The sequence below is a fragment of the Jiella endophytica genome (assembly GCF_004519335.1).
Taxonomy (GTDB): domain Bacteria; phylum Pseudomonadota; class Alphaproteobacteria; order Rhizobiales; family Rhizobiaceae; genus Jiella; species Jiella endophytica.
In genome coordinates, this window is the sequence record NZ_SOZD01000011.1 from 1 (window position 1) to 55,427 (window position 55,427).

Consider the following 55,427-nt stretch of genomic DNA (forward strand, 5'->3'; position numbering starts at 1 on the left):
GCAAGGACAACGCGCCGCAGAACCTCGCCGTCTTGCGGCGCCTCGCCCTCAACGTCGCCAGACTGCATCCCGACAAGACCCCCATGCGACGAAAACTCCTCAAGGCCGGATGGGACGAAAGCTTCTTTTTCGATCTCATTCGCCATATGCGATAGACCTGCCCTCAAGGGGGGAGATGCCCGGCAGGGCAGAGGGGGGTGATCATCTTATGCGAGCCCGGAAAAAGGCCTCGGCAATCTCCCCTTCAGATCAGTGGGGCGCCATCGCCGGCGCCCCGAAGCCTCAGCCGACGATTTCGGTCTCGGAGAACCAGTAGGCGATCTCCTGGGCGGCCGTCTCCGGCGCGTCGGAGCCGTGCACCGAATTCTCGCCGATCGACAGGGCGAATTCCTTGCGGATCGTCCCCTCCTCGGCCTGGGTCGGATTGGTGGCGCCCATCACTTCGCGGTTCTTGGCGATGGCGTTCTCGCCCTGCAGCACCTGCACGACCGTCGGGCCGGAAGACATCGAATCGACGAGCTCGCCGAAGAACGGCCGCTCCTTGTGGACGGCATAGAAGCCCTCGGCCTCGCGGCGGCTCATCCAGACGCGCTTGGAGGCGACGACGGTGAGGCCGGCCTCTTCGAGCAGCTTGGTGATCGCGCCGGTCAGGTTGCGGCGCGTGGCATCGGGCTTGATCATGGAGAAGGTGCGTTCGACCGCCATCTGGAAATCCTTGTTCTCAACGTTCGGGAAGGTGGCGCGACCTATAGCGGCGAGACATTTGGGGAGCAAGCCGATGGCGCGAAATCAGGCAGCCGCCGGCACCTTCCCGCCCTCGCCGTCATGAAGCGCCAGGCACCGCTCGAACCAGGCCGCCACCTCGTCTCCCGCCGGCAGGATCGGGAGCGGCGAGGTGACGCGCGCCCACTGGAAGGCGCCGAAGACGATGTAGTCGGCAAAGAGCGGGCTCTCGCCGCCGAGAAAGGCCTGCCTGGCGAGGATGGCGCGCAGCGGCTCGATCGATTTGAGCAACGGCTCGACCCGCGCCTCGCGGTCGGCGACGAACGCTTCCAGCGTTGTGCCGAAAGCCTTTTCGCGGCTCTCGCGGAAATAGCTCTGGTCGCGCTCGCCAAGGCCGGCATGGATGTCGAGCACCACCAGCCGGGCGATCTGCGGATGGATGGTCCGCTGCGACCAGCTCTCGACGAAGCGCGACAGGGCGCGGCCACCCTCGCCGCCGAAGAGGCTCGGCCGGTCGGGATAGGTGGCCTCGAGATATTCGGCGATGGCGAAAGAATCGGCGACGAGCGTCTCGCCGTCCTTCAGGATCGGCACGATCTTCGAGAAGCCGCCCTCGAGGCCGGGGATCTCGGTGAAGCCGGCCGTCACGGTCTGAAAGTCGAGACCCTTGTGCTTCAGCGCCAGCCGCGCCTTCCAGCAATGCGGCGAGAACGGCCTGGCGGCATCGCTGCCGACGAGTTCGTAGAGCGTCATGGCCATGGTGGTCTCCCCGGGCGTTGCGCGGCGAGCCGGCACTTTTGCAGCCCCTCGCCAGTCCCGGAGACATTTAGCCAGCCATGGCGAAAGAAGATAGCCAGCGCGCTCGGCCAGGACGCGACCAGATGCAGGGCGGAGACGCCGCGGCGACAGGTGGCCGGCAACGTCGAGACATTTGGATTTTGCAGGATGACGCTGGTGCTGCCGGAGAGATTTGAACTCTCGACCTCTCCCTTACCAAGGGAGTGCTCTACCCCTGAGCTACGGCAGCGCTGCGGGCGCCTTATTCGATGATTTCGCCCGGCGCGTCAACACCCGATCATCGGCTTTCGGCGGAAAGGCGGCGGCGCCTTGAAGTGCCTCGCCTTCCTGCCGGCGTTCCCTACCCGCCGCGGCTGGTGCCTGGCTTGCGCGGTGCCTCCGACGCCTCAGGCCCAGGGGCGCTCCTCGGCGAGGGTCTGTTCGAAATCCTCGATCCTGCCGGCCCGCTCCAGCGTCAGTCCGATGTCATCGAGGCCGTTGATCAGGCAGTGCTTGCGGAACGGATCGATCTCGAAGGTGATAGAGCCGCCGTCCGGCCCCGAGATCGTCTGGTTCTCGAGGTCGACGCTGAGCCGGGCATTCGAGCCGCGCTCGGCATCGTCCATCAAGAGCGCCAGCTGCTCCGGCGTCACGCGGATCGGCAGGATGCCGTTCTTGAAGCAGTTGTTGTAGAAGATGTCGGCGAAGGACGTCGAGATCACGCAGCGGACGCCGAAGTCGAGCAGCGCCCATGGGGCGTGCTCGCGGGACGAGCCGCAGCCGAAATTGTCGCCGGCGACGAGGATCTCGGCATTGCGATAGGCCGGCTTGTTGAGGACGAAATCAGGGTTCTCGGAGCCGTCGTCATTGTAGCGCAGCTCGTGGAACAGGCCCTTGCCGAGCCCGGTGCGCTTGATCGTCTTCAGAAAGTCCTTGGGGATGATCATGTCGGTATCGACATTGACGATCGGCAGGGGCGCGGCGACGCCGGTGAGCTTGTCGAATTTCTGCATGGGTCGCGACCTCCGATCTTAATTGCTTGCGCGATGGCTTACTCCGTTGCAGGAAACGAGGCAAATCGTGACGCGGATCCGTCCGTGCCACGCAATCAAGCCCGCCTCATGGTTCGCGATCCGATGCTCCTACGCTCGCTGCTCTTCGTGCCGGCCGCCAACGGCCGGGCGCTGGAAAAATCCGAGGCTCTGGCCGCCGACGGCCTGATCTACGACCTCGAGGATTCGGCCGCGCCGCAAGCCAAGGACGAAGCGCGCGAGCGGCTGCGCGAGCATCTCGGCAAGACCCGCCATCCGGGGCCGAAGATCGTCCGGATCAATCCGCTCGACAGCCGCGAGGGCACCGAGGACCTGTTGATGGCGCGCGGCGCGGGCGTCGATGCAGTGCTTCTGACGAAGGTCGAGGACAGCGACGTGCTCAAGGACGCGTCGCGGGCGCTCGACGAGATGGACGCGCCGGCACGGCTGCGGCTCTGGGCAATGGTCGAGACGCCGCGCGGCATCGTCAGGGCCGAAAAGATCGCCCGCAAGGGCGTGCGCGGCCGGCTCTCGGGCTTCGTCGTCGGGCCGAACGACATCCAGCTCGCGACGAATGTCCTGCCGGATGCCGAGCGCACCGAACTCCTGCCATGGTTGATGCAGATCGTGCTGGCGGCCAAGGCCAACGGGCTGCACGTCCTCGACGGCGTCTATCGCGATTTTCGCGACCACGAGGGCTATGCCCGCGAATGCGCCGCCGGCCGGCGCATGGGCTTCGACGGCAAGACGCTGATCCATCCGGCGCAGATCGAGCCGGCGAATGCCGCCTTCGGCCCAAGCGATGCCGCGATCGCCGAGGCCGAAGCGATCGTCGCCGCCTTCAGGCGGCCGGAAAATGCCCAGAAGGGCGTGATTCAGATCGACGGGCGGATGGTCGAGCGGCTGCATCTCACCGATGCGCGCCGGATCCTCGCCATGCGCGACGCCATCGCCGCGCGCAACGCCGCTTCAGCCAACACGGACAGCCGATGAAACTCTACCGCTTTCTCTCCGGCCCGGACGATGCCAGCTTCTGCCACAAGGTCTCGCTGGCGCTGTCGAAGGGATGGGAACTCCATGGCTCGCCGACCTACGCCTTCGATGCCGAGACGAAGACCATGCGCTGCGGCCAGGCGGTGACGAAGACCGTCGACGGCAAGGCCTACGATCCGGCGATGAAGCTTGGCGAGCAATAAGGCAGGAGATTCGCGCAACCGCCGATCGCTCGTCGCCAGATGTCTGCGCAGCCTTGTCGCGCTGGTCGCTGTGGCGGCCCTGGCACTCCTCGTCGGTGTCGTCGTGCCGCGCGGCGGACCGGTTTCCGAGGGCGACGACGGTCCGCCGCGGCAGATCCTCGTCCTCAAAGGCCCGATCCACAGCGACATCGCGCTTCCTGCCGATCCTTCGACACGGCAGCATTTCGCCTTTCTCGCCGATGCCGGGCTGCCCCTCGACCAGCTGAACGCCGCCTGGATCATCGTCGGCTGGGGCGGGCGCACCTTCTACACCGAAACGCCGACATGGTCCGACCTACGGCCGGTGCCGTTGCTGCGCACGCTGACCGGCGATGCCGCCGCGCTCCATGTCGAGCTTGCCGGCGTCATCGATACGCGCAATCCGGAAGTTATGTCGATCGACCTGTCCGACAAAGCCTATCGGGACCTCGTCGCTGCCGTTCTGGGCAGCTTCACGCCCGGCGAAGACGGCCGGCCGAGGGAGATCGTCGGGGCCGGCTACGGTGAGTTCGACCGGTTCTTCGAGGCCCGCTGGACGTTCCATCTCATGTCCAACTGCAACAGCTGGACGGCCGCGATGCTGCGGAAAGGCGGCCAGACGACCGGTCTCTGGACGCCGCTGCCCCAGGCCCTGTTCCTGTCCCTTGCCCTGCACGCCGACTGAGACCCTGCACGACGCCGGCAAACAGCGTCAGTCGGCCTCGCGCTCCAGCGCTTCCATGTCGTCGTCGGACAGGCCGAAATGGTGGCCGATCTCGTGGATCAGCACATGGCGGACGATCGCTTCGAGGGTGTCGTCCTGCTCGGCCCAGTAGTCGAGGATCGGCCGTCGATAGAGCAGGATGCGGTTGGTCATCTCGCCGGTGGCGGCCACGCCCATATAGCCGATCGGGCGTCCCTCGAAGAGGCCGAGAATGTCGAACTCGGTCTCGAGCTCCATCTCGCGGATGACGTCCTCTTCGGGAAAGTCGGCGACGATGAAGCGGATCTCGCCGCAGAGCGAGCGGAACTCCTCCGGCAGGTCGGCATAGGCTTCGACGGCAAGCGTCTCGATATCGGAAAGGCTCGGTGCCCGGCCAAGGCCCATGCCAAGCGATCCACCCATCTCCCGTCCTCCCGCCTTGCTGCGTCGGCGATGAGATAGGATCGCGGCCCGCCTCGCGAAAGTCCCGGGCCGCGACATTGCGGCCGGAAGCGGGCGAATCGCCGCCGAGCGTCATGCTTGTCCGTCGCCCGGATACGAAAAACGCTGCTCCGGCCAGTGGCCGGGGCAGCGTTTTCGTTCATGTCGTAACCTGCAATTCGGCCAATGTGCAGGCCGGCAAGGCTGGCCGCGTCGCCTTCGGGGATCAGCCCCGCGGCGCCAGCACCATCATCATCTGACGGCCTTCGAGCTTCGGCTCGGCCTCGACCTTGGAATATTCCGCCGTCTCTTCCTTCACGCGGTTGAGCAGCTGCATCCCGAGTTCCTGATGCGCCATCTCGCGGCCGCGGAAGCGAAGCGTGACCTTCACCTTGTCGCCCTCGTCGAAGAACCGTCGCACCGACTTCATCTTCGTCTCGTAGTCGTGCTCGTCGATATTCGGCCGCATCTTGATCTCTTTGACCTCGATGGTCTTCTGGCGCTTGCGCGCCTCGGCGGCCTTCTTCTGGTTCTCGTATTTCAGCTTGCCGAGGTCGAGGATCTTGCAGACGGGCGGATTGGCGGTCGGAACGATCTCGACGAGATCGAGGCCAGCCTCTTCGGCGATCGCCAGCGCTTCCTGCGTCGCGATCTGGCCGCGATTCTGGCCTTCGTGGTCGATGAGCTGGATCTCCGGGACGCGGATCTCTCGATTGGAGCGGGGCCCCTCCTTCTGAGCAGGCGGTGCACGAAATGGTCTGCGAATGGTCGTAATCTCCGGTCGTTGACGACTGATTGTGGAGGAGGAAACACGCGAGGTCGAAATCGGTTTCGATCGTCCGTCGCGCGGGTCCACCGAAAGCGCAAAGCAACGCCTTCGCGTCACCTATAGCATCCCTCGGCGCTTTTGGCACCTGCGGGGCGGGCCGGAAACGCCATTTCCGGCCGCGGCCAGGCCCGCAAAATCATCTGCGGTTGGCTCCGGCGCCGGTCTTGATATGGCCATGATACCGCCGCTTGCAAGCGGCAGGGCTCCTTTCGTCGGCGCGCCGGCCGGCATTGCCGGCTTTTGCGGGCCGCCCTTGCGGTGCCCTGCCCGGCCGTGAGACTTGGCGGTTCATAAACCTTCGAACCAAGGGTGACGACATGCCTGCCGACACGACCACGACCGACGGGGCTTCGGGCGAAATCGCAGGGCGGCTGACCGTCGACACCGGCACCTCCGCGCGCGAGATCGCCTGTCGCAGGATCACCGGCAAGGCCCCGACCATCGTCTGGCTCGGCGGTTACCGCTCCGACATGCGCGGCACCAAGGCCGAGCACCTTCTCGGCTTTGCGAAGAGCCACGGCCTCGGCTACTGCCGCTTCGACTATTCCGGCCATGGCGAATCCTCCGGCCGCTTCGAGGACGGCACGATCGGCGGCTGGACGGAAGAAAGCGCGGCGGTGCTGAACTCCCTCGGCAAGGCCCCGCTCGTCCTCGCCGGCTCCTCCATGGGCGCCTGGATCGCGCTCAATCTCGTGCGCCGGGCAAAGGAATTCGGCCTCGAAGGCCGGATCAAGGGGTTGCTGCTCCTCGCGCCGGCACCGGATTTCACCGAGCGGCTGCTGTTGCCGAAGCTCTCGGCCGAGCAGCGCGCCGCCATCGAAACCGACGGCCGCCTCGAAATCCCCTCCGACTATTCCGACGAGCCGGACCTTTATACCCGCGCGCTGTTCGAGGACGGACGGAAGAACCTCGTGCTCGACGGTCTGATCGACACCGGCTGCCCGGTCACCATCATCCAGGGCATGGCCGACGCCGACGTCCCCTATGAACACGCCCTCACGCTCGTTGAGCACCTGCCGCACCACGCGGTGATCCTCAGCCTGGTGCGCGACGGCGATCACCGCCTGTCGCGGCCGCAGGACCTCGACCTGATCGGCCGCAGCCTCGCCGATCTCGTCGAAACGGCCGGAGAGATGGCCTGACGCCTGCGGAAATCCACAGTGCGAGGCGTTTCAGTCGCGCGAGTGTGACACCGATGTCACAGAGCGCGCGGCCGATCTGAATTCCGTTATATTTTCCAACACTTAAACCGCAGCTTGCCCGAAGCTCGCCCCATCCTGCGGGTGTATCCTGCGTGAAGCCTTCGCCAATCTGTTGCCTGGCTGGCGCGGCACCCCGCTTTGCGCTGCACAATAGATTGACACTTTTTCCGAATGCACCGAACATCGGCAGATCAGCATCATAGACCTGCGGATGAGGGGACGCATGGAGAGAATTTGCGCGATTGGCGCCACGCTCGTGCTTTGCCTGACGGTCATTCTGTCGACCGGCACGGCCCGAGCCATCGAAGCGAGGGGACCATTCATGCAGATCGGCGTCTCGGCACCGAGACCCATCGGCCACCGGGACTTCTGCCGGCGCAATCCCGACGAATGCCGGCCGATCGCCCGCCGCGGCCGCCCGACGCCCGTCAAGCTCGACCCGGCCCTCGTCCACGCCATCGCGGCGATCAATCTCTCGGTCAATTCGAGCGTCAAGGCGGAGTCCGACGAGGATCTCTACGGCGTCGAGGAATACTGGACCTATCCCGGCAAGGCCGGCGACTGTGAGGACTTCGCGCTGGAAAAGCGCCGCCTGCTGCATGAGAAGGCGAAGATCGACTATGCCGACCTGCTCCTGACCGTGGTGCGCAAGACCAATGGCGAGGGCCACGCCGTGCTCACGCTGCACACCACCGACGGCGACTTCATCCTCGACAATCTCAACTGGCGCATCCTGCCCTGGCACGAGACGCCCTACGCCTTTTTAAAGCGTCAGAGCACGGCCGATCCCGGCAAGTGGAACCGCATCACCAACGGCCGCGACGTGCTGGTCGGCGCGGTGAAGCGGTAGCACCCAAGCTCGCTGAAACCGAAGACCGGAGAGCCGCCAGCGCGGCTCTTCGCCGTTTCCGGCGAGGTGCGAAAGCCTGCTTGATCTCCGCCGAAGCGACTGCCGCGAAAAGATTTCCGCTTCTTTAACTGATTGATATTCAGCCAGCCATCTTTAGCCTAAAGTCCGATGCTAGAACAAAGACGTGGCGCCGATCCGGGAGGTCGCCGCGTCTCGAAAAGCGGCCTCGGGAGGGCTGCATGCCGCCGCGATCGGCGGCCCCACCCCCAGCATTCGTGCTTTCAAGCAAAAGTCATCGCTTGTCTGCTTCCGGTAACGCGGTTCGAAGGATCGGAACTCGCATGCGGATCGATGAGGACAAGGATCTGGCGGAACAGGTGGAGGGCGCCCTTCGGGCACTCGGTATCGCCGCGACACGCAAAGCCGCCGACCAGTCGCCGGGCATCACCGGCGCCGTTTCGGACCTTCGCAAGAGCGCGATGCGCCCCGAGGTCAGGGCCGAACGCAATTTCCACGGCGAAGACTGAGGCCGGAACGGCCATAGCGGGTGGGGCCCCGTGATAGAGGCTACGCTCCAGCGCCCATCACACCCGCAGGCGACCGAAGGACGGCTCGCCGCAAGCCATGACAAATCGCTTCACCCCGTCTCCGCGTTGCGCTGACGCAGCAGGCTTTCGGCCCGCTCCGCCCGCATGAATGTCTCGACGATCAGCGTCTCGTCGCTGGCAACGCCGCGATAGCCGAGGAACGCGCCGTTGCGGCTGAACACCGGAGAACCCGTCATCGTCACGTGGAATTCCTCGCCGGCTGGCCCGCGATAGCAGAAGCGGAAATTGCGGAACGGCTGGTGTTCGTCGAGGAGCCGCCTGTGCCGGCCCCAGTGAGCGTCGGTCTCGAGGTCGATGCCGCAGGCCTCCCAGAGCGTGCGGCCGACGCTGCGCAGCGGATCCGACCACTCGGCCTGCTCGGAAAACACCGTGCCGAAGGCCATGCGATGCTCCGCGTCGGTCTCCCAGATCCAGTCCGACGTGGCCTCGACGATCTGCCGGAAGCGCTCCTCGCTCTCGCGCCGGGCATGGTTCTGTTCGGCTGCGGCGAGCTCGCGGATGACCGCCGGGACGAGCCGGGACAGATTGTGCTTCAGGACGAGATCGCTGGCCCCGTCATGCATCAGCGAGACCGCGATCTCTTCGCCGACGGCGCCCGAAACGACGATCACCGGCATGTCGGGATCGGCCTTCTTGGCGGCGGCGAGAACGTCCGAGAAATGCGTGTTCGGCAGGTTGTAGTCGGAAAGGACGAGGTCCCAGCTTTCTTGCTCGAGCATCCGGCGTGCGGCATCGATGCGTTGCGCGTGGCCGAGCTTGGCCTCGAAGCGATGACGTTTCAGCTCGCGCTCGAGAAGCGCGGCGTCGTCCTCGTTGTCTTCGATGATCAGGATGCGCGTCGTCGTTTCGCTCATGCCCGCGCTTCCTGGCGGCCGTGCCGACCTTCCGGAGATTCGTTGAGAGACAGCCAGTATTCGCCGAGACGCCGCGCCGCCTCGACGAAGGCGTCGAAGTCGATCGGCTTGCGGACATAGCTGTTGCAGCCGAGCTGGTAGCCGCTGAGGAGGTCCTGCTCCTCGCGCGAGGAGGTCAGAAGAACGATCGGCAGGAGCTTGCCCCGCGCGTCGGTGCGAAGGCGTCGCAGCACCTCCAGCCCGTCGATGCGCGGCAGATTGAGATCGAGGAGAACGAGCTGCGGAGCCAGGGGCCCCTCCTCCGCCCGCGAGCCGATCCCGAGCAGATAGTCGAGCGCCTCGACGCCGTCGCGCGCGACGACGATCTCGGTGCGGATGCCGTTGCGGCGGAAGGCGCGGATGGTCAGGATCTCGTCGTCCGGATTGTCCTCGACGAGGAGGATCGGTTTTTCGCTCATTTGCCCGTCTTTCCCAGAGTGAAGAAGAAGCTGGCGCCCTGCCCCGGCGCTGCCTCCGCCCAGATCCGCCCGCCATGGCGGTTGACGATGCGCTGCACCGTCGCGAGGCCGACCCCCGTTCCGGCATAGTCTTCGCCGGCGTGGAGCCGCTGGAAGGCCCCGAACAGCCGGCCGGCATGTTCCATGTCGAAGCCGGCGCCGTTGTCGCGCACGAAGTAGACCGGCCCGTCCTGGTCCCAGCGGGAGCCGACGGTCACCCTGGCGTCCTTGGTGCGGGCGGTGAACTTTGCCGCATTGCCGAGAAGGTTCTCGAGGACGATGCGCAACAGCCGGGCGTCGGCCTCCGCGACCAAGCCCGGCTGGACCTGCCATGCGACGGCGTGGTCCGGTTCGAGCGCCGAAATCACGCTGTTGGCAAGGTCGCTAACGTCGACGCTCTGCAGCCGCAATTCGCTGCGCGTCACCCGGGCAAGGCCGAGGAGATCGTCGATGAGCTGGCCCATCCGCTGGGCGGCGCTGCGGATCCGCTCGAGATAGCGCCGGCCTTCCGGGTCGAGAGCGTCGGAGTGGTCCTCGGCAAGGGCGAGGCTGAAGCCGTCGATCGAGCGCAACGGGGTCCGCAGGTCGTGCGAGACCGAATAGGAAAAGGCTTCGAGCTCGCGGTTCACCGCGGCAAGGGCGCGATTGTCCACCTCCAGCCGTTCCGCGAGTTCCCACGCCTTGGCGTCCGCCTCCACCCGGCGTTGCCAGTGATAGGCGATCGCCAGCGAGGCAAGCGCCAGGACGGCAAGAGCGGCGGCGAGGAAACCGGCGAGGTCGGTGCGGCCTCCACCGGTCTTCGGAAGATCATGAAAGGCCACCGCATACCAGCGCGGCCGGATCGACCAGTCGGGATTGCCGGCGCTGGTCGACCGGTCGACAGCGGCAAAGGCGAAGCGGCCCGTTCCGGTCGAGATCGTGCCGGCCGACTGGCCCTCGCCGCGCATTGCCGCCCAGGCGTCCGGATGCGCATTGGCAAAGCTCAGATGCTCCCGGTCGGGATACATGAAGGCCCATTCGACCGAGGGGTCCGGGCCGAGGAGCCAGTAGCCGGCGCCGTTGACCAGCCAGATCTCGCCGCCGCGGCCCGCCGCCTTGCGGTCGAGATCGTCGAGGAGATCATGGGCGTGATAGTTGAGGACCAGGATGCCACGCCGGCTGTCGCCGCTCGAATAGATCGGCACGGAGAAGCGGATCGTCGGCCGGATCGGCTCCTCGATCTTGCCGTGCTCGATGTTGAGATCCATCGGCGAGACGTAGGTGCTGCCGCGCGGCAGCCCGATGGTCGCCCTGAAATAGTAGCGCGTCGCCTTGTCCTGCATCCGCCGCCTGGCGAGCGCCGCGGCCTCACCCGCCCCGTTGACGTCGACGCGCACCACCTCGTGCCCAGACGCGTCGAGCACCCGGGCCGAATCGTAGCGGGTCTTGTGGTTGAGGAACTCGACGAACTGGCGTTCCAGCACCTCGCGATTGGCCGGGGAAGCGTTGGTGAGCCAGGCCTGGAGGGCGCTGTCCTCGGCGAGGAAGCCGGCATCGGAGACGCCGTTGCTCAGATGGGCATTGACGTCGACGACGGCGACGTCGACGATCTGTTCGAGACTTTTCAGCTGCAATTCGTCCCTTGCCGCCTGCTCGATCGTGAAGATCGCGGCGAAGGCGAGCGTTGCCAGGATCGCCATCGGCGCGAATATGACCGCGGCCTTCCAGGCGATCGCCCCGGAGCCGGAGCCGCGCTTCGGCCACGCAAGGCGCGACAGGAGGCGGGACCGGATACCGGCGAGGCGCGGCGGGGAGGTGGTGACGGTCATCGCCGGGCCGTCATTCGCGCATGATCGGGCAATGCGTCTTCAGCGCATCGGCGATCTCGTCGAAGTGGAAGGGCTTGCGGAACACGCCGGTCGCGGCGCGCGGGCCGACGAGGTCCTTCCAGCGCGGCAGCGGCCGCTGCTCGGTCTCGATCTCGCCGGAAACGACGAAGATCGGCAGCGACGCCGTCTCCACCCGCTCGCGCAGCCGCCAGATCAGATAGTGGCCGCCGCCGTTCGGCATCAGATAGTCGGTGATGACGGCATGCGGCTCTTCGCGGATCGCGGTGCGATAACCGTCGATGCCGTTGTCGGCGACGAAGACGGTGGCCTTCAGCTTCTGCAGCCGCGAGCGCATGGCGGTGATCATGTGGAGGTCGTCGTCGACGAGGAGGATCCTCGGTCCGGCCGCCGGCAGAGTCGCGGCATTCGAGCCCGGCATGCGTGCGCTGGCCGGATCGAGCGAGGTCGGCGGCGATTCGAGGCTCAGAAGGTCGGCGAGGATCGCGTGGATATTGCTCCAGGCGTCGGAGTTCTTGGGAACGAGATAGGCGCCGATCGCCTCACAGCGCTCGCTCGTCTCGTTGTCGCTGCGCCCGGTCAGGACGATGACGTTCATCGCCGGCATGCGGGAATTCAGGAGCTTCTCGCAGACCTTGAAGCCGTCGACCTCGGGCATCGAGATGTCGACGATCAGGACGTCGGGAAAATTGTTGCGGCTTCTCAGAATGGCCTGCAACCCGCCTTCCGCGGTGACGACGTCGAGGCCCAGCCGGCGGCAGCGCGTCGAGATGGCGCGGACGATCCCGGGATCGTCGTCGACCACCATCACCTTCGGCGGTGCGGTATCGACCTCGTCCTTGAAGGCGTCGCGGGCATTCAGTGCGATCGCCGGAATGGCGCGGGTGTAAAGGCCGCCATTCGTCGGGTGATTCATCGCCATCATCAATTCCATTCCCTCACATCAGTCGTCAGATCGCTGAAATCCTCACAGGCATCGGCGCTTTCCGGCCCCTCATGGGCGGGAGAGTTGCAAGACGAAGGCTGCGCCAGTGTCCTTCTGCTTGATGACGAGGCTTCCGCCGGCGCGGGCCAGGACGATGCCGGCGAAGCGTTGGCGGAAGGTCTTCGGCTCGACCCGCATCAGCTCGGTGCCGCCGAGGAGTTCGGACGGCGTCCAGCCCTCGCCCCGCCACAGGCAGAGCTGCAGTTTCAAGGTGTCGAGATCGAGCGGCACGCCGATGCGGATGGTGTCGCGCCGCGACGCCGAACGGCAGAGATCGTTGAGCAGCGCCACGACGGCCTCGCGGAAGGACCCGGCGTCGCAGAGACAGACCGGCGGCTCTGGCGGGCCGAGAAACTGCACCTCGATGCCCCAGCGCGCCGCGATGGTTTCGATGTTCGGCCGCAGATCCTCGATCAGCGCGGCGACGTCGATCTCGGCCGGCGGGCGGCCGGCGGGGTCGTCAAGCTCCACCTTGAGGAACTCCAGCGTTCCGAGCAGCGTCTCGACGTCCCAGACCCGGTCGTGGACGAGACCGAGCAGTTCGGCACTGTCGCCCGTTTCGTTGGGTTCGAGTTCTTCCCTGACGATGCTGGCAAATTCCGAGATCACCGCCAGCGGCGTCCTGCAGTCGTGGCAGAACGCCTTGACCATCGCCGTGGTGAGGATCGGATCGGCGGAATCGGGTGCCAGGCCACGCGGCCCGGCGATCTCCTGGGTCAGGCTCATTGCGCGCGTCCTTCCGGCTGTGCGTCGACGAGATCGGCAACGGCGGCGATGGCGCCGGGCCGGAACGGCTTGGTGATCGGCGGCAGCATCCTCAGGCCGCAATCCTCGCCGGCGAGCGCCAGCTCGGCGAGATCGCTCTGGCTCTTGCCGCTGATCAGCTGGACCCAGGCATTGCAGTGAATTTCGGCGAGCGCGTCGAAGGGATCGGCCTCCTCGGTGTCGGGAAGCGAGGCATCCAGAAAGATCAGCGCCGGCCTGACCCGGCGGAGCGCGTCTTCGAGTTCGGCAAGCGAGACACAGGCGATGGTGTTCAGACCCCGCCGTTCCAGCGGGCGGCGGATGATGCGAAGAACGTCCGGATCGTCGTCGACGATGATGCAGACGGCCGTCTCGGCCTGGGTCATGGCATTGCTCCTTCACGCACGGCCGGATTGTCGCCCGAAGATCGGGACGCGACCTCGCCAGGCGCCGACGCGGCATCGCCGTCGCCCAGAACGGTCCGCAGCATCGTCGCCAGTTCGCTCTGCCGGTAGGGCTTGCGCAGGATCCACTCCGGCGTCCCCTTGGCGAGCTTTTCGAATTCCTCGGTGTAGCCGGTGGTCAGCAGCACCCGGATGCCGGGCCGCATCGCCCGCGCCTGCTCGACCAGTCGCAGGCCGTTGGTCCCGCCGGGCAGGATCAGGTCGGAGAACAGAAGGTCGATCTTTGCCGGCGCTTCGAGGACGCGCAGCGCCGAGGCGGCATCCTCCGCTTCGGTCACGCGATAACCGAGCTTGCCGAGCAACCGGGCGACGAAATTGCGCACATCCTCCTCGTCCTCGACGAGGAGGATGCTTTCCGATCCGGTCGGCAGCGATCTCCGGCGGGCGGGAGCGGCAGCCTCCTTCGCCGCTTCTGCCGCGACCGGCAGGAAGAGGCTGACGACCGTGCCCGCCCCGAGGGCGCTTTCGATGGCGACATGGCCACCGGACTGTTTGACGAAGCCGTAGACCATCGCCAGTCCGAGGCCCGACCCCCGGCCGACGGCCTTGGTGGTGAAGAACGGCTCGAAGGCCTTGGCGAGAACCTCGGGGCTCATGCCGGTGCCGGTGTCGGCGACCCGCACCTCGATGTAGTCGCCGGCCGAAAGCTCGGCCGGCAATGCCGGGTCACCGGCAGCAAACGATTGCGTCGCGATCGACAGCGTGCCGCCCTCCGGCATGGCGTCGCGGGCGTTCACCGCGAGGTTGATCAGCGCCGATTCGAAGATCGCCCGGTCGACCATCGCCTGCCGCGATCCTGCCCTGTCAGCGATGGCAACGTCGATCTGCTCGCCGAGGGTGCGGTTCAGCATGTCGGCGAGCGAGGTGATCGACTGGGAGATCGCCACCGGCTCCGGCCGCAGCGCCTGGCGCCGGCCGAAGGCGAGCAGCCGCTGCGTCAGAAGCGCGCCGCGTTCGGCGCCTTTGATGACAAGGTCGAGAAGCGGACGATGCGCCACGTCCAGGTCTTCCTCGAGCAGGATCTCGGCATTGCCGAGGATGACGGCGAGGATGTTGTTGAAGTCGTGGGCGATGCCGCCGGTCAGGTGGCCGATCGCCTCCATTTTCTGGGCCTGGCGGAACTGCGCTTCGAGATCGAGCCGCTCGGTCGCGTCGGAAATGACACCGACATGATGGGTGATCCGCCCCTCGCCGTCGCGGATCGGCGAAATCGAGAGATCGGACTGGAACTCGCTGCCATCGCGCCGGTAATTGAGGATCGTCGTCTGGATCGACCGGCCGTCGCGGCACGCCTCGCCGAGTTCCTGCACGGTCGATCGATCGGTCTCGGGCCCCTGCAGAAAGCGCGGATTCCTGCCCAGCGCCTCGGCACTGCTGTAGCCGGTGAGTTCCTCGAAGGCCGGATTGACGTAGATCAGCGGCTCGCCGGTCCGCCGGGCGCTGGTGATCATCACGCCCTGGTCGAGCGCTTCGAGCGCCTGGTTGCGGAGCGCCAGAATGGCGTCGGTGCGCCGCCGCTCCCATGCCGAGGCGACGACATAGGCAAGGCTGCCGACGAAATCCGTCAGGGTTTCGTCGCGGCCGTCGAAACCCTCCCGGCGCAAGAGGGCGATCACCCCGGCGCGCTGCAGCCGCGGGCCGATCGGGAAGGCCAGCCCGTGCCGGCCGGAAAGCTCGGCGGCGAGCGCGGTCGCCAGCATCGGGCCGTCGAAGAAGACGGCACCCTCGCCGGACAGGCTTTCATAGAGGGGGCGGCAAACCGCCGCGGGAAACGCTCTGGCATCGGCATCCCGCGCCACCTCGCCTGCGCCGCTCACGAGGCGCAACGTCCGCCGGTCGCCGGAGAGCTCGAAGATCGCGACGCCATCGGCGGCGGAGACGTTGGCGAGAAGCTCCGCCGCACGGTCGACAAGAAGCGACGGATCGCCGCCGTCGAGTGCCACCTGCATGATTTCGGCAAGGCCCCGCCACTGACCGCCCGGAGCGGGTCGGCCGGGAGCTGGCGATGCTTCGGGGCAGCGCTTGGCGACGCTGCGGTCCGGCTCGTTGCCCCGGCCGCCAGCGAAGCAGGCGATGCAATCGCCCTCTCGCTCGTCATCTCGTGCCTGGTTGGCAAACCGCATCGAAGCCTCTGCAGCGAAAGCCGGAAATTCGCCTGAGCATCTTACCTCAAGACATTACAACAGTCCGACTACCTCGTAATAAATCTGGTTTTAACATTCGATAAAAATCAAAACAACACCCGGTTTTTTATAGAATAGACGGATAAATATGAACTTATACAGGCATAATGTTCAGCGCCATGGATGATCAACTGTTTGTTCTGACTTGTGGAGGTTTGCCACGCTGGAGCATGCCGCTGGGCGATGCAGGGGCTGTCGGACGGGCCGCGGCGGGCAGCTTCCGACGGTGACCCGGCAACCGCATTCATCCATGCCGGTAGAGGTCGGCAGAATCTTCACCGAGATCGGCACCATGGTGCAAGCCGTCACAGCATTGCGCTGGCAATTGGCAGGGCCGCCAAATCGATCACCCTCCCGTATGAAATCAAAAACAATATTTCTTTTGAAGCAGGCTTGAACCCGCGAAGTATTTTCCATGTCAATCTTACAGGACAGATACGTTATGGAGGCTTGAAAGGGCGTTGATCTTGGGGAGGAGCGCGGGCCGGAACGAGGCGCCGACGGCGGTAGACGGGAAACGTCGCACCACCGAGCGGCGAAGCGGCGGCATGAGCCTTTGGGCCCGCTTCGTCATCGCCATGGCGGCGCTGATCGCCGTGACCGCTGCCGCGGTCGGCTCGCTGAGCTACAACCATCTGCGCGATCTCGTGGTGCCCCGCGAACTGGACCGGATGGCGCTGCATCTGCAGGTCACCTCCGCGCCGCTTCCAGCCATCGTCAACGCTGCCGCAGACGACGTTCTTGTCGCGGCGGCGAGCAGCGCAGCCAGGGGGGTCGTGCGGGCGGGCCACAATGGCGGGATCGATCCGGTGGACGGCGTCGCCGGCACCGTATGGCGGGAGCGCCTCGCCGCCATCTTCCTGCGCCAGATGTCGGCCGAGCCGCGCTATCTGCAGTTCAGGCTGATCGGCAACGACGACGGCGGGCGCGAGATCGTGCGCGTCGAGAGGAAGGCCGGCAAGTTGCAGATGACACCGCGGGACGAGCTCCAGCAGAAGGGCGACCGCGACTATTTCCGCCAGGCGATCACGCTTCAGGACGGTGCCATCTCGGTCTCGCCCATCGAGCTGAATGTCGAGCGCGGCGAGATCGAGGATCCGCCGCAGCCGGTCATCCGGGTCTCGACGCCGATGCTTGCGGAGGACGGCGAGCCCTTCGGCATTCTCATCATCAATGTCGACCTCGCGGCGATCTTTACCGACATGGAAGCCGAGATGGAGCCGGATCGCTCGCTCTATGTCGTCAACGCGCAGGGCGACTATCTCCTGTCGCCGGACCGGACCCACGATTTCGCCTTCCAGCGCGGCAGCGGCACCGCCCGGATCGGCGATGATTTCCCCGTCCTCGCCTCGGTGATCGCCGCGCGCCAGACGCTGGCGGAGGTGACGGAGGACAATGCGGGCGAGGCCTTCGGCGTCGTTCTGAAGCCGGTGACGCTCGCCGGGACGGGGCCGATCTTCGTTGCCGAGGCGATCCCCTACGAAACGCTCACCGCCGTCGCCGAGCGGGCGCAGCAGCCGATCCTGATCGGCGCGCTGGTCGCCACATGCGGCGCCATCGTCATCGCGCTTCTCCTCGCCCGCGGCCTGGTGCGGCCGATCCGGGAGATGACCGTGGCGGCCGAAGCGATGGAGCGGGGCGAAACGCCGATACTGCCGACCCGGGCCAGCGGCGAGATCGGCACGCTCGCCCGCGCCTTCAAGAGCATGGCGACCGAGGTGGCCGACAAGCGTGCGTCGCTGTCCAAGGCGCTCGCGGAGCAGCGGCGGATCAACGCCGAACTGCATGAGAAATCGGCCCGCGAGCGCCTGCTCGGCATGGCCGTCGACACCTCCGACGACGCCATCATCATTCACGACCTCGAAGGCCGGATCCAGACCTGGAACGAGGCCGCGACGCGCCTCTACGGCTACGGGCAGGACGAGGTGGTCGGGCAGAGGACCGAGCTGATCATCCCGCCCGACCGGCACGACGAATTCTACGACCTTCTCGAAAAGGTCCGGGCCGGGGAGCGCGTGCGGCACTTCGAGACGGTTCGCTTGACGAAGGGAGGCGAAAGGGTCGACGTCTCGCTCTCGATCTCGCCGGTGCGGGACGAAACCGGAGAGCTGATCGGCGCCTCGAAGATTGCCCGCGACATCACCGAGCGCAAGCGCGCCGATGCCGAACGGGCGACCCGCACGGAGGAATTGGCGCGCTCCAACTCCGAGCTCGAACAGTTCGCCTATATCGCCGCCCACGACCTGCAGGAGCCGTTGCGCATGGTGGCCAGTTACACCGAGCTTCTCTCCCAGCGCTACCAGGGCCAGCTGGACGAGCGGGCCGACAAGTACATCGGCTATGCCGTCGACGGCGCCAAGCGGATGAAGTTGCTGATCAACGATCTCCTGGCCTTCTCGCGGGTGAAGTCCCAGGGCCAGCCCTTCGCCGATGTCGATACGGAGGCCTTGCTGCGCTCGGTCGTCGCCTCCCTGCGCGGAGCGATCGAGGCAAGCGGCGCGCGGGTCGAGGTGAACGACATGCCGAACGTGACCGGCGACGAAGTGCAGCTCGGCCAGGTGTTCCAGAACCTCATCGGCAACGCCATCAAGTTCCATTCCGGCGAGCCACCGAATATCTATGTGCGGGCGAAGAAGCGCGACGGCGTCTGGGTGTTCTCGGTCGCCGACAACGGCATCGGCATCGACCGCAAATTCGCCGAGCGGATCTTCCAGATGTTCCAGCGCTTGCACGAGCGCGGCCGCTATGAAGGGAGCGGCATCGGCCTTGCGATCAGCAAGAAGATCGTCGAGCGTCATGGCGGCAAGATCTGGTTCGAATCCTCGCCGGGTATTGGGACCACGTTCTATTTCACCATCCCGGCAGCGTGAGGGGACGCCATGCAGGACGCGATCAAGGTGCTCCTCGTCGAGGACAATCCGGCCGACGCGGATCTGACCGTCGAGACCTTCGAAGTCAGCAAGCTGAAGATCGACCTGTCGATCGCGGTCGACGGCGTCGAGGCGCTGGCCTTTCTCAGGGACAAGTCGCGTTACGCGATCCCCGGCATGCAGCCGGACCTCATCCTCCTCGACCTCAACCTGCCGCGAAAGGGCGGCCACGAGCTTCTGGCGGATTTGAAGGCCGACGACGGGCTGCGTCACCTCCCGGTGGTGATCCTGACCTCGTCCGAAGCCGAACAGGACATCGTCGCGACCTATGCCAAGGGGGCCAATTGCTACGTGACCAAGCCGGTCGATCTCGTCGCCTTCCAGAAGATCGTCCAGGCGATCGAGGATTTCTGGTTCACCGTGGTGAGGCTGCCGACGCGCTGAAAACCTGCACCGGGTGACGCAAGAGCGCCGCACGTCCGATGGGACGCGCAGCGTACGCTCCAACTCATTCGATCACCGTATCGCGCTTTCCGAAAATCGAATCCGATATTCGGGCCGATGCTGTGGGCGGTTCAGACGGTGTCCGCGACACCCCGTTGCGACACTTTGTCGCCTGCCGGTCAGTGCGTGCGCGGCTGCGCGTCCGCCGAAGACAGGCGGATCTGGCGTTTCAGATAGTGGTCCGCGAGGCGGACGGGCGCATCACCGGCGGGTCGCCGCCCCCGGGTCGCCGCCTCGAGCGCGTCCATCAGCTGCGCCGGGGTGAAGGGCTTGTGGAGCGAGGCGGAAGCTCCGAGTTTGACCGCCATCTGGAGGAAATCGACGCTGCCATCGCTTCCCGGCGGCACCGCCTGGCCGGAAATCGCGATGATCGGCAAATTCGGAAAGTCGTTGCGCATCAGCTGGATCGTCGCGATCCCGTCGAGATCCGGCATGAAGATGTCGATCACGATGGCGTCGAAGTGATGCTCGCGCAGGAGCTCCAGCGCCTGGCAGCCGCCCTCCGCCGAGCGACTGAGATAGCCGCGCGCCTTGAGGATGGCCTCGATGGCGCGGCGGACGTCGGCCCTGTCGTCAACGATGAGTATGCGCGGCATATGCCCTCCTCGAGTGGCGGCGGTTCGAGTATTCGCCCGAAAGGCGCAAAGCTTTCCGGGCATGCGCCAAGTCTATCCCATACGCATTTCCCGCCTGGCACTGCGGGCCGGGATGCTCCGGCTCTCCAATCCAACTGCACGATCGATAAAAGTTCAAAGTCGATCGGCGGACGATGCGGCGGTGCACTCGCATACGCTCGAAACAATGTCCGGTCGGCCCCTCCGCGCCCGGATTATCCTTTGTGGCGTCGCCGCTTCTCGGCGGGGAGCCGCTCCCAGGGTGGCAACGGACGCCGGAACCGCCGGCCTGACTGCCGGATCGTGGGAGGACGCATACGGCGACGTTTCACGCAACCGACGCCATCGCATCGACAGAATCGATGTTAACAGAATCTCAATAAAATACAATATTGCTGAGAATATAATCTTTCTCAATCTCTATAACCATAATTTTGTCTTACATTTTTCACAGTTCACACCTGACGATATATTCTCGGGCATGGTGCACCGCACAATCTATCGGCCTCATCTCACCGACACTTGAAATCTGATTGTTCGCATTACGAATTTAGTGGCGCCCTTACGGGAAATAGAAGTCGCCGGAATTGTTGGAAATTCTTTTGTGCATTGCTGCTCATCTGACATTGTGCGAAGGTGACTTCCAGCGTTAGATTGCGTCGCAGCGACAGGCGCGCAACCGTGGCATCCGACCGGTGAATGGGAGGCCGATGGGACAAGAAGACAAGAAACTGTCGCAGCTGACCGAAGCAACGGCCCTGCAGACACGCGTCCTGCTTCTCGTCGAAGACAATCTTGCCGATGCCGAACTCGTCCGCGAGATGCTCGACTCGGGGGATAATGACGCCAACTACGACGTCCAGCACGTGTCGATGCTGTCAGAAGCCAGGGAGTTGCTGACCTCCGGCCGGGTGGACGTCATTCTCCTCGATCTGCGGCTGCCCGATGCGATCGGCGTCGAGGCGGTAAAGACCGTCCAGTCGCTTTCGGAGGAAACGCCGATCATCGTCCTGACCGGGATGGAGGACGAGGCCCTCGCGCTGCAATGCATCGACGCCGGCGCGCAGGACTATCTCAGCAAGGACGAGCTGAAGCCCCGGCTGCTGCGGCGGACCATCGGCTACGCCGTGGCGCGGCTGCGCGAGGCCCAGCTTCGCGAGATGCAGTCGCTGCTCAGCCGCTACCGCGCCCTTTCCTCGTCCGGCTCGCGGACCAGCGTGACGGCCAGCGTCGCCGGCGTCGGTTCGATGCGCGACAGGGACCCGATGATGTTCGAGCGCCTCGTCGTGGACTATGGTGATCTACTGGAGAAATACATCGAACAACTCACATATAAGAAAGACCGGCCGAACGATCTGATGGGCCGCATCTCCAGCGCCATCGGCGATGCCGGCGGCGGCCCGCGCGACCTGCTGGATGTCCACGTCGCGTCGCTCGAGCTGGCGGTTCAGGGCGTCACCATGGAGCGCGGCCGTGCGATCGTGTTGGAGGGGCGCCTGCTGGCGCTGGAAATGATGGGGTTGCTCGTCGACTATTACCGAACCGGGAACAGACGCTGCTTCACCCTCGGAGATCCGACATGACCTACCGGCTGCGCCTCTTCATTACCGGACGGACGCCGCATTCGATCCGGGCGCTCGAGAACCTCCAGGAGATCTGCGAGACGGAGCTGAGCGGCCGCTACGAGGTGGAGATCATCGACGTCCTCGAAAATCCCGCCATCGCCAATGTCGACAAGATCCTCGCCACGCCCACCCTGGTGCGCAAGCTGCCCGAGCCGGTGCGCAAGATCATCGGCGACCTCAGCGACCGCGAGAAGGTTCTTCTCGGCCTCGACATCTACAATTCCGACTTTGAGCGGACTTCGAACTGAGCAGGAAGTGCAATGTCAGAACAGACCGCCTGGGAGATCGCACGACTGGAGACCGGCATTCCTGGTTTCGATCAGGTGTCCAATGGCGGTCTACCGAAGAACCGAACGTCGGTCGTCGCCGGTACCGCCGGCAGCGGCAAGACTGTCCTGGCGCTGCAATTCCTCATGTCCGGGGTTCGCAACTATGACGAGGGCGGCGTCTTCGTCACTTTCGAGGAAAGCCCGGAAGACCTCATTTACAATGTCAAATCGTTCGGATGGGATCTCGACGGACTCCTCAGGCGCAAGAAGATCGCCGTTGTCGACGCAACGCCCGATCCCGGCGAAATCAATGTCGAGGCAGGCAGCTTCGATCTCACCGCGCTGCTGGCGCGGATCGAGAACGGCGTGCGCGAGGTCAACGCCAAGCGGGTGATCCTCGATGCGATCGGCGCCCTCTTCCCCCAGTTCACCGATTCCAGCACCGTCCGGCGCGAGTTGCACCGGATCGCCGCCGGCCTCAGGAAGCTCGGTGTCACCACGCTGATCACCATGGAGCGGCTGGACGAGGAAGGTGGCGTCGGCCGTTTCGGCGTCGAGGAATTCGTCGCCGACAACGTCATCATCCTGCGCAACCGGCTCGACCAGGAAAAGCGCCGGCGCACGATCGAGATCCTGAAGTTCCGCGGCTGCATGCACCAGAAAGGCGAATATACCTTCACGGTCGACGCCTCCGAAGGCATCAGCATCCTGCCGCTGTCGGCCATCGAGCTGAAGCAGAGTTCCTCCGACAAGCGCGTCTCCTCCGGCGTCGAAGAGCTCGACCGGATGTGCAGTGGCGGCATGTATCGCGACTCGATCATCCTCGTCAGCGGCGCCACCGGCACCGGCAAGACGCTGACCGTCACCCACTACGTCAAGGCGGCGATCGAGGCCGGCGAGCGGGCGCTGCTGTTCGGCTCGGAGGAAAGCCGCGAACAGCTCACGCGCAACGCCCGCTCCTGGGGCGTCGACTTCGAGGGCGCCGAAAAGGCCGGGCTGCTGCGCATTGTCTGCCGCTACCCCGAGATCATGGGCCTCGAGGACCATCTGTTGCAGATGCGCCGGGACATCGGGGACTTCAAACCCTCGCGCATCGCCGTCGACAGCATGTCCGCCTTCGAGCTTGCCGGCTCGCGGCGTTCCTTCCGCGAATTCGTCATCGGCCTCACCAGCCACATCAAGCATCTCGAGATCACCGGGCTGATCACCAACACGACGCCGATGCTGATGGGCGGCGAATCGATCACCGAAACCCACATTTCGACGATCACCGATACGATCATCCTGTTGCGCTACGTCGAGCTGCACGGCGAGATGCGCCGCGGCCTGGCGATCCTGAAGATGCGCGGCACCCAGCACGAGAAGGACATCCGCGAATACGTCATCGACGGCACCGGCATGCATATCAGGGAACCGTTCCGCGGCATCCATGGCATTCTCACCGGAACGCCGACCTACATGTTCTCTCGCGAGCGGGACAATCTGAGCGACATGTTCAGCGCCGGTCCGCGCCCCACCATCTGAGGCTCGCGCCGCGCGATGGCCGAGCTCTATCGCCTGCTTCTGGTCGAGGACAATCCCGGCGACGCCGAACTCGCTCGCGATTGGATCGCCGGCATCCTCGACATGAAGATCGACGTCGAGAATGTCGTCACGCTGCGCAATGCGATCACGGCGCTGTCGGATGGCGCCTTCGACGGCATCATCCTCGATCTGAACCTGCCGGACAGCACCGGCGCGGCGACCCTCGACAACCTCGTCCCGGCCTGCCCAAACACGCCGATCGTCATCTTTGCCGGATCAAACACGGCGCTTGACCTTACCGCGTTGAACCACGGCGCCGGCGTGCTGGAGATCGTGGCGAAAGACGACAACCCGGACGTCCTTCTCACTCAGAGCGTCCGCTCGATGCTGAAGCATGCGAGCGCCGAGCGCCATCACGATCAGTTCCGCAGCCTGGTGACGGTGATGCCCGACGCCGTGGTGGTGACCAACCGCGCCGGGGTCGTCCAGTTTCTCAATCCGGCGGCCAAGTCACTTCTCGGCAAGAGCGAGGACGACTTCCTCGGCGAGATCATCAACTTTGCCGTCGCCTCCGACCGCCCCTCCGACCTCGACATCTTGAGGACTGGCGGGCGCCGCTCGGTGGAGCTGCGCGTCGCCGAATGCACCTGGGACTACCGCCCTGCCCTTCTCGCCACCATGCGCGACGTCACCGAGGAGCGGCAGTTGTCGGAGCGGCTGCGCCAGACCCAGAAAATGGAGGCGCTCGGGCTTTTGGCGGGCGGCGTCGCCCATGACATCAACAACCTGCTTCTCGTCGTCATGCTCTATGCCGACATGATCCGCAGCGCCGAGGCTCCGGCTCTCTTCGCCAACGAGGCCGGGGAGATCGTCGATGCCGTCGAGCGGGCCCAGGCCCTGACTCGCCAGCTGCTCACCTTCTCCCGCCGCCAGCCGATCGAGCGAAAAGTGATCAGCATCGCCGACATCGTCGTCGGCATCCACTCGATGCTGCGCCGCCTGATGCCGGTGGAGATCGAGATCACCTCGCTGATCGACGACGACGTGTGGTCCACCATCGGCGACACCAACCAGATCGAGCAGGTGCTGATGAACCTCGCGGTGAACGCCCGGGACGCGATGCCGGACGGCGGACGCTTCACCATCGGCCTCGAGAACCGGACCCTCGCCGAGACCACCGACGGCGCGTCCCCCGGCGACTATCTCTGCCTGACGGTCACCGACGAGGGGTCGGGAATCGCCGATGCCGACCGCGAGCGGATCTTCGAGCCCTTCTTCACCACCAAGCCGCGCGGCCAGGGCACCGGCCTCGGGCTGGCGACGTCCTACGCCATCGTCGCCCAAATGGGCGGCCATATCCTCCTCGACACGACGGTCGGCGCCGGCACCACCTTCACCATCCTCCTGCCCCGCGCGGAGAAGGCGACGGGTGCAGAGACCGACACCGCCATGCCGGCGAACCGGCTCGGGGGCCACGAGACCGTGCTCGTGGTGGACGATGACCAGGCCGTCGCGCGGGCCGCCCGCCACATCCTCGAGGTCAACGGCTATGCGGTTCACGCCGCGGCCAATGGCGCCGAGGCCCAGAATCTCCTCGACAAGGGCGAGCTTAGCGTCGACCTCGTCCTCAGCGACGTCGTCATGCCGCTCGTCGGCGGTCCGGAACTCGGCCGCTACGTCATCGAGCGCTTTCCCGACCTGCCGGTCGTCTTCATGACCGGCTACAGCGACCACCCGATCACCCGCCAGGATGGCGAGAGCACGATCGAGGGCTGCCCGGTGCTTTTGAAACCCTTCCGTCCGCAGGCGCTTCTGTCGCTGGTGCGCAGCGTCCTCGACGACCGCGGGGCTCAGGGCCGGGCCTGATCGGCCGGCCGGATTTCCCCGCATTCCGCGACATCCCCACCCGTTCTCTGTGACTTGGAAGTCGGCGATCCGACACGATATCGCGTTTACCGTGCTCATAGACCGGCGATCGGGAAACGACCGCGCAACCGCGCCGCCGAATTGGCGCGCCGATGGGCATTCTGCGCGGCTTTCCTGCCCCAGAATTTCATCACAGATGCGTGAAGAGTGGTGCGACAACTTGCCGGATTCACTGCATCTTCTGAGCGTGCGAGGACCGGCGCCTTAGCCACCGTAACGGCAGTTTCTTCGTGCGACCATATGGCGCATATGATTTCTAAAACTGAATCAAGATCAGATTCTTAGATCGTTTGCTACTTCTGCCTATATTCATCGCGGTCATCGCGTCTCAACACAGAAATATCCTAAGATTTTGATAGTATCGTTTGCGTCATATCGGCGTATGCGATCGTCCGTCGTAGCTGCATTAGGTATATCTGCATATTCCTTCTGACGAATTCCGCGTGGCAACTTCAAGACGCAGTCAAGCAAAGCGGCCCTGATTCTCAATCGGGCTGAAACGGGAAGGAACAGGAGTGACATGATGTCTAACGGGAACTTCGCCTATCCGACGAGTTTCATCCTGGCGGATGTGGCGAGATTGATGCGGGTCGAGCTCGACCGATGCGTGACCGAACTCGGGCTCAACCTCAGTGCCGGTGATATTCGTGCGCTGATGAACATCGTTCGCTTCGATGGCATCCGGCAATGCGACATCGCCAAGACGATGAACGTCGAGCCGATGACCATCTCGGCCTATCTCGACAGGCTGGAGAAGAACAATCTCGTGCGCCGGCAGCTCGATCCGACCGATCGGCGGGCGAGGATCGTCTGCGTCTCCGACGAGGCCCGGGCCGTGATCGACCGGATCCTGCCGCTTCTCGACGTCGTCTACGAACGGGCGATGAACGGTGTCGATCCGCAGGAGCGGGAATCCACCGAGTCGGCGCTGGAGACGGCGTGGTCGAACCTCAGCATGCGGCGTGTCAAGGAAGCCCCCATCTTTGCGAGCTAGTGGCCCGATTCCGGCATCTGCTTTGCGCCAGACAACTGCCGCAAGCAGATGCCGGATCGCCGGATCTTTGGCGATCTTCCAGCTCTTTCCAGACCTTTCGGATTGGCCGCGCAAGCGGCCGCAACGGTGCCTCAGGGCCTCCTCAGCCGGGTGCCGCAGCCACCAGAGCGGCGATCCTCGTCGCCAGTTCATCGCCATCGACCGGCTTTTCCAGCACGAATTCGCAATGTTCCATGATCGGCTCGAGCTCGTCGATCTCGGCCCGGCCGGACATCAGGATCGCCGGCGTCGCGACGCCGCGGCCGCGCAATTCGACGAGGAGGTCCTGGCCGAGCCCGTCAAGCAGCTGAACGTCGAACAGAAGTATGCCGGGATGCCCATCCAGCCTGGCGTTGCGCGTTTCGCTCAGCGAGGAGAAGGTCTGGACCTTGGCACCATGCAGCTCGAGAATCGTCGCAAGCGCATCGCAGACCGCCTCGTCGTCATCGAGGAGATAGATGTGGACGGCGTTCAGGATTTTGGCGGCGTTCGCCATCTTGGCACGCTCGCTTTGGTGTGACGCGGCCATCGTCATCGCTCACCCCGCCGCGATCAATACGTAGATACAACTAGGAAATTTTCCGGGCCGCGGGGAAGTTTCTGCAATCGCTAAAGTAATTCAGCCCTCATCCGGCTCGTAATTCGCCTGATAGGCAAGTCCAACCAGCTCGACCAGGTTCTGTGCATTCACCTTGCGCATGATGTTGGTGCGGTGAATCTCCACCGTCCGGCGAGAAATGCCGAGATTGTGGGCGATCACCTTGCTCGGGGCGCCGGCCGCGACCTGCGCGAGGATCTCCCGCTCGCGCTGCGACAGCGTCGCGAGGCGCTCGGCGGCGCGTCTGCGTTGAAGGGTCCGCTCGCGAATGGTTTCCGCCCGGGTGATCGCGTTTTCGACCGCGGTGACCAGCACGTCGTCGTCGAAGGGCTTCTCGATGAAGTCTTCGGCGCCGAGCTTCAGCGCCTCGACGGCCGCGCGGACCTCGCCGAATGCGGTGATGACGATGACCGGGAAATCCACTTCCCGTTCGCTGAGATGGCGCTGCAGTTCGACGCCGGTCATTCCCGGCAGCCGCAGGTCGACGACGAGGCAGTCGAGTTCGGCCGAACCCGAGGCCCTGAGGAATTCGCTTTCGAGAAAATGCTGCGGCTTGGAGAAGGCGTGGACCGCAAAGCCGTTCGCCTCGAACAGCGCGGTCAGTGACTCGCGGACTGCCAGATCGTCGTCGATGACCCCGAGAACCCGTTCCATCGATCTTCCTCCATGGCACTGCGAGACTCTCATCCCTTGCGGGAGAAATCTTGGTGTCCGCCCGGAAAGTCCGAGACGCCGGACCGTCTCGCCCCGACGTCGCCGCGTCGAAGGCTCGCTTGCCGCAGCCCGGAACTCTCCTCCCGTCGCCCGACCCGGCCGGATCGCCGACATGTCTCAACTAGCACATGCGCGAGAGAAAAGTACGCGTCACTTGGTAGCGGCACCTATCTCCGCCGCGCTCACCTGGCATGAAAATATCTTGTTCGCGAGACGCGGACTCAACTGTAAAGGGCTGATACGCCCGGGCCAGATGCCGCGACGCCGGCGGGCGACATGCAAATACTACTTAAAGTAAAACGACACTAAACTTTGATGACGTATAAAGTTCGAACAAAACCCGTTTACAATTAGTAGCTTAAACGCGCTTTGGCCGTTGTTTTTGCACAAAATTAATTTCTGCCTCCTATATTTTGGGTATAGATCAACTTCAATGATGAAAAAGAGGCCCTCGCGTCAACGCGTCCTGGAGGTCGACAGAGGTCGGCGATCCATCGCGAAACGCGAGCAGCCAATCGTGACCGCGGAGGAAATTCGATGTTTGGTCAGAATGCATCTGCAGCGATCCTGAATGCCCTGGACAAATCCCTTGCCGTCATCGAGTTCAAGCCCGACGGAACGATCATCACCGCCAACCGGAACTTCTGCGCGGCGATGGGCTACGAGCTCGCCGAGATCGCCGGCAGGCACCACTCGATCTTCGTGGAGCCGAGCGAGGCGAAGAGTGCCGAATATCGTGAGTTCTGGGAAAAGCTCGGCCGAGGCGAGTTCGACGCGAGGCAGTACAAGCGGCTCGGCAAGGGCGGCAAAGAGATCTGGATCGAAGCCTCCTATAACCCGGTCTTCTCCGGCCAGAGGGTGATCAAGGTCGTCAAGGTCGCGACGGACATCACTGCCGCCAAGCTTGAAGCCGCCGAAAACGCCGGTAAGATCGAAGCGATTTCCCGCGCCCAGGCCGTCATCGAATTCAAGCCCGACGGTACGATCCTCACCGCCAACGAGAATTTCTGCACCGCGCTCGGCTACAGCCTCGACGAGATCAAGGGGCGCCATCACTCGATGTTCGTCGAGCCGGCCGAGGCCGAGAGCTCCGGCTATCGCGAGTTCTGGGAAAAGCTCGGTCGCGGCGAATTCGTCACCGACGAGTTCAAGCGCGTCGGCAAGGGCGGCAGGGAGATCTACATCCAGGCATCCTACAACCCGCTCTTCGACATGGATGGCAACGTCGTCAAGGTGGTGAAATTCGCCACCGACGTCACCGGCCGGGTCCATGCGGTCCAGGCGATCGCGTCCGGTCTCGGACAGCTCGCAGACGGCGATGTCGACCAGCAGATCGACGAGCCCTTCATCCCCTCCCTCGAGAAGCTGCGCACCGACTTCAACGCGACAGTCGCGGTGCTCCGTGACACGTTGACCACGGTCAGCGAGACCGCCGCGACGATCTCCGTCGCCACCGAGGAGATCCGCGTCGCCTCCGACGATCTCGCCCGCCGCACCGAGCAGCAGGCGGCGTCGGTCGAAGAGACCTCGGCGGCGCTCGGCGAACTGACCGACACCGTTCGCGCCTCGGCGGCGCGGGCCGAAGAGGCCGGAACCCTCGTTGCCCGGACCAAGAGCAGCGCCGAGACATCCGGCGAAGTCGTCCGGCGCGCGGTCACGGCGATGGGCGAAATCGAGGCGTCCTCCGACCAGATCTCGCAGATCATCGGCGTCATCGACGAGATCGCCTTCCAGACCAATCTTCTCGCCCTCAATGCAGGGGTCGAGGCGGCACGCGCCGGCGAGGCCGGCAAGGGCTTCGCCGTCGTCGCCCAGGAAGTGCGGGCTCTGGCCCAGCGCTCTGCCGAGGCGGCGAAGGAGATCAAGGGCCTGATCCAGAAGTCGACCTCGCAGGTCGAAGAGGGCGTGTCGCTGGTCGGGGAGACCGGCAAGGCCCTGCAGGCGATCGTCGCCGAGGTGCAGGTCATCGATGAGAATGTCCGCGCCATCGTCGAGGCGGCCCGCAACCAGTCGACCGGTCTTGCCGAAATCAACAAGGCGGTCGGTTCGATCGACGACGGCACCCAGCAGAATGCCACCATGGTCGAGGAATCCACTGCGGCCTGCCACAATCTCGCTGCCCAGACCCAGGAACTCGACGCCCTCATCGGCAGGTTCTCGATCGCCAGAGGGCGCCAGTCCCGCCACGACAGGCATGCCGGTCACGCGAATTTCTCGCAATCGTCCCCGGCACGTAAACTACAAAGCAACCTGAAGCAGGTATATTCCGCCAATGGCAACGCTGCCATCTCGCAGAACAACTGGGAAAATTTCTGATGCTGCCGCAATCCCTCGACAAATTCAGCACCGATCTCGGCGATAGCGTCATCGAGATCATCGCCTTCGAAATCGGCGGTCAGCAGTTCTGCGTCCGCACCACTGCCGTCCGCGAGATCCGCGGCTGGAGCAAGTCGACCCCCCTGCCCGGTTCGCCGCACGAGATCATGGGCATGATGAACCTGCGCGGCTCGATCATCCCGATCGTCAACATGGCGACCAAGCTCGGCATGCCGCCCTCGGAGCCGGACGCGCGCAGCGCCGTCATCGTCGCCGAGGTGCAGAACCAGGTGATCGGGCTGCTCGTCGACCGCGTCGCCGACATCCTCACGGTCGAGTCGAGCGTCGTCCAGCCGACCCCGGAAATGCGCGGCAGCTTCACCGGCGGCCACGTCACTGGCGTGCTCGCCACCGGCCAGGGCATGATCTGCTTCCTCGATCTCGACCGGATGTTCGCCGGCTTCTCGATCGAAGAAGAAGCCGCCTGAGGCAAACCGCAGTCCCAACCTCCAGCCGGCGTGACGCGCAGCCCGCGTTACGCCGGTTTTTTGCGTTTCCGGTCAATGCATTGAGCCGGCATGGCCGACCGACCTCCGGCCGCTGATTTTCGTCAGAACCCCATCTTGCCGAAACGCGCGACGACAACAGCTTTGTGCCGTCTCGTCTCGAACGGTTGGCCATGGCCGAATTCCTTTCCGATCACTCCGCCCTCGTCGGGCTGGGCATCATCACACTCGTCTTCATCGCCTTCGTCCTCGAGCGCTATCCGCCCGAGGTCGTCGCATGCGGCGGCGCCATCGCCTTCCTGCTCTGTGGCTATCTGGATCCCAAGGAACTCGGGTCGGTGTTCTCCAACCCGGCGCCGATCACCATCGCGGCGATGTTCGTCCTCTCCGGCACGCTGATCCGCACCGGGGTGCTGGATGCCGCGGCGACATGGTTGGTCAGCCGCGCCACCCAGCGCCCGGCCGTGGCGCTGACGGCAACGGCGGCGGGGGTGATCTTCGCCTCGGCCTTCATCAACAACACCCCCGTCGTCATCGTTCTGATCCCGATCGCCGTGGAAATCGCCCGCACGCTCAAGGTCGCCGAGACCAAGCTCCTGATGCCGCTGTCATTCGTGACGATCCTCGGCGGTACCTGTTCGATGATCGGCACCTCGACCAACCTCCTCGTCGACGGCGTCGCCCGGGGCCAGGGTCTGGAGCCCTTCTCGATCTTCGAGATCACCCCGGTCGGTCTTGTCACCGCGGCGGTGGGGCTCGCCTATCTCGGCCTGGTCGGCTGGCGGCTGCTGCCGTCGCGCGACAGCGCCGGCGCCAAGCTTTCGGAAAACGACGAGGATTCCTACTTCACCGAGATCGTCGTCAGGGAGGGCGCCAACGCCATCGGCAAGCCGCTCGGCGAGGTGAATTCCCTGTCGTCACGCGGCATCCGGCCGGTGGCGCTGCGCCGCGGCACCGAGACCTTGCGCCGCGACATCGATGCGATCGTCCTGCAGAAGGCCGACCGTATCGTGATGTTCGCGAGCCCCGAAGAGATCCTGACGCTGCATGCCAGCGACGGCTTCCGCATCGCCCGGTCGCTGCCCGCCCGCCCGGGCGAGGAGCGCGTCGTCGTCGAAGCGACGGTGGCGCCGCACCGGCGGGGCATCGGCCGCGGCGTCTGGGAACTAACCGGCCTCTCCGGATCCGGCACCGCCGTCCTCGGCGTGATGCGCCATCGCCACGTGCCCGGCCCGAGCCTCGGCGAGACCCGGCTCCGCCCCGCCGACCGGCTGCTGCTCGAGGGATCGGCGGATTCGATCGCGGCGATCTCCGAGGCGAACGATCTCGTCGGCGTCAATATCAGCCGCGCCAGACGCTTTCGCCGCGAGAAGGCGCCGCTTGCCCTCGCCGCCCTTGCCGCCGTGGTGCTGATTTCCGCCTTCGGCCTCACCAACATCCAGACCGCCGCCTTCGTCGCCATCGCCGCGATCCTGCTTCTCAGGGTCATCGACGCCGACGAGGCCTGGCGCCAGATCCGCGGCGATCTCCTGATCCTGATCTTCGCCATGCTGGCGATCGGCAGCGGCATGGAGGGGGCAGGAACGGCGCAGATGATCGTCGACGCAGTCACGCCGCTGATCGAGAACGCCCCGCACATCGTCGTCCTGCTGGCGGTCTATGCGATCTCCTCGCTGCTCACCGAGATCGTCACCAACAACGCCGTCGCGGTGATCGTCACGCCGATCGCCATCGCGCTCGGCACCAAGCTCGGGGTCGATCCGCGCAGCCTGGTCGTCGCGGTGATGTTCGGCGCCTCGGCCTCCTTCGCGACGCCGATCGGCTACCAGACCAACACGCTGGTCTATGCCGCCGGCAACTACCGGTTCCTGGATTTCGTCAAGGTCGGCCTGCCGATGAACATCATCGTCGGCATCGCGACGACGATCGCGATCTATTTCTATTATCCGGCGTGAAGGTCCCATCGAGTGCGATGAGAAGAGCTTCGCTCATTCTCCCCGCGCTCTTTGTCCGACTTCGCATGATCTGTTCGAAAAACCAGTCCCCGATTTTCGGGATCATGCTCTCCGTCAGCGCCGTCCCCTGCCCCGGTCGGAGCGGCTGAGGCGGATCGCCGACTGGGCGGCGGCGAGCCGGGCGATCGGCACGCGGAAGGGCGAGCAGGAGACGTAGTCGAGACCGGTCTCCTCGAAGAAGGCGATCGAGGCGGGGTCGCCGCCCTGCTCGCCGCAGACCCCGAGCGAGATGTCCGGCCTCGTGCGCCGCGCCTTTTCGCATGCGAGGGCGATCAGCTCGCCGACGCCCTCGACGTCGACGGTCTGGAAGGGATCGCGCTCCAGGATGCCCTGACGCATGTAGGTCGACAGGAAGGTCGCCGCGTCGTCGCGGGAAATGCCGTAGACGGTCTGGGTGAGGTCGTTGGTGCCGAAGGAGAAGAACTCCGCCGCCTCGGCGATGGTGTCGGCGCGCACCACGGCGCGGGGCAGCTCGATCATCGTGCCGACGAGATAGTCGATCCGCCGGGCTCGCTCCTCCATCACCTGGGCGGCCACCATGTCGATGCGCGCCTTCAGAAAGTCGAGCTCGCGGCGCAGGCTGACCAGCGGCACCATGATCTCCGGCACGACCGCCGCGCCGGCCCGTTCGCCGGCCTCGATCGCCGCCTCGAAGATCGCCCGCGCCTGGATCTCGGCGATTTCCGGATAGGAGATGGCGAGCCGGCAGCCGCGATGGCCGAGCATCGGGTTGAATTCCTCGAGCGCGGCGATCCGGTGGCGCACCACCGCCTCGTCGACGGCGAGCATCAGTGCCGTCTCGGCGATCTCGCTCTCGCTCTTCGGCAGAAATTCGTGCAGTGGCGGGTCGAGCAGGCGGATCGTCACCGGCAGGCCCGCCATGATCTCGAACAGCTCGATGAAGTCGGAGCGCTGGATCGGCAGCAGCTTGTCGAGCGCCCGGCGGCGGCCGACCTCGTCGGTGGCGAGGATCATCTCGCGCATCGCCTGGATCCGGTCGCCCTCGTAGAACATGTGCTCGGTGCGGCAAAGGCCGATGCCCTCGGCGCCGAAGCTGCGGGCGGCGCGCGCTTCCGGCGGCGTGTCGGCATTCGCCCGCACCCGCATCCGCCGGGAGGAATCGGCAAAGCCCATCAGCGTGGCGAAGTCGCCGGAAAGGCTCGGCCGGATCAGCTTGACGGTGCCGACGATGACCTCGCCGGAGGAGCCGTCGATGGTGATCCGGTCGCCTTCCTGCAGCACCTTGTCGCCGGCATGGAGGGTGCCGCGCGCGGCATTGATCCGAAGCGAGCCGGCGCCGGTGACGCAGGGCTTGCCGATGCCGCGCGCCACCACCGCCGCGTGGCTGGTGGTGCCGCCGCGAATGGTGAGGACACCGTCGGCGACATGCATGCCGTGGATGTCTTCGGGATGCGTCTCGTTGCGCACCAGGATCACCGCGCGATCCTCGCCGGCGAGCGCCTGGGCCCGCTCGGCGGTAAAGGCGATCGCCCCGCTGGCGGCGCCCGGCGAGGCGCCCATCCCCCTGGCGAGCACCGTCAGCTCGCCGTTGCGGTCGATCGTCGGGTGCAGCAGGAGGTCGAGCGAAGCAGGATCGATCCTGAGGATCGCCTCCTGCTGCTCGATGATCGCGTCGCTGACGAGTTCCACCGCGACGCGCACCGCCTCGGCGGCGCTGCGGCGGGCCGGCCGGTACTGCATCAGGAAGAGCGCGCCGTCGCCGACCATGAAGTCGACCTCGACGGCGTCGCGCACATGCGCCTCGATCCGCTTCACATGCCCGGCAAGCTCGGTGAAGACGGTGGCGAAAGGCGCCGTGCCGTCGTCGACCAGGCGGGACAGGTCGATCGCTTCCGGCACCTCGTCGAAGGCCTCGATCCGGCCGCCGAGCGAGAACTCGCCGGTCAGCCTCGCCTCGCCGGTGGCAAGGTCCCGGGACGCGGCGCGGCCGCGGCCGGACTTCTGGTTCCGCTCGTTGAAGATCATGCCGTGGACGGTGATCGCCAGACCGGCATTTTCGGGGATCGCCTTCAACAGCCGGTGCGACGCGGCGACGGGGCTGCGCCAGCTGGCGAAGATCGCCTGAATGACTTCCACCAGCTGCTGCAGCGGCGTCTGCGGCACCACGGCGCCGAGCTCGCGCTCCAGGAAGTCGTGGTAGCGCGCGATCAGCATCCGCCATTCGGTGACGTTGCGCGGCTCGACCGCCCAGCCGACGCGTTCGCGCTCGCGGTCGCAGAGATCCTCGAATTCGGTGAGATCGGCATCGAAGACCAGCGCCGCATAGCTCTCGATGAAGCGGCGGTAGCTGCGATAGGCAAAGTCGCTGTCGCTGAGCTCGGCCGCGACGATGTCCACCGTGCGGTCGGTCAGTCCGACATCGAGGACGCTCTCCGCAAGCCCCGGCATCGGCGTCGCGGCGCTGGTGCGCACGGCGAGCAGCAGCGGCCGCTGGTCACCGCCGAAACGGCGGCTGGTCACCGATTCCAGCCACTCGACCGCGGATCTGAGATCGGCCTTCAGCGTCTGGGGAAGATCGCCCCCGGCGCCCTTGGTTTCCCGCCAGGCGTGAGTGGCGATGGTGAAGCCCGGCGGCACCGGGGCGTCGAGCGACGCCAGAAGCGCCAGATTCGCACCTTTCAGGCCGAGCGCCGCGACGGCGTCGGCGGTTTTCTCGGCATCGCCCTGCCTGAAGGTGAATATCCGCTTTGGCATTCTCTGCCGAACCGTGCTCCCGCCTGGTCATGAGCGCGCCAGGACCGCACCCCAAGGTCTAGAGCAAAATTGCCGGCTCGCCAATTGCTGCATTGCAAAAACGCTTAATCCGGCACCAGCGCCGCCTATTCCGCGAGCACTGCGGGCTGCGGACATGAAAAAAGGCCGAGGCGTCCTGCCCCGGCCTTCGCAAACCCAGCCGCATAAACGGGATCAGGTCACATGTGCTGCTTGATCACCGCGGCCATCTGCGCCGGCTCGAGTGCGCCGGCATATTTGTCGCCGTTGACGAAGAAGGTCGGGGTGGCGCTGACGCCGAAGTCGTTCTCGCCGCGCTGCTGCACTGCGACCACCTTCTTCTGCAGTTCCTTGTCGTTGAGACAGGCGCGGAACTGCTCCTCCGACATGCCGGCGAGGCGGGAGATCTTCAAAAGCTCGGCGGAGGCCTGGTTGGAATAGGCCCATTGCGGCTGCTGGTCGAACAGAACGTCGACCATGGCGGTGCGCTTGGCGTCGTCGCCGGCGCAGCGGGCCAGCATGAAGGCGGCGAGAGCGCGCGGATCGAAGGGGAACTCCCGGATGATCAGCTTGGCCTTGCCGGTATCGATGAAGTCCTTCTTGATCGCCGGATAGGTGACCTGATGGAAGTCCCGGCAGTGGGAGCAGGTCAGCGAAGCGTATTCGACGATGGTGACGGGGGCGTCCTTGTCGCCGATGACGACGTCGGGGAGTTCCTCGGCGGCCATCAGCTTCTCGACGTCGACCTTGCCTTCGGCATCGGGCACCTTGACGTCGGCCGCTTCGCTCGACGCGCCGTCGGTCGAGGTCGCCTGGGCGAGCAGCATCGGCCGGGCGGCATCGTCGGCACGGGCCGCGACCGTCGACCAGCCCCCCAGCGCCAGCGCGCCCGCAAGCGCGGCGGCTACCCCGAAGCGCCGCACGAGCGGGCTTTCGGCTTCGATTTTCGCAGACTGAACACTCATGGACGAAATCTCTCCTGCTTGCCGTTGCCGGCGTCCCAGTCGGGGTCTACGGGACATCATGGCATTTTTAAAGGCGACTGCCCGCAATGCGGGCAGTGCTGACGGGCTTTTGTTCGCCGCTTGAAGGCGACGCTCCGTTCAGCGGCGCGGCAGCCGGCTGAGGGTCGATTCGGCAAAGGCCGCAAGCGCGGCCTTCAGCTTCGGATCCTCGATGCGCTCGACCATTGCGGCGATCCTCGCCTTTTCCTCGGCCGCGACGGGCCGGGTCTTCGGCCGCAGGTCGCGCTTCGGCACGGCGACCGGCTTCTGGACGAAGCGGACCTTGGCGACGGCGTAGAAGCCGAAGAAGGCGTTGACCCGCGACAGGATCTCGCTCGTCTGGTGCTGCAGGCGCAGCGCCGCCTTCGGCTCGGCCGCGACGACCAGCGTCGCCGGTTCGAAGGGCTCGCCATTCGCCCGGTCCTTCGGCCATTGCAGCTTTTCCGGCCGTGTCGTCTCGGCGAGACGTTCGCCGACGATGCCGGACCATGCCGCGACGAGTCCCGTCGTCATGCCGGCCTTGCGCCGCAGGATCGGGTCGATGACGTCGCCGGTCAGCTCGGCGAGCGGCTGCGCCCACCGTCGCCGCCGTCCGGCCTGCCGGCCGGGCCCGTGATTGTCCTCCGCCATGACGTCCTGCGTGCGTTGCTGCGCCAGAGAGACAACGCATAGCGCGGTGAGGCCCGCCGCAGCAACCGGCCGGCGATCCCGGCCTGTCGCCGCAGCCGGGATGACGCTCCGCCACCGTTGCCAATCTCCCGCCGTCATGCCACGAGACCGCTTCGACCCGGCCCTCTCCGGAGGGACGAAACGCTCCCGATGCCCGCCGCCGAGGCCGCCTTCCTTCATGACGACGATCGACCCGACGGCGTTTTCGACCGCGCTCCTTGCCTGGTACGACGTCCATCACCGGACGCTGCCCTGGCGCGTGTCGCCCCGCGAGCGGGCAGCCGGCCTGCGGGCCGACCCCTACCGGGTCTGGCTGTCCGAGATTATGCTGCAGCAGACGACGGTCGCGGCGGTCAAAGCCTATTTCGAGAAGTTCACGCTGCGCTGGCCGCGCGTCGAGGATCTCGCCGCAGCGCCGGATACGGCCGTCCTCGCCGAATGGGCCGGCCTTGGCTACTACGCCCGCGCCCGCAATCTCCACGCCTGCGCGAGGATGGTGGCGGGCGAGTATTCCGGCCGGTTTCCCGAAACCGCCGCGGCATTGAAGGCGCTGCCAGGGATCGGCGACTACACGTCGGCGGCGATCGCCGCGATCGCCTTCGACGAGCCGGCCGCCGTCGTCGACGGCAATGTCGAGCGGGTGACGAGCCGCCTTGAGGCGATCGAGGCGCCGTTGCCGGGGGCGAAGCCGCTGATCCGGGCGGTCGTCGAGCAGCTGACGCCGACCGAACGGCCCGGCGACTTCGCCCAGGCCATGATGGATCTCGGCGCGACGATCTGCACGCCGACGAAACCCGCCTGCGTGCTCTGCCCGGTCCGCCCCTTCTGCACCGCGTCACGGGCCGGCGAGGCCGAGCGCTATCCGGTGAAGCAGAAGAAGAAGGCGGTGCCCGAGCGCCGCGGCGCGGCCTTCGTGGCGGTGCGCGGCGACGGCGCGGTGTTCCTGCGCAGGCGCCCCGGCACCGGCATGCTCGGCGGCATGAGCGAACCGCCGACGACAAGCTGGTCGGCCCGCAGCGACGGCGCATTGGGCGCGGCCGCCGCGCCCTTCCCGGCCGAGTGGCGACGCGTCGGCGAGATCGAGCACGGCTTTACCCATTTCCGCCTCGTCCTTGAAGTCTGGCGCGCCGACGGCGAACAACGCCCCGGCATCGAGGGATGGTGGTCGCAGCCGCAGGAGATCGCCGGCGAGGCGTTGCCGACCGTCATGCGCAAGGTGCTGAAGGCTGCGAAGATCGTCGCCCCGGCACCCCGGAACAGTCAGTCCACAGAGACGAGGAAGACCGCCCGATGACCGCCAACACACCGCAGCATGTCGTCTTCGACATCGGCAGGGTGCTGATCCACTACGATCCCCACATCCCGTTTCGCGACATCATTCCCGACGACGCGGAGCGGGACTTCTTCCTCGGCGAGGTCTGCTCCCACGAGTGGAATCTCGAGCAGGATCGGGGCCGCAGCTGGGCCGATGCGGAAGCCGAGGCGATCGCCCGGCATCCGGACCGCGCCGAACAGATCCGGGCGTTCCGCCGCAACTGGCATCGCATGGTGCCGCATGCCTATGAGGAGAGCGTCGCCATCATGCTCGGCCTCATCGATGCGGGCGTCGACGTCACGCTGCTCACCAATTTCGCCTCCGACACCTTCCGCGAGGCGCAGCAGCGCTTCGCCTTCCTGACGGTGCCGCGCGGCGTGACGGTGTCGGGCGAGATCGGCCAGATCAAGCCGGACAGGGCGATCTACGACACCCATGTCGGAAGCTTCGGCCTCGATCCGGCCAGGACGCTGTTCATCGACGACGCGGAAAAGAACGTCGAGGGCGCCCGGGCCGCCGGCTGGCAGGCGGTGCATTTCACCTCTCCGCAAGCTCTCGCCGCTTCGTTGAAGGAACTCGGGCTGCCGGTCGCATCCTGACCCCGGCTGCGACAGCGCCATCGGCGCGGTCGCATCGGAGTATCCGTCGACGCTTCCTCGCAGCTACCTAGCGATCGCCCGCAGCGGGATCTTCGCCCGAAGGTCGAGGCCCGTCGGCAGCCAGTTCAGCATCAGTTCGCCCTCGAGCTGGGTCTCGACGCAAAGGGCGATCAGCTGCGAGCCGAAACCCGGCCTGGGCGGCGGTCCCTCGGGATCCGGGCCGCCGGTCTCGACCCAGGCGAGATCGAGCGTCTCGCCATCCATCGTCCAGCCGACCGACAGCCGGCCGCCGGGCTCGGACAGCGCGCCATATTTGCTGGCATTGGTGGTCAGCTCGTGGACGAGCAGCGCGACATGCGTCGTCGAATTGACGCCGAGGCGAAGCGCCGGACCCTCGATGGCGAGGTTTTCGATCCCCGGCTTGCGGTAGGGCTCGACCAGCATCGTGACGAGATCGGCGAGGAAGATGTCCTGATAGTTCGCGCCGTCGTCGTCGCTCATCGCCGGCCGGATCAGGTCATGGGCCCGCGACAGCGAAATCAGCCGGCCCTGCAGCGCCCGCGCCATCTCGGCCGGATCGGTGGCGCCTCTGGCCGTCATCGAGATCATGCCGCGCACGATGGCAAAGAGGTTCTTGATCCGGTGATGCAGTTCCCGGGTCAGCAGCTGGCGCGATTCCTGCGCCCTGTGGCGGGCCGTCACGTCGCGAAAGAACAGCGACAGCTCCCCGCCCTGCGAAGCCGCCCGCGCCTCGATCCAGCGGCCGAGGGACGGGCAGAAGATCTCCGCCTCGCGCGCCTCGCCGGTGGCGAAGGCGTCCTCGACCAGCGCGTTGAACGCAACGCCCTCGGCGTTCGGGAGAACGTCCCGGACATGCCGGCCGACCAGACCCTCGCCGAGCATCCCGCCGGCGCTGCGATTGGCGTAGTTGACGGTCAGATCGCGGCCGATGCTCAAGACGCCGTCGGCAGTGCTTTCGAGAACCAGCGCCAGGCGGGCCCGATCGGCATCGGCCTTTTCCTGCAGCCGGCGGCGGCGCTCGGCCTCGATGCGCAGGCGCACCTCGCTCTCGACCCCGGCAGCGATCGCCCGCAGCGTCTCGACGTCGTCGCCCGACCATTGCCGCGGCTCGCCGTCGATGGCGCAGAATGAGCCGAGGACATGGCCGTCCGGCGCGACGATCGGCACGCCGAGATAGGCGATCACGTTGAGATCCTGGATCGCGGCATTCTCGGCGACGAGCGGATGCATGCGCGCGTCGGCGATCGCCAGCACCTCGCCGGACCGGACCACATGCTGGCAGAAGGAATGGCTGAGCGGCGTTTCCCGGCGTTCCGAATAGGGCGAGGGAAGGCCCTCTGCCGCCTTGAAGAACTGGCGGTTCTCGTCGACCAGGGAGAGCAGCGCGACCTTCGTTCCGAGAAGCTTCGTCGCAAGGCGGACCCCGCGGTCGAAGATCTCTTCGGCCTCGCTGTCGAGAAGACCGCTGTCGTCAAGGACTTTCAGCCGGCCCCGATCCCCGACGCGATCAACGTCACTGTCGAGGCTCTCCGCTCCCGGGCCGGGCCAGTTACTCATACTTTCGTACCATACGTTACACGGAGCGTGACGAAAGCTGCGGCAAATTGGACGCTATCACTCACTTGGTACATCTAGATAGAATTGCTTATATCTTCTCGCCATGCCGAATCTTACTCTATGACAGCCGGAGACTGCCTGGCCGACAGGGTGAGCCCTAGGTATGGAGATTTTCGCAACAGGCAATGACCGGCCGGACATGATGCGAAACATATGCTAGCCCATCGCAGCCGATGAATCCCGCTATCTGGAAAATGTCCTTGTCCACAATGCACCGACGCGATCTGCGGATCGGCCGCGATGCCCGGCCGGTGGCCATGAAACTGGCCACGGGAGCCGGGCATTGATGGCGCGGATCCTGGTCGTCGAGGATGAAGCGATGCTGTTGATGCTGGCGTCGATCGTGCTGGAGGATCGCGGCTTCGAGGTGCTCTCGGCCGCCAACGGCCTGAAGGGGCTGGAGGTCGCCCGCCGCGAGGCCGTCGACATCATCGTCACCGACTTCATGATGCCGGAACTCGACGGCATCACCATGCTCTCGGTGCTGCGCGAGGAAGGCTACGCGGCGCCGGCGATCGTCACCACCGCGATCCCGCAGAACCAGCTGCCGCGCCGCGGCCAGGCGCTCTATCATCTCTACGTGCCGAAGCCCTACAACGAGGAAATCCTCGCCGAATCGGTCGGCGAGATGCTGGGGCGAAACCCCGTCGGCTGAGACCGCCCTCCTCGTCCGCGCTCCTCGCGGCCATCCCCCTCGCCTCGACCTTCGACGAGCCCGCCGGCTATAGTGGCGTTTCGGGAGAGGTCGGACCGGGGAGGAACGCGATGACCAGCCGCTATCAGGACATTCACGCCGCTTGGCGAAGCGACCCGTTCGGCTTCTGGCTGGAAGCCGCCAAGGGTCTCGACTGGACGACGCCGCCGACAACGGCGTTCGACGCGGGGGCCGGCGTCTATGGCCGCTGGTTCCCCGATGGCGAGCTCAACACCTGCCACAATGCCGTCGACCGGCATGTCGCGAGCGGCCGCGGCGAACAGGCGGCGATCATCCACGATTCCCCCGTCACGGGAACCGGCCGGACGATCACCTACGGCGAGCTCCTTGCCGAGGTGAAGGCTCTCGCCCTCACTCTGACCGAATTCGGCGTCGGCAAGGGCGACCGGGTTATCGTCTATATGCCGATGATCCCCGAGGCGATCTTCGCCATGCTCGCCTGCGCCCGCATCGGCGCGATCCATTCCGTCGTCTTCGGGGGCTTCGCTGCCAAGGAGCTCGCCGCGCGCATCGACGACGCTGTGCCGAAGCTCATTCTCTCGGCAAGCTGCGGCATCGAGCCGGCCCGCAAGGTCGAATACAAGCCGCTGCTCGACAAGGCGATCGAGCTCGCCGCGCACAAGCCGGACGCCGTCATCCTGAAGCAGCGGCCGCAGCTGACCGCAAGCCTCGTCGAGGGCCGCGACTTCGACTGGGAGGCGCTTCGCGGCAAGGCCATGGCGAAGCTCGAGGCAGGTGCGCAGTCGCCCTGCGTGCCCGTCAAGGCGACCGACCCGCTCTATGTCCTCTACACCTCCGGCACCACCGGCAAGCCGAAGGGCGTCGTACGCGACAATGGCGGCCACGCCGTCTCGCTGCACTGGTCGTTGAAGAACATCTTCGACACCGACGCCGGCGAGACCTTCTTCTGCGCCTCCGATGTCGGCTGGGTCGTCGGCCACTGCTACATCGTCTATGCGCCGCTCATCCGCGGCGCGACGTCGATCCTCTTCGAGGGCAAGCCGATCGGCACCCCCGACGCCGGCACCTACTGGCGCGTCGTCGCCGAGCATGGCGCCAAGGTGCTGTTCACGGCGCCGACCGCCATCCGCGGCATCCGCAAGGAGGATCCCGACGGCGAAATGCCGAAGCGCTACGACCTGTCGAAGTTTTCCGCCCTGTTCCTTGCCGGCGAACGCGCCGATCCGGAAACCATCATCTGGGCGGAAAAGGCCCTCGACCGGCCGGTGATCGACCATTGGTGGCAGACCGAATCCGGCTGGCCGATGGCCGCCAATCCCCTCGGCCTCGGGCTTCTTCCGATCAAGCGCGGCAGCCCGACCGTGGCGATGCCGGGCTTCGACATCACCATCCTCGATCCGATGGGAACGCCCGTCGCGGCAAACGAGATGGGCGCCATCGCGGTGAAGCTGCCGCTGCCGCCCGGCGCGCTGCCGACCCTCTGGAACGCCGATGACCGCTTCCGGGAAAGCTACCTCACCGAATTTCCCGGCTACTACTCGACCTCTGATGCCGGCTTCCTCGACGAGGACGGCTATCTCTATGTGATGGGCCGCACCGACGACGTCATCAACGTCGCCGGCCATCGCCTGTCGACCGGCGAGATGGAGGAGGCCGTCGGCAGCCACCCCGCCGTCGCCGAATGCGCCGTCATCGGCATGCATGACGATCTGAAGGGCGAGATCCCCTGCGGCTTCGTCGTCCTGAAGAAGGGCGCCGGCCTCGACCGGCGGGAGATCGAGGCAGACCTCGTCAGGATCGTGCGCGAGCAGATCGGTCCGGTCGCCGCCTTCCGCCAGGTGCTGGTGGTCGACCGGCTGCCGAAGACTCGCTCCGGCAAGATCCTGCGGCGCACCATCAAGGCGATCGTCGACGACAAGCCCTTCGACGTGCCGGCAACCATCGAGGATCCGGCGGCGCTCGACGAGATCAGGGCGATCGTCGCAAGTCGGTAGGGCTCATTCCGTCTCGATCCGCCCGTCGACCCTGACCTTGCCGTCGTCGCCGAGCGAAATCACCACGATCTCGCCCGACGCCGGATAGACGCCGGTGAGCGCGGTGATGTTGACCTGATGGGAGACCAGCGCTGCCTTCATCCCGGCGGCGTCGAGTTCGAAGAGGCGCGCCTTCAGGGCCTCGGTCTGCCGGTCGCGGTCGCCCCGGTTGCCGAAGAAGGAATTGAGCGCCGGCTCGGCCTCGGTCGGCCCGAAGCCGAGACGCTCGGCCGTCTCTCTTGCCCGGCACCATTGGCTTGTGAGCACGGTGTCGATGGGCACCGCGTTCGCCTTCAACGCCGCCCCGATCCGCTCCGCCTGCCCGCGTCCTTCATCCGAGAGGTTGCGCTGGGTCGAGCAGTCGCCGAGGGTGAAGTTCGCCGGATCGCCGGTTCCCGGCGCGATGGCGTGGCGCATCAGGAGATGGGTGCCCTTTGCCCGCGCCGCCTCCCAGGCATCGGCAGCCTTCGCCGGCACTGCAGTCGCCATGGCGACCGCAGCAAGCGCCGCGGCGATCGCCGCCGCCACCGTTCCTTTCGTGAACAATCCTCGCATCGCCCGCTCGCCGCCCGTTGCCGTTGCTTGTCGCTTCGCAGGCAATTCGGGCGCGCCTCGCCCCTCGCCAGCCCGGCCGCGCCAACGATTTGGTGAGGCCCGCCGTGATCGCCGCCCGCAAACCCGTGAAAGACCGCACGAAGGCTGGTTCCGCTTGCAAGGATTATTGGCTAGAACGCCGCCGACCAGCCGCGCGAACCTTTCGTTCCGGAGCCCGCCATGACCGACGATGCGACCAGAGCCGACAACGGCGAAACCAGAGCCCGGGTGCTCGCCGAGGCCCTGCCCTACATGCAGGCCTACGAGAACAAGACGGTCGTCGTGAAATATGGCGGCCACGCCATGGGCGACCCGTCGCTCGGCCAGGCGTTTGCCCGCGACATCGCGCTGCTCAAGCAGTCCGGCGTCAACCCGATCGTCGTCCATGGCGGCGGGCCGCAGATCGGCCGGATGCTCTCGCAGATGGGCATCGAATCGCGCTTCGAGGGCGGGCTTCGGGTGACCGACGAGGAGACGGTGAAGATCGTCGAGATGGTCCTTGCCGGATCGATCAACAAGGAGATCGTCGCCCTCATCAATGCCGAGGGCGAATGGGCGATCGGGCTCTGCGGCAAGGACGGCAACATGGTCTTCGCCGAAAAGGCGCGAAAGACCGTCGTCGACCCGGATTCCAACATCGAGCGGGTGCTCGATCTCGGCTTCGTCGGCGAGCCCGTCGAGGTCGACCGCACGCTGCTCGACCTTCTCGCTCGCTCGGAGATGATCCCGGTGATCGCGCCCGTCGCCCCCGGCCGCGACGGCGCCACCTACAACATCAATGCCGACACCTTTGCCGGCGCCATAGCAGGCGCTCTGGAAGCCTCGCGCCTGCTCTTTCTCACCGACGTTCCCGGCGTCCTCGACAAGTCCGGCGAGCTGATCAAGGAGCTCTCGGTCGCCGAGGCGAAGAACCTCATCCGCAACGGCACGATCTCCGGCGGGATGATCCCCAAGGTCGAAACCTGCATCGAGGCGATCGAGCGCGGCGTCGAGGGAGTCGTCATCCTCAACGGCAAGACCCAGCACTCGGTGCTGCTGGAGCTTTTGACGGAGCACGGGGCGGGAACGCTGATCGTGAGGTGACTAAAGGGGCCGCGAAGGCTCCTCCCGCCGATCTCGAAACGAAGCCACCACGCTGCAACGTCTGCCGGCACGGGCGCCCCTTTCTCCCCATTGCGGGAGAGAAAGCCTTTTCGCGCCTTTCGACAGCAAATGCACTAATCCCCCGTTCGCCATGGGGGGCTGAATGGCTTTTACTCTGCATGATCACCACCGGGTCTGTAAGAGCAGTCCCAGCTATAACGGGGGCTATCACCCCAATCTCTATGCTCGCCTGGATTGAAGTTTTTTCTCACGTCAATACAGACATTCAAAGATTTCGCGGTCTGTCCGATCACCGATTCTCCCGCAGCCTCATAAAGAACGGCCACGACAATGTTCGACTTTACCCACATAATTCCATTATTTGCCTCGAAATCTTGAATTTCGATCGACTCATCAGCTTTAATTTCTACATTCGCGATTATAGTAGATTGTTCGCCCGGCATCATAATTTCACTGATAAACCAAGGAAACTCATTGTATTTCTCTTTTTCTACAATGTGATTGTCATTTAATATATAATCATCTCGATATTTGAATATTTTGTAACAATATCTGGCTGGTCTATTGCCAATATTTTCTACGGTAATCTTGATCGGCGCAACTATGTCGTCTTCTTGCACTCTTCTTGTAGCGAACTCGTCCCCTGCAACGCACATAAGTTTTATCCAAGCCCGCGTTTGCGCTTGGCCAATGCGTCTGGTTTCGAGAAGAGTTTTTCTAACGTAAAGAACGCCAATGGAGGCAGCGATAAGCGATAGAGCGCCGATTATACTGCCTGTGATGGTCGCCGCTTTGGTCCACTCAGCGGCTTGCCATTGAGCGCTCAGACCGCTGTAGGCGCGTGCATCTTCGGCATAGTTTTGTTTGGATGCCTTATAGCATTCAATTGCCTTTTCGACGGACGCCTCGTTGATACATTTTTCGTAGCCTTTCTTGGAAGCGTTCTCTGAAGCGCGTTCGGAATTGTAGCGTTCTCTTGCAATTTCGCTTCCCTGTAGGAAAGCGAAATTGAACGCCATCACAGCGATGAGCATCAATCCGATCGCTGTGATTATCCAAGGCGCAGCGTCTCCACGCCAACTACGGTCAGACATTGCTATAAAAATCCAGCGGTGAATTCTCCCCGGCTCACTTTATTCCGCAGGTTGCGTTCGTTCTCGTCAACACCGATCTCACCCAGCCGCTTGACAAGCGGCGCATATGTCACGCTTCGCCGGGCCACCTCGCCCCGAATGATCCCTTTTGCCTTCTCTTCCCAACCCGTCCGTTCAACCATGAAAGCGATCCGCTGGGCTGAGACCAACGGTGAGGCCGTCTGCCCGTGCTGCGGCTGCATCGATACCTACGAGATCAGCACCCGTCGCCGTTCAAGTGCGCTGCCATACCTGCGACACTGGGGCGTAGAGCGCCCTCTCTCCCCTTCGCGGGCGAGAAAGTCATTCCAAGGAGTTGGGCCGAGCGTGCGAGGTCAAACCTTGAGAATGACAAGAGAGGGGTGTCCCCGCTCAAACCGTCGTCCGCGCGGACGGATGGAGCGGCGGAGTGGCATCAATGCCGCGAGCAACCCTGACGCGGTGAAACCCCTCACTTGCGATTTCTATCGCTTGGCTTCGCCAAGACGATGAAATCGCTTTCTCTCCCGCAAGGGGGAGAGAGGGCGCCCCGCCGCTGCCGTCAGCGCCTTTCGATCCGCGATCGAGCGGCGACAAGCACCGTCGCAAGCACCTTGTCGACATCGTCGAGCACCGTCTCGTTTGCAAAGCGCAGGGTGAGATATCCCGCTTCCGCAAAGGCCGCGTCCCGCCGCGTATCGCGCGAACGCGCCGCCACTGTCCCATCATGCTGCCAGCCGTCGATCTCGACGATCAGCTTCGCCTCGTAGCAGACGAAATCGACGATGAAGCCGAGCATCGGCACCTGCCGGCGAAATTTCAGCCCGCCGAGCCGTACCGCCTTGACGCCATACCAGAACGCCCGTTCCGCCGGTGTCGGATCAAGTCGCATCCGCTTCGCAAAACGGCGATGCTTTGGGTTGATGGGTGCATGCATTGCCATGAAGAGAAGTGCAACCCAGAACGGCATCGATTGCAATGCGTCGCTGCGCCTTCGGCACGCGCGCCCTCTCTCCCCTTCGCGGGAGAGAAAGTCATTCCAAGGAGTTGGGCCGAGCGAAGCAAGGTCCAAACCTTGAGAATGACAAGAGAGGGGTGTCCCCGCTCAAACCGTCGTCCGCGCGGACGGATGGAGCGGAGTGGCATCAATACCGCCAGCAACCCTGACGCGGTGAAACCCCTCACTTGCGATTTCTATCACTTGGCTTCGCCAAGACGATGAAATCGCTTTCTCTCCCGCAATGGGGAGAGAGGGCGCCTCGTTCGGCCCCGTAAATATCTTGCTCACGACTTTTCTCTAACTTGCTGATTTTATTATATTCCGCAAATATTCCTGTCCCCACCCCTGCTAACCGTGCGCACAATCCCCTCATCGCCGGTTCACCCCATCCAGTCGACGGGAACCGGGCACGGGCGCTCACCGGGAGCGTCTGCGGGCCGGCGATGCGGTCTCCGCGCCGTTCCTTCTTCCGGAGAAGGAGCGTCCCGGACGGCCTCCTGGTGCCGCTGGTCCCTCGCGTAATACGGCGCGGGCGCGGATCGGTCCGCTTGAGGTCGCCGTGCTGAAAAGGCACTGGCGGGTGAAGAGCCAGCCGCCACCGGAACCCGTCGATCAGGCGGGCGACGGTCCATGGAGGCAGGAAAAGAGCCGCGCGGTGCGCCGGAGGCGAGCCGGAAAACGTGTGACTACCACGGAGGGCTTGCCTCCGGTGCACCGCCGCCCGAGTGCCAACGGCACGATTGGCGGCGACAGGGCCCACCAGCGAGGCCGAAGGCCGAAGCTTTAGGTGGGACAGAGAATCGGCCCACCAGCGACGAGCTTCGCGAGGAGCTTAAGGGTGGGACAGACAGGGGCCCGCCAGCGAGGCCGAAGGCCGAAGCTTAAGGGCGGGACAGGCAGGGGCCCGCCAGCGACGAGTTCCACGAGGAGCTTAAGGGCGGGACAGAGAATCCTCCCGGCCGCAACGCGGCGCGGGAACGCGAAACCGTGGGCGCCAACACCGGCAGGAAAGAGCGCAATCCTCCCCGCTTCGTCATTCTCGGGCCCCGTCCCGAGAATCCAGGGGCGGTTGCCGCAAACGGCCGAGGAAGACTCGGCGCGGAAACGATCAGGCGTGCGCGAATGGAACCGCCCTCACCCCTTCAGCGCCACCGCCAGCTTCACCAGCGACAGGTCGCTGCCCCGCGGGCCGATCAGCGAGACGCCATAGGGGGCGCCGTCGACCTTGCCCGCCGGAAGCGTCACCTGCGGCAGGCCGGCGAGGCCGGCGATGCAGAGGAGCTTCATCGCCGCCGGGCGGAAGCTCTCGTGCATGTCCGGTCCGGCGTCGCGGGCAAACGGCGCATCGTGGACGCAAGGGGCGAGCAGCACGCCGTCTGAGCCGAGGATCTCGTCGAGTTTTGCCCGGACGGTTTCGCGGAGCGCGATCGAGGCTGCGACGGCATCCTCCGAAAGGCCTCTCGCAAAGGCGACCCGCTCGGCAAGGCCGGCGATCAGCGGCGCGCCCGAGGCGTCGAGGAACGGCACGACCGCCTTGAGCGCCTCGGCCGACTGGAGGATGCGGAAGGCGTCATGGGCAGCGTCCGCGCCGCCCTCCGGATAGACGGAAACCTCGCTCGCCTCGACGGAGGCGAAGGCCGCGTCGTAGACGGCGCGCTGCGCCTCGCCGAGCCGCGCCACCATGTCGGCCGGGCGCATCAGCCGTGGGCGATCGGGGAGCGGCGCCGTATCGCCGCCGCCGATCACCGCGAAGGCGCTGCGCAGGGTCTCGCCGTCGCGGGCGAAGAGGCCGCAGGTGTCGAAGCTCGCGGCCAGTTCCATGCAGCCTTCCAGCGACACCCGGCCATGGGTCGGGCGGATGCCCCAGAGGCCGCAGAAGCTCGCCGGCGCTCGCACCGAGCCGCCGGTATCGGTTCCGACCGAGATGTCGACGAGGCCGGCCGCCACGGCTGCCGCGGATCCCGAAGAGGAACCGCCGGTGATCCGGTCCGGCGCTGCGGCGTTGATCGGCCCGCCGAAATGCGGGTTGAGGCCGTAGAGAGACCAGGCAAGCTCGTCGGTATGGGTCTTGCCGGCAAACTCCGCGCCGGCATCGAGCAGCGCCTGGACGGCGGGTGCGGTGGTCTCGGCGATCGGGCTCGCGGCGAGCCGCAGCGGGTTGCCGCAGCCGGTGCGATAGCCGGCAACGTCGAAGATGTCCTTGACCGCCAGGGTCATGCCGGCAAGCGGCCCCTCGGGGGCGCTCGCCACCGGGATCGCATGATAGGGCATGAAGGCGCGAACGGGATCGTCGGCGATGAGCATGGAAAGCCTTTCGGATGTTGGATGCGGGCCGGAGCGGCGTGGCGCCGGATTATCGCAGCGGCAGCGCCTTTTCGACGAGCCGCACCCAGTAGCTGGAGCCGGCGACCAGCGCCTCGTCGGAAAAGTCGTAGGTCGCGGTGTGAAGGCCGGAGGTGTCGCCGTTGCCGATGAAGACGTAGGCGCCGGGCTTTGCCTCCAGCATGTAGGAGAAATCCTCGCCGGCGAGCAGCGGCGCCGCATTGGCGTCGACATTGCCGGGGCCGACGATGTCCATCGCGACCTCGGCGCAGAAGTCGCTCTCGGCGGCGTCGTTGACGGTGACGGGATAGTTGCGGTCCCAGTCGACGTCGGCCGCAAGGCCGTGGACCGCGGCGATGCCGGCGGCGATCTCGCGGATGCGGCGCTCGGCAAGGTCGCGCATCTCGGTGTCGAGCGCCCGCACCGTGCCGGAGACGAGAGCATTGTCGGGAATGACGTTGTGGGCAAAGCCGCCGTGGAACTGCGTCACCGAGACAACCAGCGACTTCAACGGATCGGTGTTGCGCGAGACGATCGCCTGCAGGGCCTGGACCAGCGCCGCGCCGGCAAGGATCGGATCGGCCGAGCGCTGCGGCATCGCCGCATGGCTGCCGCGGCCCTTGAGGGTGATGGCGAATTCGTCGGTCGAAGCCATGATGGCGCCGTGACGCATGCCGAACTTGCCGACCGCCAGGCCGGGCAGATTGTGCATGCCGTAGACCTGGGAGACCGGAAAGCGCTCGAAGAGGCCGTCCTCGATCATCGCCTTGCCGCCGGCGCCGCCCTCCTCGGCCGGCTGGAAGATCAGCGCCACCGAACCGGAGAAGCCGCGGGTCTCGGCAAGGCCCTTGGCGGCGCCGAGCAGCATCGCGGTGTGGCCGTCATGGCCGCAGGCATGCATCGCGCCGGGCCGTTCGGAGGCATAGGGCAGCCCGGTCTCCTCGACGATCGGCAGCGCGTCCATGTCGGCCCTCAGCCCGATCATCCGGCCGCCTGGCCCTTCGCGGCCGTGGATCACGCCGACGACTCCGGTCCGCCCGATGCCCGTCGTCACCTCGTCGCAGCCGAAGTCCCGTAAGCGCGCCTCGACGAAAGCCGCCGTGTCCGTAACGTCATAGAGCAGTTCCGGCTGGGCATGGAGGGTGCGACGCCAGGCTTCGATCTCTGGCCTTAAGGCGGCGATTCGGTTACTGACGGGCATGATCCGTTTCCATTTGAGGCATGTACCGGCAACAGCGCCGGGAATGGCGAGCCGCGACGCTGCCGGCCGGGATTGCGGCCGGGCTGCTGCCAAGGGGCGACGCCTTTCGCAGTGCGACATGGCCCGCCCTGCCTGTCAACGGGCCGGCCCGGCAGCCGTTCATTTCGCCGACGACGAATTGCGGGAGAAACACGTGGTGAGATCGTCCCTCTTCGAGCGTTTCTGCTGCGGCGCGGTGGCGGCCCTCTTTGCGGCCTGCCTCGCCATCCCGGCACCGGCCGCGGCGAAACAGGTCGCCGTGCCGACCCCGAAGCCCGTCATCGCCGGTGAAACGCCGGCCGGCGAGCCGGCCGCGCCGCAGCCACCTGCCGAACCCGAGACGCCGGCCGCGTCCGAGACCGAAGCGGCGCCCGAGGAAACGCCGGCGGCCGAGGTGGCGAACCATCCGGCATCGAGCATCGTGGTCGACGTCGCGACGGGGAAGGTGCTTTCCGAGCACAACGCCACCGAGCGCCGCTATCCGGCCTCGACCACCAAGCTGATGACCGTCTATCTGGCGCTCAAGGCGCTGCGGGAAGGAACCGTCTCGCTCGATTCGCCGGTCATCGTCACCCGTCTCGCCGCCGCCCAGGCGCCGGCCAAGATGGGCTATCCCGCCGGCTCGGTGATCCGCCTCGACAATGCGATGAAGATGATGCTGGTGAAATCGGCGAACGACATCGCCATGGCGATCGGCCAGAGTCTCGCCCATGAGTCGGAAGAGGGCTTCGTCGACATAATGAATGCCGAGGCGGCGCGCCTCGGGATGAAGGACACCCACTTCGTCAATCCAAACGGCCTGCCCCAGGACGGGCAGCATTCCAGCGCCAAGGATCTCGCCATCCTCGCCATCCAGATCCGCCGCGAATTCCCGGCCTTTTCCGGCTATTTCGACATCGAGGCGATCACCAACGGCAAATACGTCATGAAGAACGGCAACAAGCTGCTCGGCCGTTTCGAGGGCGCCGACGGCATGAAGACCGGCTATATCTGCGCTTCGGGTTTCAACCTCGTCTCGTCGGCGACCCGCGACGGCCGCACGCTGGTCGCCGTCGTTCTCGGCGCCAACGGCACGATCAAGCGCGAGCGGCTCTCGGCGGCAATCCTGCAGGCGGGCTTCGAGACCGACCTTGCGACCAAGACCCAGACCGTCGACCAGCTGCCGACCTCGCCCGGCGAGGTGATCGACATTTCGGACTATATCTGCGGCGCCAAGGGCCGCAGCGCCCGCGCCGCCGAGCGCGGCGAGGAGAAGGACCGGGACGAGAAATTCGGCTCGCCTTATTTGACCGAGATGCAGCGCCCGCCGGTCACCGTGAAGGTCGGCCTCGGCGGCGCGGCGGGCAACGAGCTCGTCGATGCCGGCGTCTCGATCATCGCCAATTACGGCATTCCGATCCCGACGCCGCGGCCGACCCCGCCGGCGCCCGAGAGCATCGCCACCGACGGCAGCGCGCCGGACGGTGCGGCAACGCCCGCGGAGCCCGGTGAGGCCTCGGTCGACACGCCGCTTCCCGCCGCCGAGACGCCGCCGGACAAGCCCTCGGCGGCCAACGCCTATACCAGCGGGACGCTGCGGTCGTCATTCCCGCTCGGCGTCCACAGCCCGATGGCCAAGCGCGGGCCGCGGCTCGACGCGGAGCCCGGCTTCGACCTCAGGGCCGCGGGTTTCGGCCGCCAGCCGGCGGCTGCCGAAGAGGGCGGAGACTGACTGTGGCATCCGAAGGCAACGCGGCCCGCGGTGCGATCCGGCTGACGCTGCTGACCGGCTTTCTCGGTGCCGGCAAGACCAGCCTTCTCAACCGCCTGATCGGCGATCCGGCGCTTTCCGGCGCCGCCGTCGTCGTCAACGAATTCGGCGAGGCGGCGATCGATCCGCTGCTGATCGAGGCGGTTTCCAGCGACGGCGTGATCTCGCTCTCCAATGGCTGCCTCTGCTGCACGGTGCGGGGCGAGCTGGTCGACACCCTCGCAGACCTCGCCGCCAGGGGGGCGCAGACGCCGGCCCGGGTCGTCGTCGAGACGACGGGCCTTGCCGATCCGGGGCCGATCCTCGCGGCAATCATGTCCCATCCGGTCCTGGCGGAAACCTACTCCCTCGACGGCGTCGTCACGGTGGTCGACGGGGTGCACGGCAGCGCGACGCTTGCCGACCATGTCGACAGCCGGCGGCAGGTCGCCGTCGCCGACAGGATCGTCCTTTCCAAGACCGACCTCGCCTCGGCGGAAATGCTCGACACCCTGCGGCAAGCCCTGCAAGGACTGAACCCGCGCGCACCGATCGTCGATGCGGCGACCATCGAGGGCGCCGAGGGCATTCTGGTCGGCTGCGGCCTTGCCGATTCCCTCAAGCGCGGCGAAGGCTTCGCCGCCTGGCTCGGCGAGGCTGGTGACCGCCCGCAGGGCGCCACTCACAGCCATCATTCGCCTGATAAGCCGCATGGCCGCGAGCAGCATGACCATGATCACCATCATGGCCACGGCCATGCGCACGAACACCGGCATGACGGCATCCGCTCGTTCTCGCTGGAGACCGACCGCCCGATCCCGTTCGACGCGATTTCAAGTTTCCTGGAGATCCTGACCGAGACCGCCGGCAGGAAGATCCTCCGGATGAAGGGCGTCGTCCAGCTCGCCGAAAATTCGGGCAGGCCGCTGGTGCTGCACGGCGTCCAGGGCTTTCTTCATCCACCGGCGCAGCTGCCCGGCTGGCCAAGCGGGACGCCGCCGCAGACGCGCATCGTGCTGATCGGCCAGGGTCTCGACGAGCGTTACGCGCGCGATCTCTTCTCCGCCTTTACCGGCGGCATCGCGCCCGACACCGCCGACCGCGCGGCCATCGAAGTCAATCCGCTGGCAGTTCCCGGCATGCGCTTTTCCGGCTGATCCGGCAGCAACGCGCTCCCGTCATCCCGCGACGATGACGAAGCGCCGAAAGCTGCCCTCCTCCACGCTCTCGACCAGTTGGTGACCGTCCTCGCGGCAGAGATGCGCGATGTCGATCGCCGCCAGCGGATCGTCGGCGAGCACCGTCAGCCGCTTGCCCGTCGCCATCGTCGCCAGCCGCCTTGCGGTCCTAAGCGCCGGCAAGGGGCAGCGCAGGCCGCGCAGATCGAGTTCCGCCATGGGTTTGCCTGCCTTCGAGCGCAGAAGTGATTCCACTGTGATACCGCGATGTGTTGCCTATGTTCCGGACGCGCGGCCCGCAAGCGCCGCGATGTGAGAGCCTTTTCGAGAGAACTGTGAAAATGCCGCACGCCTTTGCGCCCGACCCGCAGACCATCATCGATTTCTGGCGGGAGGCCGGGCCCGAGAAATGGTTCGGGAAGGACGCCGCTTTCGACGAGACGATCCGCCAGCGCTTCGGCGATCTCTACGAGATGGCTGCCCGCGGCGAACTCGACGACTGGGCGAAGACCGCCAGCGGGGCGCTCGCCCTCGTCATCCTGCTCGACCAGTTTCCGCGCAACATGTTCCGCGACACGCCGCTCGCCTTCGCCACCGACGGCAAGGCTCTCGAGATTGCCCGCATGGCGCTGGCGCGGGGCGATCACGAGACTGTCGCCGAAGACGTCAACCAGTTCCTGGTGCTGCCGCTGATGCATTCCGAAGCGCTTGCCGATCAGGAGGACTGCGTCGCCTGGATGGCGCGGATCGGCGATCCCGACAACGTCAAATTCGCCGAGCTGCATCGCGACATCATCGCCGACTATGGCCGGTTCCCGCATCGCAACGCTCTCCTCGGGCGTGAAACCAGCGAAGCCGAGCAGGCGTATCTGGACGGCGGCGGCTTTTCCGGCTGAGACGGCCGCCGCCATGCGACGAAATCTTAAGGCCCGTAGATGACAATTGCCGCAGCGGCATGAGCCGTACGAAAATCGCCGGACGTGTGAACCAGTATGTCGAGTATGGAGTGCGCACCCAAGGGGATGGGCGAGATTTCCGGTCCAGCCTCGACAGCCGTCGCGAAAGCCGAGGCCTTCGGCCCGGCCGGCGCGGCCTTGACGGGTGCGGGCGCGACCCCGCCGGACGAGGCGGTGCCGGCGGTCCTCGACATGGCGGTCGCGCGCAGCGGCGGCACTCGCCGCTTCACCATCTACAGGCCGGAACAGGCGTTCTCGCTGATCGGCGAATTGCAGCATCTCTCCCGCCGATCGATCGAGCCCAACGTCTTCTTCGACCCCCGCTTCTTCGTGCCGGCGATGCCGCGTCTCGACGATCGCAGCGTGCGGCTGATGGTGCTGCGCGACGAGGGCCCGTCGCACAGCCGGCTGCGGCTGCTGATGCCCTATACTGTGGAGCGGACGTCGATGCTGCGCGGCGTCGCGACCATCCGCGCCTGGGTTCACCCCTTCGGCCGCCTCGGCACGCTGCCCCTCGACGGCGATGATCCGGAAGAGACGCTGCGCGGCTTCTTCGACATGCTGGCGGCGCCCGAAGCCGGCCTGCCCGACATTCTCGTCCTGCCCGAGACACGCACCGACGGCCCCTTCGCCGCGGCGATCCGTGCCGTCACGGCGGCGGCGGGACTGCCGATCGCCACCGTCGGCGCCTTCGAGAGGGCGGGCCTCGTCAAGTCGGATGCCGCCGACTACCTGTCCATGCCGCCAAGCGCGCCGCGCCGCCGCCGCGAACTTTCGCGCCAGCGCCGGCTTTTGCAGGCGCAAGGTCCGGTCAGCTTCAAGGTGGCGCGCGAAGCGCAGAGCGTTCGCAAGGCGCTCGAGGATTTTCTCGCCCTCGAGGCCAGCGGCTGGAAGGGCAAGGCGCGCAGCGCGATGATCCTCGACCGCTATCGCGCCGCCTTCGCCCGCGAATCGGTGAATGCGCTCGCCGAGGACGGCCGCTCCCGGGTCTATACGCTGATGGTCGGCGAGCGACCGGTGGCGAGCCTCGTCGCGCTGATCCAGGCGGGCCAGGCCTTCGCCTGGAAGATGGCCTATGAC

Annotated in this window: 51 protein-coding genes, 1 tRNA gene and 2 pseudogenes (1 of these 54 running past the window's edge); 27 read left to right on the forward strand and 27 right to left on the reverse strand. The window is 65.7% G+C overall.

Translation table 11 applies throughout. The annotated features are described in order from the left end of the window. Nucleotides 1-155, forward strand: a pseudogene (locus tag E3C22_RS22225) (ISAs1 family transposase); the annotation flags it as partial. A 127-nt stretch (nt 156-282) separates the two neighbouring features. Here the strand turns inward: E3C22_RS22225 and ndk are convergent. The 4 genes from ndk to leuD all read right to left on the reverse strand — a co-directional run bounded on the left by ndk (nt 283) and on the right by leuD (nt 2,513). Beyond that, nucleotides 283-705 (reverse strand): nucleoside-diphosphate kinase, encoded by a 423-nt coding sequence (ndk, locus tag E3C22_RS22230; RefSeq protein ID WP_134764085.1) that lies wholly within the window; start codon nt 703-705, stop codon nt 283-285. Between the two features lie 84 nt (nt 706-789). Then, nucleotides 790-1,482 carry a glutathione S-transferase family protein gene (locus tag E3C22_RS22235; protein WP_134764086.1) on the reverse strand — a complete coding sequence of 231 codons (693 nt, stop codon included), beginning with the start codon at nt 1,480-1,482 and terminating at the stop codon, nt 790-792. A gap of 193 nt (nt 1,483-1,675) precedes the next feature. Continuing rightward, nucleotides 1,676-1,750, reverse strand: a tRNA-Thr gene (locus tag E3C22_RS22240). A gap of 157 nt (nt 1,751-1,907) precedes the next feature. Continuing rightward, nucleotides 1,908-2,513 (reverse strand): 3-isopropylmalate dehydratase small subunit, encoded by a 606-nt coding sequence (gene leuD, locus E3C22_RS22245; protein ID WP_134764087.1) that lies wholly within the window; start codon nt 2,511-2,513, stop codon nt 1,908-1,910. Nucleotides 2,514-2,621: 108 nt separating this feature from the next. On the opposite strand from leuD, the gene E3C22_RS22250 reads away from it, so the two are divergent. The 3 genes from E3C22_RS22250 to E3C22_RS22260 are packed head-to-tail and all read left to right on the forward strand — an operon-like array spanning nt 2,622 to nt 4,430. Continuing rightward, nucleotides 2,622-3,524 carry an HpcH/HpaI aldolase/citrate lyase family protein gene (locus E3C22_RS22250; protein WP_134764088.1) on the forward strand — a complete coding sequence of 301 codons (903 nt, stop codon included), beginning with the start codon at nt 2,622-2,624 and terminating at the stop codon, nt 3,522-3,524. Then, nucleotides 3,521-3,727: a DUF1737 domain-containing protein gene (locus E3C22_RS22255; protein ID WP_134764089.1), complete on the forward strand. Its 207-nt coding sequence runs from the start codon at nt 3,521-3,523 to the stop codon at nt 3,725-3,727. Before E3C22_RS22250 ends, E3C22_RS22255 begins: the two co-directional genes overlap by 4 nt. Continuing rightward, entirely contained in the window at nt 3,714-4,430 is a 717-nt protein-coding gene (locus tag E3C22_RS22260; RefSeq protein WP_134764090.1) for a TIGR02117 family protein, read from the forward strand. The genes E3C22_RS22255 and E3C22_RS22260 overlap by 14 nt, the downstream gene beginning before the upstream one ends. A 27-nt stretch (nt 4,431-4,457) precedes the next feature. On the opposite strand, the gene E3C22_RS22265 is transcribed toward E3C22_RS22260, so the two are convergent. Together E3C22_RS22265 and infC are read right to left on the reverse strand one after the other, a co-directional pair. Continuing rightward, nucleotides 4,458-4,871, reverse strand: coding sequence for a metallopeptidase family protein (locus E3C22_RS22265; protein WP_134764091.1), 414 nt, complete (start codon nt 4,869-4,871; stop codon nt 4,458-4,460). A gap of 244 nt (nt 4,872-5,115) precedes the next feature. Continuing rightward, nucleotides 5,116-5,655 carry a translation initiation factor IF-3 gene (infC, locus tag E3C22_RS22270; RefSeq protein ID WP_134764147.1) on the reverse strand — a complete coding sequence of 180 codons (540 nt, stop codon included), beginning with the start codon at nt 5,653-5,655 and terminating at the stop codon, nt 5,116-5,118. A 380-nt stretch (nt 5,656-6,035) separates the two neighbouring features. On the opposite strand from infC, the gene E3C22_RS22275 reads away from it, so the two are divergent. From E3C22_RS22275 to E3C22_RS22285, 3 genes are all read left to right on the forward strand, one after another. Beyond that, nucleotides 6,036-6,860, forward strand: a complete 825-nt coding sequence (locus E3C22_RS22275) for an alpha/beta hydrolase (protein ID WP_134764092.1) — start codon at nt 6,036-6,038, stop codon at nt 6,858-6,860. A 283-nt stretch (nt 6,861-7,143) separates the two neighbouring features. Beyond that, the gene (locus tag E3C22_RS22280) at nt 7,144-7,770 is read left to right on the forward strand and encodes a transglutaminase-like cysteine peptidase (RefSeq protein ID WP_134764093.1); all 627 of its coding nucleotides are present in this window, start codon (nt 7,144-7,146) and stop codon (nt 7,768-7,770) included. 341 nt (nt 7,771-8,111) lie between these two features. Further along, nucleotides 8,112-8,297 (forward strand): hypothetical protein, encoded by a 186-nt coding sequence (locus E3C22_RS22285; protein WP_134764094.1) that lies wholly within the window; start codon nt 8,112-8,114, stop codon nt 8,295-8,297. Between the two features lie 110 nt (nt 8,298-8,407). Here the strand turns inward: E3C22_RS22285 and E3C22_RS22290 are convergent, their stop codons facing one another. From E3C22_RS22290 to E3C22_RS22320, 7 genes are all read right to left on the reverse strand, one after another. After that, nucleotides 8,408-9,232: a response regulator gene (locus E3C22_RS22290; RefSeq protein ID WP_134764095.1), complete on the reverse strand. Its 825-nt coding sequence runs from the start codon at nt 9,230-9,232 to the stop codon at nt 8,408-8,410. After that, nucleotides 9,229-9,690: a response regulator gene (locus E3C22_RS22295; protein WP_134764096.1), complete on the reverse strand. Its 462-nt coding sequence runs from the start codon at nt 9,688-9,690 to the stop codon at nt 9,229-9,231. The genes E3C22_RS22290 and E3C22_RS22295 overlap by 4 nt, the downstream gene beginning before the upstream one ends. Beyond that, on the reverse strand, nt 9,687-11,537 hold the full coding sequence (locus E3C22_RS24695; protein WP_206027014.1) for a sensor histidine kinase: 1,851 nt from the start codon (nt 11,535-11,537) through the stop codon (nt 9,687-9,689). The genes E3C22_RS22295 and E3C22_RS24695 overlap by 4 nt, the downstream gene beginning before the upstream one ends. Before the next feature lie 10 nt (nt 11,538-11,547). Further along, nucleotides 11,548-12,480: a response regulator gene (locus E3C22_RS22305; RefSeq protein ID WP_167591871.1), complete on the reverse strand. Its 933-nt coding sequence runs from the start codon at nt 12,478-12,480 to the stop codon at nt 11,548-11,550. A gap of 69 nt (nt 12,481-12,549) precedes the next feature. Continuing rightward, the gene (locus E3C22_RS22310) at nt 12,550-13,266 is read right to left on the reverse strand and encodes a histidine kinase (protein ID WP_134764098.1); all 717 of its coding nucleotides are present in this window, start codon (nt 13,264-13,266) and stop codon (nt 12,550-12,552) included. Then, nucleotides 13,263-13,670, reverse strand: coding sequence for a response regulator (locus E3C22_RS22315; protein WP_134764099.1), 408 nt, complete (start codon nt 13,668-13,670; stop codon nt 13,263-13,265). Before E3C22_RS22315 ends, E3C22_RS22310 begins: the two co-directional genes overlap by 4 nt. Continuing rightward, a complete protein-coding gene (locus E3C22_RS22320) occupies nt 13,667-15,871 on the reverse strand; it encodes an ATP-binding protein (RefSeq protein WP_134764100.1) in 2,205 nt (734 codons plus the stop codon). Before E3C22_RS22320 ends, E3C22_RS22315 begins: the two co-directional genes overlap by 4 nt. Nucleotides 15,872-16,479: 608 nt before the next feature. On the opposite strand from E3C22_RS22320, the gene E3C22_RS22325 reads away from it, so the two are divergent. Together E3C22_RS22325 and E3C22_RS22330 are read left to right on the forward strand one after the other, a co-directional pair. Further along, nucleotides 16,480-18,801, forward strand: a complete 2,322-nt coding sequence (locus tag E3C22_RS22325; protein WP_134764101.1) for a sensor histidine kinase — start codon at nt 16,480-16,482, stop codon at nt 18,799-18,801. Nucleotides 18,802-18,810: 9 nt separating this feature from the next. Continuing rightward, nucleotides 18,811-19,245, forward strand: coding sequence for a response regulator (locus E3C22_RS22330; RefSeq protein ID WP_134764102.1), 435 nt, complete (start codon nt 18,811-18,813; stop codon nt 19,243-19,245). Nucleotides 19,246-19,424: 179 nt separating this feature from the next. Here the strand turns inward: E3C22_RS22330 and E3C22_RS22335 are convergent, their stop codons facing one another. Then, nucleotides 19,425-19,901 (reverse strand): response regulator, encoded by a 477-nt coding sequence (locus tag E3C22_RS22335; protein WP_167591872.1) that lies wholly within the window; start codon nt 19,899-19,901, stop codon nt 19,425-19,427. Between the two features lie 728 nt (nt 19,902-20,629). Between E3C22_RS22335 and E3C22_RS22340 the strand changes: the two genes are divergently transcribed. The 5 genes from E3C22_RS22340 to E3C22_RS22360 all read left to right on the forward strand — a co-directional run bounded on the left by E3C22_RS22340 (nt 20,630) and on the right by E3C22_RS22360 (nt 26,257). Then, complete coding sequence (locus tag E3C22_RS22340) at nt 20,630-21,502, forward strand: response regulator (RefSeq protein WP_134764104.1); 873 nt, start codon at nt 20,630-20,632, stop codon at nt 21,500-21,502. Continuing rightward, nucleotides 21,499-21,792, forward strand: a complete 294-nt coding sequence (gene kaiB, locus E3C22_RS22345; protein ID WP_134764105.1) for a circadian clock protein KaiB — start codon at nt 21,499-21,501, stop codon at nt 21,790-21,792. The genes E3C22_RS22340 and kaiB overlap by 4 nt, the downstream gene beginning before the upstream one ends. A 12-nt stretch (nt 21,793-21,804) precedes the next feature. After that, nucleotides 21,805-23,337 (forward strand): circadian clock protein KaiC, encoded by a 1,533-nt coding sequence (gene kaiC, locus E3C22_RS22350; protein WP_134764106.1) that lies wholly within the window; start codon nt 21,805-21,807, stop codon nt 23,335-23,337. 15 nt (nt 23,338-23,352) lie between these two features. Next, nucleotides 23,353-25,203 carry a response regulator gene (locus tag E3C22_RS22355; protein WP_134764107.1) on the forward strand — a complete coding sequence of 617 codons (1,851 nt, stop codon included), beginning with the start codon at nt 23,353-23,355 and terminating at the stop codon, nt 25,201-25,203. 583 nt (nt 25,204-25,786) lie between these two features. Further along, on the forward strand, nt 25,787-26,257 hold the full coding sequence (locus E3C22_RS22360; protein ID WP_167591873.1) for a MarR family winged helix-turn-helix transcriptional regulator: 471 nt from the start codon (nt 25,787-25,789) through the stop codon (nt 26,255-26,257). A 142-nt stretch (nt 26,258-26,399) separates the two neighbouring features. Here the strand turns inward: E3C22_RS22360 and E3C22_RS22365 are convergent, their stop codons facing one another. After that, nucleotides 26,400-26,792, reverse strand: a complete 393-nt coding sequence (locus E3C22_RS22365) for a response regulator (RefSeq protein WP_167591874.1) — start codon at nt 26,790-26,792, stop codon at nt 26,400-26,402. Between the two features lie 123 nt (nt 26,793-26,915). After that, nucleotides 26,916-27,548 carry a response regulator transcription factor gene (locus tag E3C22_RS22370; protein WP_167591875.1) on the reverse strand — a complete coding sequence of 211 codons (633 nt, stop codon included), beginning with the start codon at nt 27,546-27,548 and terminating at the stop codon, nt 26,916-26,918. Nucleotides 27,549-28,145: 597 nt separating this feature from the next. Between E3C22_RS22370 and E3C22_RS22375 the strand changes: the two genes are divergently transcribed. From E3C22_RS22375 to E3C22_RS22385, 3 genes are all read left to right on the forward strand, one after another. Next, a complete protein-coding gene (locus E3C22_RS22375; protein WP_134764111.1) occupies nt 28,146-29,924 on the forward strand; it encodes a methyl-accepting chemotaxis protein in 1,779 nt (592 codons plus the stop codon). After that, nucleotides 29,924-30,412, forward strand: coding sequence for a chemotaxis protein CheW (locus tag E3C22_RS22380; RefSeq protein WP_134764112.1), 489 nt, complete (start codon nt 29,924-29,926; stop codon nt 30,410-30,412). The genes E3C22_RS22375 and E3C22_RS22380 overlap by 1 nt, the downstream gene beginning before the upstream one ends. A 191-nt stretch (nt 30,413-30,603) precedes the next feature. Further along, a complete protein-coding gene (locus E3C22_RS22385; protein WP_134764113.1) occupies nt 30,604-32,385 on the forward strand; it encodes an SLC13 family permease in 1,782 nt (593 codons plus the stop codon). A 114-nt stretch (nt 32,386-32,499) separates the two neighbouring features. Here E3C22_RS22385 and ppdK read toward each other — a convergent pair whose 3' ends face one another. The 3 genes from ppdK to E3C22_RS22400 all read right to left on the reverse strand — a co-directional run bounded on the left by ppdK (nt 32,500) and on the right by E3C22_RS22400 (nt 36,812). Further along, nucleotides 32,500-35,160, reverse strand: a complete 2,661-nt coding sequence (gene ppdK / locus E3C22_RS22390; RefSeq protein WP_134764114.1) for a pyruvate, phosphate dikinase — start codon at nt 35,158-35,160, stop codon at nt 32,500-32,502. Between the two features lie 218 nt (nt 35,161-35,378). Then, nucleotides 35,379-36,143 carry a DsbA family protein gene (locus E3C22_RS22395; RefSeq protein WP_134764115.1) on the reverse strand — a complete coding sequence of 255 codons (765 nt, stop codon included), beginning with the start codon at nt 36,141-36,143 and terminating at the stop codon, nt 35,379-35,381. Nucleotides 36,144-36,281: 138 nt separating this feature from the next. After that, nucleotides 36,282-36,812 carry a DUF721 domain-containing protein gene (locus tag E3C22_RS22400; RefSeq protein WP_134764116.1) on the reverse strand — a complete coding sequence of 177 codons (531 nt, stop codon included), beginning with the start codon at nt 36,810-36,812 and terminating at the stop codon, nt 36,282-36,284. Between the two features lie 217 nt (nt 36,813-37,029). On the opposite strand from E3C22_RS22400, the gene mutY reads away from it, so the two are divergent. Together mutY and E3C22_RS22410 are read left to right on the forward strand one after the other, a co-directional pair. Further along, the gene (gene mutY, locus E3C22_RS22405) at nt 37,030-38,145 is read left to right on the forward strand and encodes an A/G-specific adenine glycosylase (RefSeq protein ID WP_206027015.1); all 1,116 of its coding nucleotides are present in this window, start codon (nt 37,030-37,032) and stop codon (nt 38,143-38,145) included. Continuing rightward, nucleotides 38,142-38,765: an HAD family hydrolase gene (locus E3C22_RS22410; protein WP_134764118.1), complete on the forward strand. Its 624-nt coding sequence runs from the start codon at nt 38,142-38,144 to the stop codon at nt 38,763-38,765. The genes mutY and E3C22_RS22410 overlap by 4 nt, the downstream gene beginning before the upstream one ends. A gap of 63 nt (nt 38,766-38,828) precedes the next feature. Here the strand turns inward: E3C22_RS22410 and E3C22_RS22415 are convergent, their stop codons facing one another. Continuing rightward, nucleotides 38,829-40,343 (reverse strand): sensor histidine kinase, encoded by a 1,515-nt coding sequence (locus E3C22_RS22415; protein WP_134764119.1) that lies wholly within the window; start codon nt 40,341-40,343, stop codon nt 38,829-38,831. Between the two features lie 346 nt (nt 40,344-40,689). On the opposite strand from E3C22_RS22415, the gene E3C22_RS22420 reads away from it, so the two are divergent. Further along, entirely contained in the window at nt 40,690-41,058 is a 369-nt protein-coding gene (locus E3C22_RS22420) for a response regulator (protein ID WP_134764120.1), read from the forward strand. A gap of 110 nt (nt 41,059-41,168) precedes the next feature. Continuing rightward, nucleotides 41,169-43,073, forward strand: a complete 1,905-nt coding sequence (locus tag E3C22_RS22425) for a propionyl-CoA synthetase (protein WP_134764121.1) — start codon at nt 41,169-41,171, stop codon at nt 43,071-43,073. Nucleotides 43,074-43,076: 3 nt separating this feature from the next. Here the strand turns inward: E3C22_RS22425 and E3C22_RS22430 are convergent, their stop codons facing one another. Continuing rightward, nucleotides 43,077-43,658: a histidine phosphatase family protein gene (locus tag E3C22_RS22430; protein WP_245515143.1), complete on the reverse strand. Its 582-nt coding sequence runs from the start codon at nt 43,656-43,658 to the stop codon at nt 43,077-43,079. Between the two features lie 228 nt (nt 43,659-43,886). Between E3C22_RS22430 and argB the strand changes: the two genes are divergently transcribed. Further along, nucleotides 43,887-44,789: an acetylglutamate kinase gene (argB, locus tag E3C22_RS22435; RefSeq protein ID WP_134764122.1), complete on the forward strand. Its 903-nt coding sequence runs from the start codon at nt 43,887-43,889 to the stop codon at nt 44,787-44,789. A gap of 170 nt (nt 44,790-44,959) precedes the next feature. Here argB and E3C22_RS22440 read toward each other — a convergent pair whose 3' ends face one another. Together E3C22_RS22440 and E3C22_RS22445 are read right to left on the reverse strand one after the other, a co-directional pair. Continuing rightward, entirely contained in the window at nt 44,960-45,904 is a 945-nt protein-coding gene (locus E3C22_RS22440) for a hypothetical protein (protein WP_134764123.1), read from the reverse strand. Nucleotides 45,905-45,906: 2 nt separating this feature from the next. Further along, the gene (locus E3C22_RS22445; RefSeq protein ID WP_134764124.1) at nt 45,907-46,086 is read right to left on the reverse strand and encodes a DUF6471 domain-containing protein; all 180 of its coding nucleotides are present in this window, start codon (nt 46,084-46,086) and stop codon (nt 45,907-45,909) included. A 1-nt stretch (nt 46,087) separates the two neighbouring features. Here E3C22_RS22445 and E3C22_RS22450 point away from each other — a divergent pair. Continuing rightward, a pseudogene (locus tag E3C22_RS22450) lies at nt 46,088-46,177 on the forward strand (transposase); the annotation flags it as partial. A 307-nt stretch (nt 46,178-46,484) separates the two neighbouring features. On the opposite strand, the gene E3C22_RS22455 reads toward E3C22_RS22450, so the two are convergent. The 3 genes from E3C22_RS22455 to E3C22_RS22465 form a co-directional block, all read right to left on the reverse strand. After that, nucleotides 46,485-46,892 (reverse strand): endonuclease domain-containing protein, encoded by a 408-nt coding sequence (locus E3C22_RS22455; protein WP_342635635.1) that lies wholly within the window; start codon nt 46,890-46,892, stop codon nt 46,485-46,487. Nucleotides 46,893-48,056: 1,164 nt separating this feature from the next. Beyond that, nucleotides 48,057-49,226 carry an amidase gene (locus E3C22_RS22460; protein ID WP_134764125.1) on the reverse strand — a complete coding sequence of 390 codons (1,170 nt, stop codon included), beginning with the start codon at nt 49,224-49,226 and terminating at the stop codon, nt 48,057-48,059. Nucleotides 49,227-49,275: 49 nt separating this feature from the next. Continuing rightward, nucleotides 49,276-50,445 carry a M20 aminoacylase family protein gene (locus E3C22_RS22465; protein ID WP_134764126.1) on the reverse strand — a complete coding sequence of 390 codons (1,170 nt, stop codon included), beginning with the start codon at nt 50,443-50,445 and terminating at the stop codon, nt 49,276-49,278. A gap of 193 nt (nt 50,446-50,638) precedes the next feature. Between E3C22_RS22465 and E3C22_RS22470 the strand changes: the two genes are divergently transcribed. Then, nucleotides 50,639-52,195 carry a D-alanyl-D-alanine carboxypeptidase family protein gene (locus E3C22_RS22470; protein WP_245515145.1) on the forward strand — a complete coding sequence of 519 codons (1,557 nt, stop codon included), beginning with the start codon at nt 50,639-50,641 and terminating at the stop codon, nt 52,193-52,195. Nucleotides 52,196-52,197: 2 nt separating this feature from the next. Continuing rightward, nucleotides 52,198-53,370, forward strand: a complete 1,173-nt coding sequence (locus E3C22_RS22475; protein WP_245515146.1) for a CobW family GTP-binding protein — start codon at nt 52,198-52,200, stop codon at nt 53,368-53,370. A 21-nt stretch (nt 53,371-53,391) separates the two neighbouring features. Here E3C22_RS22475 and E3C22_RS22480 read toward each other — a convergent pair whose 3' ends face one another. Beyond that, entirely contained in the window at nt 53,392-53,610 is a 219-nt protein-coding gene (locus tag E3C22_RS22480) for a sulfurtransferase TusA family protein (protein WP_134764128.1), read from the reverse strand. A 122-nt stretch (nt 53,611-53,732) separates the two neighbouring features. Here E3C22_RS22480 and E3C22_RS22485 point away from each other — a divergent pair, with 122 nt between their 5' ends. Then, nucleotides 53,733-54,287, forward strand: a complete 555-nt coding sequence (locus tag E3C22_RS22485; RefSeq protein WP_134764129.1) for a DUF924 family protein — start codon at nt 53,733-53,735, stop codon at nt 54,285-54,287. 126 nt (nt 54,288-54,413) lie between these two features. Then, nucleotides 54,414-55,427, forward strand: the 5' portion of a protein-coding gene (locus E3C22_RS22490; RefSeq protein WP_245515147.1) for a GNAT family N-acetyltransferase. The gene runs 291 nt beyond the window's last position; 1,014 of the gene's 1,305 nt are visible here — the first part of the coding sequence; it begins with the start codon at nt 54,414-54,416; its stop codon lies beyond the right edge, outside the window.

What these genes read in the sequence shown, in the direction of transcription:
- kaiB (WP_134764105.1), top strand. Translation starts at nt 21,499, where the DNA reads ATGACCTACCGGCTGCGCCTCTTCATTACCGGACGGACGCCGCATTCG.
- E3C22_RS22365 (WP_167591874.1), bottom strand. Translation starts at nt 26,792, where the DNA reads ATGGCGAACGCCGCCAAAATCCTGAACGCCGTCCACATCTATCTCCTC.
- ndk (WP_134764085.1), bottom strand. Translation starts at nt 705, where the DNA reads ATGGCGGTCGAACGCACCTTCTCCATGATCAAGCCCGATGCCACGCGC.
- E3C22_RS22375 (WP_134764111.1), top strand. Translation starts at nt 28,146, where the DNA reads ATGTTTGGTCAGAATGCATCTGCAGCGATCCTGAATGCCCTGGACAAA.
- E3C22_RS22395 (WP_134764115.1), bottom strand. Translation starts at nt 36,143, where the DNA reads ATGAGTGTTCAGTCTGCGAAAATCGAAGCCGAAAGCCCGCTCGTGCGG.
- E3C22_RS22275 (WP_134764092.1), top strand. Translation starts at nt 6,036, where the DNA reads ATGCCTGCCGACACGACCACGACCGACGGGGCTTCGGGCGAAATCGCA.
- E3C22_RS22285 (WP_134764094.1), top strand. Translation starts at nt 8,112, where the DNA reads ATGCGGATCGATGAGGACAAGGATCTGGCGGAACAGGTGGAGGGCGCC.
- E3C22_RS22315 (WP_134764099.1), bottom strand. Translation starts at nt 13,670, where the DNA reads ATGACCCAGGCCGAGACGGCCGTCTGCATCATCGTCGACGACGATCCG.
- E3C22_RS22295 (WP_134764096.1), bottom strand. Translation starts at nt 9,690, where the DNA reads ATGAGCGAAAAACCGATCCTCCTCGTCGAGGACAATCCGGACGACGAG.
- E3C22_RS24695 (WP_206027014.1), bottom strand. Translation starts at nt 11,537, where the DNA reads ATGACCGTCACCACCTCCCCGCCGCGCCTCGCCGGTATCCGGTCCCGC.
- E3C22_RS22355 (WP_134764107.1), top strand. Translation starts at nt 23,353, where the DNA reads ATGGCCGAGCTCTATCGCCTGCTTCTGGTCGAGGACAATCCCGGCGAC.
- E3C22_RS22280 (WP_134764093.1), top strand. Translation starts at nt 7,144, where the DNA reads ATGGAGAGAATTTGCGCGATTGGCGCCACGCTCGTGCTTTGCCTGACG.
- ppdK (WP_134764114.1), bottom strand. Translation starts at nt 35,160, where the DNA reads ATGCCAAAGCGGATATTCACCTTCAGGCAGGGCGATGCCGAGAAAACC.
- E3C22_RS22325 (WP_134764101.1), top strand. Translation starts at nt 16,480, where the DNA reads ATGAGCCTTTGGGCCCGCTTCGTCATCGCCATGGCGGCGCTGATCGCC.
- E3C22_RS22335 (WP_167591872.1), bottom strand. Translation starts at nt 19,901, where the DNA reads ATGCCGCGCATACTCATCGTTGACGACAGGGCCGACGTCCGCCGCGCC.
- E3C22_RS22385 (WP_134764113.1), top strand. Translation starts at nt 30,604, where the DNA reads ATGGCCGAATTCCTTTCCGATCACTCCGCCCTCGTCGGGCTGGGCATC.
- E3C22_RS22310 (WP_134764098.1), bottom strand. Translation starts at nt 13,266, where the DNA reads ATGAGCCTGACCCAGGAGATCGCCGGGCCGCGTGGCCTGGCACCCGAT.
- E3C22_RS22250 (WP_134764088.1), top strand. Translation starts at nt 2,622, where the DNA reads ATGGTTCGCGATCCGATGCTCCTACGCTCGCTGCTCTTCGTGCCGGCC.
- E3C22_RS22425 (WP_134764121.1), top strand. Translation starts at nt 41,169, where the DNA reads ATGACCAGCCGCTATCAGGACATTCACGCCGCTTGGCGAAGCGACCCG.
- E3C22_RS22420 (WP_134764120.1), top strand. Translation starts at nt 40,690, where the DNA reads ATGGCGCGGATCCTGGTCGTCGAGGATGAAGCGATGCTGTTGATGCTG.
- E3C22_RS22440 (WP_134764123.1), bottom strand. Translation starts at nt 45,904, where the DNA reads ATGTCTGACCGTAGTTGGCGTGGAGACGCTGCGCCTTGGATAATCACA.
- E3C22_RS22460 (WP_134764125.1), bottom strand. Translation starts at nt 49,226, where the DNA reads ATGCTCATCGCCGACGATCCCGTTCGCGCCTTCATGCCCTATCATGCG.
- E3C22_RS22340 (WP_134764104.1), top strand. Translation starts at nt 20,630, where the DNA reads ATGGGACAAGAAGACAAGAAACTGTCGCAGCTGACCGAAGCAACGGCC.
- E3C22_RS22265 (WP_134764091.1), bottom strand. Translation starts at nt 4,871, where the DNA reads ATGGGTGGATCGCTTGGCATGGGCCTTGGCCGGGCACCGAGCCTTTCC.
- E3C22_RS22305 (WP_167591871.1), bottom strand. Translation starts at nt 12,480, where the DNA reads ATGATGGCGATGAATCACCCGACGAATGGCGGCCTTTACACCCGCGCC.
- E3C22_RS22480 (WP_134764128.1), bottom strand. Translation starts at nt 53,610, where the DNA reads ATGGCGGAACTCGATCTGCGCGGCCTGCGCTGCCCCTTGCCGGCGCTT.
- E3C22_RS22455 (WP_342635635.1), bottom strand. Translation starts at nt 46,892, where the DNA reads ATGCCGTTCTGGGTTGCACTTCTCTTCATGGCAATGCATGCACCCATC.
- argB (WP_134764122.1), top strand. Translation starts at nt 43,887, where the DNA reads ATGACCGACGATGCGACCAGAGCCGACAACGGCGAAACCAGAGCCCGG.
- E3C22_RS22290 (WP_134764095.1), bottom strand. Translation starts at nt 9,232, where the DNA reads ATGAGCGAAACGACGACGCGCATCCTGATCATCGAAGACAACGAGGAC.
- E3C22_RS22370 (WP_167591875.1), bottom strand. Translation starts at nt 27,548, where the DNA reads ATGGAACGGGTTCTCGGGGTCATCGACGACGATCTGGCAGTCCGCGAG.
- E3C22_RS22235 (WP_134764086.1), bottom strand. Translation starts at nt 1,482, where the DNA reads ATGGCCATGACGCTCTACGAACTCGTCGGCAGCGATGCCGCCAGGCCG.
- E3C22_RS22380 (WP_134764112.1), top strand. Translation starts at nt 29,924, where the DNA reads ATGCTGCCGCAATCCCTCGACAAATTCAGCACCGATCTCGGCGATAGC.
- E3C22_RS22320 (WP_134764100.1), bottom strand. Translation starts at nt 15,871, where the DNA reads ATGCGGTTTGCCAACCAGGCACGAGATGACGAGCGAGAGGGCGATTGC.
- E3C22_RS22410 (WP_134764118.1), top strand. Translation starts at nt 38,142, where the DNA reads ATGACCGCCAACACACCGCAGCATGTCGTCTTCGACATCGGCAGGGTG.
- E3C22_RS22400 (WP_134764116.1), bottom strand. Translation starts at nt 36,812, where the DNA reads ATGGCGGAGGACAATCACGGGCCCGGCCGGCAGGCCGGACGGCGGCGA.
- leuD (WP_134764087.1), bottom strand. Translation starts at nt 2,513, where the DNA reads ATGCAGAAATTCGACAAGCTCACCGGCGTCGCCGCGCCCCTGCCGATC.
- E3C22_RS22330 (WP_134764102.1), top strand. Translation starts at nt 18,811, where the DNA reads ATGCAGGACGCGATCAAGGTGCTCCTCGTCGAGGACAATCCGGCCGAC.
- E3C22_RS22485 (WP_134764129.1), top strand. Translation starts at nt 53,733, where the DNA reads ATGCCGCACGCCTTTGCGCCCGACCCGCAGACCATCATCGATTTCTGG.
- E3C22_RS22445 (WP_134764124.1), bottom strand. Translation starts at nt 46,086, where the DNA reads ATGGTTGAACGGACGGGTTGGGAAGAGAAGGCAAAAGGGATCATTCGG.
- E3C22_RS22360 (WP_167591873.1), top strand. Translation starts at nt 25,787, where the DNA reads ATGTCTAACGGGAACTTCGCCTATCCGACGAGTTTCATCCTGGCGGAT.
- kaiC (WP_134764106.1), top strand. Translation starts at nt 21,805, where the DNA reads ATGTCAGAACAGACCGCCTGGGAGATCGCACGACTGGAGACCGGCATT.
- E3C22_RS22255 (WP_134764089.1), top strand. Translation starts at nt 3,521, where the DNA reads ATGAAACTCTACCGCTTTCTCTCCGGCCCGGACGATGCCAGCTTCTGC.
- E3C22_RS22465 (WP_134764126.1), bottom strand. Translation starts at nt 50,445, where the DNA reads ATGCCCGTCAGTAACCGAATCGCCGCCTTAAGGCCAGAGATCGAAGCC.
- mutY (WP_206027015.1), top strand. Translation starts at nt 37,030, where the DNA reads ATGACGACGATCGACCCGACGGCGTTTTCGACCGCGCTCCTTGCCTGG.
- E3C22_RS22415 (WP_134764119.1), bottom strand. Translation starts at nt 40,343, where the DNA reads ATGAGTAACTGGCCCGGCCCGGGAGCGGAGAGCCTCGACAGTGACGTT.